The organism is Streptomyces sp. NPDC044571 (assembly GCF_040647115.1).
Lineage (GTDB): Bacteria > Actinomycetota > Actinomycetes > Streptomycetales > Streptomycetaceae > Streptomyces.
On the sequence record NZ_JBEZBN010000041.1, the window covers coordinates 20,733 to 61,493 of the forward strand.

The window sequence follows — 40,761 nt, forward strand, 5'->3', positions numbered from 1 at the left end:
ACCACCCGCGCCCCCGCCGGAGGCCTACGGCTCGAACTTGTAACCCAAGCCGCGGACCGTGACCAGATAGCGCGGCGCGCCCGGGTCCGGCTCGATCTTGGCGCGCAGGCGCTTTACGTGGACGTCCAGGGTTTTCGTGTCGCCGACGTAGTCCGCGCCCCAGACCCGGTCGATCAGCTGCATGCGGGTCAGCACGCGGCCCGCGTTGCGCAGCAGCATCTCCAGCAGGTCGAACTCCTTCAGCGGGAGGTCCACCTTGGCTCCGGCGACCGTGACCACGTGGCGGTCGACGTCCATCCGTACGGGACCGGCCTCCAGCGCGGCCGGGGTGACCTCTTCCGGCTCTCCGCGGCGGCGCAGGACCGCGCGGATGCGGGCGACCAGCTCCCGCGAGGAGAAGGGCTTCGTGACGTAGTCGTCGGCTCCTATCTCCAGGCCGACGACCTTGTCGATCTCGCTGTCCTTGGCGGTCACCATGATGACGGGGACGTTGGAGCGGCCGCGCAGCTGCCGGCAGACCTCCGTGCCGGGCAGGCCGGGGAGCATCAGGTCGAGGAGGACGAGGTCGGCGCCGTTGCGCTCGAACTCGTCGAGCCCGTCGGGCCCGGTCGCGGCGATGGCGACCTCGAAGCCCTCCTTGCGGAGCATGTAGGACAGGGCGTCGCTGAAGGATTCCTCATCCTCGACGACGAGCACTCGGGTCACGGAAGGACCTCCGGGGCAGGGATGGCTGGTTCTGGTGAGGCGGGTCAGGCAGGGGTCGAGTGGGGGGTGGTGGGGGCCGGGGCGGCGGGCCCGGCGGAGTCGGGGTTCGTGTCCGTACGGGCTTCCGCGTCAGGGGTCCCGGAGTCGTGGGCCTGGGCGCGCGCGCCTGCTTCCGGGAGCCGCAGGGTGAAGGTGGAGCCCTGCCCCTCCGAGCTCCAGACCGACACCTCGCCACCGTGCGAGGCCGCCACGTGTTTGACGATCGCGAGGCCGAGGCCGGTTCCGCCGGTGGCGCGGGAGCGGGCCGGGTCCACACGGTAGAAGCGTTCGAAGATGCGCTCGCGGTCCTTCTCCGGGATGCCGATGCCCTGGTCGGTCACGGCGATCTCGATCAGATCGCCGCCCGGCGCCGACACCCTGCGGCCGGCTATGCCGACGCGGGTGCGGGCGGGACTGTAGTTGACGGCGTTCTCGACCAGGTTCCCGAGGGCTGCCGCGAGCTGTTCGCGGTGGCCCCAGACCCGCAGGTCGGCGGTGCCGCCCGCGGCCATGGTGATCTGCTTCGACGAGGCGGTGTGGCGGCAGCGGTCGATGGCCTCCGCCACGAGGGTGTCCACGCGTACGGGCTCGGCGTCCTCCAGCGGGTCGTCGTTCTGCACCCGGGAGAGGTCGATGAGCTCCTGTACGAGGTTGATCAGGCGGGTGGCCTCGATCTGCATGCGGCCCGCGAAGCGGCTGACCGCCTCGGGGTCGTCCGCGGCGTCCATGACCGCTTCGGAGAGCAGGGAGATCGCGCCGACCGGCGTCTTCAGCTCGTGCGACACGTTCGCGACGAAGTCGCGCCGTACGGCCTCGATGCGGCGGGCCTCGGTGAGGTCCTCGACGAGGAGCAGCACGAGCCGGGAGCCGAGCGGGGCGACGCGGGCCGAGACCGCGAGGGCCTCGCCGCGGCCGGTGCCGCGCCGCGGCAGGTCGAGTTCGACCTGGCGTATCTCCCCGTCGCGGCGGGTGTCGCGGGCCATGTGGAGCATGGGCTCCACGGCCAGCTTCCCGCCGCGGACCAGTCCGAGGGCGTACGCCGCCGAGCTGGCCTTGACCACCGCGTCACCCTCGTCGAGTACGACGGCGGAGGAGCGGAGCACGGACAGGACGGTGTCCACGCCGGGCGGCAGGACCGCATTGATGTCGGGGCGCATGGAGCTCCTGGTGGGGCGGGCCTGGTCGCGCTCGCTCCAGCGGAACGCCAGCATCGCGATGACGCCGGTGCACAGACCGGCGATCGCTGCAGCTGCGGCGACCGCCGCGTTCACGTCCATGCATCCAGGTTAAGCAGGCACGACGGCACTTCCACAGCCGTTCGGGTGGCACCTCGAACAGTCGTCGCCCAGAGTTCACCCTGGGGACGGGGTTGATTCACTTGGGGTGCCGGAGTCGGACGCGTTCGCGTCCGAACGTGTCACCGTGGGGCAGGAGGCCACCCCGGCCCGCCCCCCGGGCACCAGACGCAGTAGGCCAAGAGAGGGACACCCATGCGTGACGCGTACCACGAGGAACTGGACTCGATCGGAGAGAGCCTGGTCGAGATGGCCCGGCTCGTCGGTTCCGCGATCGGGCGGGCCACGACGTCCATGCTCGACGCCGACCTGAAGCTGGCGGAGAGCGTCATCGCCGCCGACCAGAAGGTCGACGACCTCCAGCACGACCTGGAGGCCCGCGCCATCGCGCTGCTGGCCCGCCAGCAGCCGGTCGCCACCGACCTGCGCATCGTGGTGACCTCGCTGCGGATGAGCGCCGACCTGGAGCGCTCGGGCGACCTCGCCCAGCACGTGGCCAAGCTGGCCCGGCTGCGCTTCCCGGACACGGCGGTCCCCCGGGACCTGCACGCGACGATCCTGGAGATGGGGCAGCTGGCGCAGCGCCTGATGGCGAAGGCGGCCGAGGTGATCATCACGAAGGACGTGGACCTGGCGCTCCAGCTGGAGACGGACGACGACGAGATGGACCAGCTGCACCGCACGCTGTTCCAGCACCTGATGGACGACCGCTGGAAGCACGGCATCGAGACGGCGGTCGACGTGACCCTGTTGGGCCGCTACTACGAGCGGTTCGCGGACCATGCGGTGTCGGTGGCCAAGCGCGTGGTCTACCTGGTGACGGGCGAGCACGCGGACGAGCTCCAGCCGCCCACGCAGGTCGAGGGCGTCTGAGCCGTTCTGCCCCAGTGCGCCGTTGACGCGCCGGTGTGGCTGGGCATGAATGGGGCGAAGGCACTCCGCCGCCTGCGAGGAGGAACCATGCCCGATTCCCCCGTCCCCATCACCCCGGAGTACGAGCAGCCGCCGCCGACCCGGCCCGAACCGCTCCGCCTCCCGCTGCTCGCGGCCTGCGGCTGCGGCTCGGGCTGCGGTTGCGGGTGCCAGTCCGGTGCACCATGCCAGTGCGGCGGCTGACCGCCGCCGGCGTGCCGAGGGCCCCGTCCGAAGTGCCGGACGGGGCCCTTTCCGTTCCCCTCCGTCGGGCGGCGGGCGGCGGGCGAGTCCGCCGGCAGGGGCTTTCGCGGTCGGCGCCGCGCGACTTTCACTCGAATGGAGCAACGTGAGGCGCCACCCCCATGGGTGCGGAGGAGCGTGGCTAGTGGCCCACCAGTCAATCCGCGAAAGGGGAAGCAGATGCGTGTTCGACGACTACTGGCCGCTGCCATCGCCGCGGCAGCCCTTGCAGGAGCCGGCCTCACGGGCGCTGCCACCGCTCAGGCCTCCGCGCCCGACATCTCCGGCTACGACTGCACGTACGCCGGAGGAAAAGTCGTGTACTACGGAGATCACAAGTACTGCCAGGGCGGTAAGTACGACGGGTACACCGTCTATTGACCGACCATCGCCAAAGCTCCCACCGGCGGCAACGCCCCACGTGGGGGCTTTGCCCGGAGTGGGTGGCTTCAGCCGGCGTCGCGCGTGTCGTCTGCTGGGGTCGCCCGCTCGTGGAGCGTGCGGGCCGAGTCGGCCGGCGCAGGCTTGAGCAGCATTCGATCGGTCACTGGCGTCGGCGTCGGGGCTTGCCTTCGTTCACAAGGACTCGCCCCGGTCGGAAGTCTCGGCAGGCGCGACCACAGTCGGCACCTGGTCGAGCACATGTCTGATCGCGGCGGCCTGGGCCGGCGGCAGCTTCTAGGATCTGCTGCATGGCAACCCGACTCGTGCAGATCAACATGAAAGCCCAGGACGACTCCGCGCTCGGCCGGTTCTGGGCGCAGGCACTCGGTTGGGGTGTCGACAGCGAGGGACCCGGCGTGACCAACCTCGAACCCGTGGGCTTCGCCTACCCCGACCCCGTGGCCGTCTGCATCGACATCGTCGCCCGCCCGGAACCCAAAACCGTGAAGAACCGCGTGCACCTTGATCTGGCCACCACCTCGACCGCCCATCAAGCGGAGGTGGTCGAGCGCTTGAAGGATCTCGGCGCGACGCTCGCCGACGTGGGGCAGGGCGACGTCCCCTGGACGGTCATGGCCGACCCGGAAGGCAACGAGTTCTGCGTCCTGGAGCCCCGTCCGATCTACCAGGACACCGGGCCGATCGCCGCGGTGGTGGTCGACTGCACCGACCCACGAGGGATGGCCCGGTTCTGGGGCGAGGCGATGGACTGGACGCTGCACGAGGTCACCGACGACCACGCGACCATGCGCTCCGCCAAAGGCGTCGGCCCCTACCTGGAGTTCCTCCGCAACCCCGACACCAAGAGCGTGTGGAACCGCGTCCACCTCGACGTCCGCCCCTACCCCGGAGACGACGTGGCCGCAGAGGCAGCCCGACTGCGCGCCCTGGGCGCCACCGACCCTGATATCGATCAGTCCGTAATCTCCTGGACGGTTCTGGCCGACCCGGAAGGCAACGAGTTCTGCCTCCTCACGCCTCGCTGACCTTGAGCAACGACTCCGACCCAGGGCATGAGAATGCCTCCCACCCGCGCTGTATGCGCACAGGTGGGAGGCATGATCACAACACTTACTTCTTCTTGCCCTGGTTCTTGACGGCCTCGATGGCGGCCGCGGCGGCCTCCGGGTCGAGGTAGGTGCCGCCCGGGGTGAGGGGCTTGAACTCGGCGTCCAGCTCGTAGGAGAGCGGGATGCCGGTCGGGATGTTCAGGCCCGCGATGTCGGCGTCGGAGATGCCGTCCAGGTGCTTGACCAGGGCGCGCAGGGAGTTGCCGTGCGCGGCGACCAGGACCGTGCGACCGGCGAGCAGGTCCGGGACGATGCCGTCGTACCAGTACGGCAGCATGCGGACGACGACGTCCTTGAGGCACTCGGTGCGCGGGCGCAGCTCCGGCGGGATCGTCGCGTAGCGGGCGTCGTCCGACTGGGAGAACTCGGTGCCGTCCTCAAGGGCCGGCGGCGGGGTGTCGTACGAGCGGCGCCACAGCATGAACTGCTCCTCGCCGAACTCCGCGAGGGTCTGGGCCTTGTCCTTGCCCTGGAGGGCGCCGTAGTGGCGCTCGTTCAGGCGCCAGGAGCGGTGGACCGGGATCCAGTGGCGGTCGGCGGCCTCCAGTGCCAGCTGCGCGGTGCGGATCGCGCGCTTCTGGAGCGAGGTGTGCACGACGTCGGGGAGCAGGCCGGCGTCCTTGAGCAGCTCACCGCCGCGGACCGCCTCCTTCTCGCCCTTCTCGTTGAGATTGACGTCCACCCAGCCGGTGAACAGGTTCTTCGCGTTCCACTCGCTCTCGCCGTGGCGGAGGAGGATCAGCTTGTACGGTGCGTCGGCCATGCGTACGAGCCTAATGGACGGGCCGGAGCGCTCGCGCGCGGTGTCCGGGGGGTGGCCGGGCCTCCTTCCGATTGACGCGGCGCGTCAATTCAGTGGCCGTCCGGGGCGCCTGGCCGTACGGTGCGAGGAGCAGGAGAGCCACTTACATCGCCCGGGGGGATTCCGTATGTCCGTTGCCAGTCTGAGACGGGCTGCCCGGGAGAGCGTGTCGGGTCTGCCGCGGGCGTTCTGGTGGCTGTGGGCGAGCACGCTGGTCAACCGGCTCGGGGCCTTCGTCGCCACGTTCATGACCTTGTACCTGACGCTGGAGCGGGGCTACTCGGCCTCCTTCGCGGGACTGGTGGCGGCGCTGCACGGGCTCGGCGGGGTGGTCTCCTCGCTCGCCGCGGGGGTGATGACCGACCGGCTGGGGCGGCGTCCCACGCTGCTGGCGGCCCAGGCCTCGACGGCGTTCTCCGTGGCGCTGCTCGGCTTCATGGAGGATCCGGCGGCGATCGCCGCGGTGGCGCTGCTGGTGGGGCTGACCTCGAACGCCTCACGCCCGGCGGTGCAGGCGATGATGGCGGACATCGTGCCGCCGCAGGACCGGGTACGGGCGTTCTCGCTCAACTACTGGGCGATCAACCTCGGCTTCGCCGTGAGCTCGGCGGCCGCGGGACTGATCGCCCAGTACAGCTACCTGGCCGGGTTCCTGGGCGAGGCGGCGCTGACGCTGGTGTGTGCGGTGCTGGTGTACGTGAAGCTGCCCGAGTCCCGTCCGCAGCGGGGCGCTGCGGAGGCGGCCAAGGCCGGCGTCGCGGACGGCCCCGGGGACCGGACCCGGATGGGGACGGTGCTGCGCGACGGGCGGTTCATGGGGGTGGTCGGGCTGTCGTTCCTGATCTCCATGGTCTTCTCGCAGGGGTTCTACGGCCTGCCGGTCACCATGGGCGCCGCGGGCTTCTCCCCGGCGGACTACGGGCTGGTCATCGCCGTGAACGGCGTGCTGATCGTGCTGCTGCAGATCCCGGTGAGCCACTTCATCGAGCACCGCGATCCGCGCCGCCTGCTGGTCGTCTCGGCGCTGCTGGCGGGGTACGGGTTCGCGCTGACGGCCTTCGCGGGGCCGCTGTGGGCGTACGCCCTGACGGTGTGCGTGTGGACGCTGGCGGAGATCGTGAACTCGCCGACCCAGATGAGCCTGGTCGCGCAGTTGTCCCCGGTGCACGGGCGGGGCCGCTACCAGGGGATGTACACCCTGTCGTGGGCGGTGGCCTCGCTGGTGGCGCCGCTGCTGGCCGGCTTCGTGATCGACCGGTTCGGGGCGGGCTGGCTGTGGGGGTCCACAGGGGTCCTGGGCACGGTGGCGGCGGTGGGCTACTGGCTCCTGATGCGCGGGCTCCCCGCGGCCGAGGACCTCCCTGCGGGTGGCGCCGTACCCGCCGTACCCGAGGGTGGCGCCCGCTCCGAGGAGGAAACGGCTCCCGCGGCGGCGGCCGCGGCGCCCGCTGTCGCCGGCGCGGAGGCCCCGGCCCAGGTCCAGGCCTAAGGCTGCGGCTGAGCCTCGGGCTTTGCCTCGGGCTCGGCCCCGGCCTCGGCCGACGGCCTGGTCAGGTGCCTGAAGGCGTCCAGGTTGCGGGTGGACTCGCCCCGGGAGACGCGCCACGCGTACTCGCGCTTGATCGCACCCGCGAAGCCCAGCTCCAGCAGGGTGTTGAACGCCCCGTCCGCCGCCTCCAGGACCGTGCCGAGCAGCCGGTCCAGCTCCTCCGGGGTGACCACGGACAGCGGCAGGCGGCCCGTCAGGTAGATGTCGCCGAGGCGGTCCACCGCGTAGCTCAGCCCGTACAGCTTGAGGTTGCGCTCCAGCAGCCAGCGGTGGACCCCGGCCTCGTTCTCGTCGGGGTGGCGGATCACGAAGGCGTTGACCGACAGCGAGTGCCGGCCGATCCGCAGCGAGCAGGTGGTGGACAGCTTGCGGTTGCCGGGGAGCTGGACGACGTACGCGCCCGGCTCGGGGCACTCCCAGCTCAGCTCGGCGCCGCTCAGCGTGGCCTCGATGATCTCCGCGGTGTCAGCCATGGTGGGAGCGTACGCGACGGCGATGATCATGCATGGCCGCGGTGTACACGTCGGCCGTGCCGCTCGCGGCCGTCTCCCAGCCGAAGAACTGCGCGTGCCGCGCCGCCTCGCCGCCCATGCGCTCGGTGAGCGCCGGGTCGTCCACGAAACGCCGCAGCTCACGGGCGTAGTCCACCGGGTCGTGTCCCGGTACGAGGATGCCGGTGACGCCGTCGTTGACGGCGACCGGCAGTCCGCCGACCTCGGCGGCCAGCACCGGCGTGCCGGTGGCCTGGGCCTCGATCGCGACGAGCCCGAACGACTCGCTGTACGAGGGCATCACCAGCACCGACGCCGCCCGGAACCAGTCGGCGAGCCGGTCCTGGGCGACGGGCGGGTGGAAGTGCACGAGGTCGGTGATGCCGAGCTTCGCGGCGAGTTTCTGCAGGCCCTCCGGCTTGGCGAGGCCGCTTCCGCTCGGGCCGCCGACGACGGGGACGAACAGGCGGTGGCGCAGCGAGGGGTCGCGGTCGACCAGCTCGGCGACGGCGCGCAGCAGCAGGTCGGGGGCCTTGAGGGGCTGGATCCGTCCGGCGAAGAGCGGGATGACGGCGTCCTGGGGCAGGCCGAGGCGGGCGCGGGCGGCGGCCCGGCCGTCGGCGACGGCGAAGCGGTCGAGGTTCACGCCGGGGTGGACGACGGCGACCTTGCCGGGGTCGGCGTCGTAGTGGCGGACGAGCTCCTCGGCCTCCTCGGTGGTGTTGGCGATCAGGCGGTCGGCGGCGGCCACGATCTGGGTCTCGCCGATGACGCGGGCGGCCGGTTCGGGCGTGTCGCCCTCGGCGAGCGCCGCGTTCTTGACCTTGGCCATGGTGTGCATGGCGTGGACGAGGGGGACGCCCCAGCGCTCGGCGGCGAGCCAGCCCACGTGCCCGGAGAGCCAGTAGTGGGAGTGGACGAGGTCGTAGTAGCCGGGGCGGTGGCCGGCCCAGGCCTGCATCACGCCGTGGGTGAAGGCGCACAGCTGGGCGGGGAGGTCCTCCTTGGCGAGGCCTTCGTAGGGGCCCGCGTCCACGTGCCGGACGAGGACGCCGGGGGCCAGCTCGACCACCGGCGGCAGCCCGCCCTCGCTGGCCCGGGTGAAGATCTCGACCTCGATGTTGATCGCGGCGAGCCGCTTGGCGAGCTCCACGATGTAGACGTTCATACCGCCGGCGTCGCCGGTGCCCGGCTGGTGCAGCGGTGAGGTGTGCACGCTGAGCATGGCCACGCGGCGCGGCTTGCGGTGGTGGCCGACGGCGGGAAGGCGCAGGCGGGGCGGGTCGTGGCGGGCGCTGCGGGCGGACGCGATCCGGCCGCCGAGGCTGCCGCCGATGCGGGACACGTACTGGCTCAAGGGAGCAGTTCCTCTCGCTCGGACGACATGCGGATGGCGGGGCGGACGGGCATGGCGGCGGGAGCGCGCTCGGCACCCGCCAAGGAGTGCAACCCGAACGGCAGTGCCCCGCATTCCGGGGCATCCGCTTTTTTCCTCGTGGGCCGCCCGGTTTTTCTCCGGCGGGGGCGCTCCGCTTACCCTCGCCCCATGTCCTCCCGTTCCGTTCCGCCCCCTGGTCGTGCCGTCGCCGCCGGCCGGACCGGCCGCCCCGTGGGGACGGTGACGCGCGGGACGACGAACCCGAACCGCCTGCGCCGGATGGACCGCTGGATCGCGGCCGCGCACGGGGCGGCGCTGCGGCGCGCGCAGGCGCCGGTGGCGGTGGACCTGGGCTACGGGGCGGCGCCGTGGACGGCGGTGGAGCTGCTGGCCCGGCTGCGGGAGGCGGCGCCGCGGGTGCGGGTGGTCGGCATCGAGATCGAGCCGGCCCGGGTCGCGGGCGCCAAGCCGTACGAGTGCGAGGGGCTGAGCTTCCGGCACGGCGGCTTCGAGGTGCCGCTGGACGGCGGTGCGCGCCCGGCGCTGATCCGCGCGGCGAACGTACTGCGCCAGTACGACGAGGAGCAGGTGGCGGCGATCTGGGAGCGGCTGTGCGGGCGGCTGGCCCCGGAGGGGCTGCTCGTGGAGGGGACCTGTGACGAGATCGGGCGGCGGCACGTGTGGGTGGCGCTGGGGCCGGAGGGGCCGCGGACGGTGACGTTCGCGACCCGGCTGGGCTCGCTGGAGCGCCCCTCGGACCTGGCGGAGCGGCTGCCGAAGGCGCTGATCCACCGGAACGTTCCGGGCGAACCGGTGTACGCGTTCCTGCGCGACTTCGACCGGGCGTGGGCGGCGGCGGCTCCGTACGCCTCGTACGGGGCGCGGCAGCGCTGGATCCGTACGGCCCGGGCACTGTCGGGCGACTGGCCGCTGGCGGACGGGCCGGGGCGGTGGCGGCAGGGGGAACTGACGGTGCGCTGGGAGGCGTTGCGTCCGGCGGGGTGAATGTGGCGCAGCGGGGGAACCGGTAGTCGGGGCGGCCCGTTGAGTCGTCGGGGTCGTGTGTGGAGGACTGGTTCGGCTGGGCAAGGGTGTTGGATTTCACGGACTCGTGGCACCATCCCGAAGGCAGTGAATGTTACTGATGGATAGTCAGATCTGATGTCGGATCCGACTCGGGCCACCTGGGGGGACCATGGCGACCGTGGAGCGCAGGCGATGGAGGGGCAGGACCGCTCTCACGCTGCTGTGCGCGTCGGCGCTGCTCGCGGTGTCGGGGGTGCTGGGTGCGCCGGGAGCCGCGCATGCGGCGCCGCTGCCCGAGCCGGGCGCCACGTCCCTTGAGCAGGTACGCAAGGAGATCGACGAGCTCTACCGGCAGGCGGGCACGGCGACGGACGCCTACAACCTCGCGGAGAGCGAGGCCAAGGCCCAGTCCGCCAAGATCGTCGAGATCGCCAAGCAGGTCGTCGCGGGCCAGGATCGGATCACGGCCCTGAAGAACCGCGCGGGCGCCGCCGCGCGCGCCCAGTACCGCTCGGGCGGGATGCCGGCCGGCGCCCAGCTGGCGCTGAGCGGGAGCCCCAGTCAGTTCCTCGACGGGACCGACCGGTTGCGGCAGGGCGCGAAGGCGACCACGGACCTGCTCGCCGAAATGAACCGCACCCAGGGCGCATTGCAGCAGTACGCGAAGGACGCGAGCGAGCAGTGGCAGAAGCTCGAAGCCAACCGGGTCAAGCAGGCGGCCTCGAAGAAGGAGGTAGAGGACAAGATCAAGGCGGCCGAGGAGCTGGAGAGCAAGCTGCAGGCCGAGGAGAAGGCCCGGCTGCTCCAGCTGGAGCACGACGCGCAGTACAAGGCGCAGGCGGCATGGCTCTCGACCGGCGTGCTGAAGGAGCTCAACGCCTCGGCGTCCGAATCGGGCCGCAAGGCGGTGCAGTTCGCCGCCGCGCAGGTCGGCAAGCCGTACGTGTGGGGCGCCGAGGGTCCGGCCGCCTTCGACTGCTCCGGTCTGACCTCCCAGGCGTGGCTGTCGGCGGGGAAGGCGATTCCGCGCACCTCGCAGGAGCAGTTGCGGCTGCTGCCGAAGGTGGCCCTCAAGGACATGCGGCCCGGCGATCTGATCATCTACTTCGACGACGCGAGCCACGTCGCCCTGTACGTGGGTGACGGCGCGATCATCCACGCCCCGCGACCCGGCCGCAACGTCACCCTCGCAGGAGCCGGCTCGATGCCGATCAAGGCGGTCGTCCGCCCGGACGCCTAGCAGCCGCCCGCCCGCGCCGACGGGCGGCCGCCGCCCGTCGGTGGGACGTGCAGCCGCCCGCGCCTCCGCGCCCGCGGCGGCGGGGACCCGGAGGGAACCGGTCACCCGGCGGCGACGTCTCGTCAGGCGGGACTGCGACCCGGCTCACCGTGACGTTGGTCATGCGGTGAGACGGACTTTCCCCCGCGATAACGGCATATGCCGGCGGCCTTGGCCCAGAACGCCATTCCGCTCGCCCAGGACGGACCGCTAGGGTCGGCGCACGAGCGCACCCTCGGGGGGAGGGAAGGAACCGGAGACGATGCCCGTACCCGTACCGCGGCAGAGGGACATCCCCCTCCCGGAGGCCCCCGCCACGGAGAGCGGTCAGCCCGCAGCCCCCACCGCCGCACCACAGGCATCCCCACAGGCATCCCTGACCCTGCTGGTGATCGAGGACGACCCCGCGGGCGGTCTCACCGTCCCGGAGATCCTCGACGCCGACCGCCACCGCATCCGGCTCCGCACGGCCCGCAACCTCACCGAGGCCGCCCGCCTGCTCACCCCCGACGTCCACTGCATCCTGCTGGACCTCGCCCTCGCCGACGCGCAGGGCGGCAGCCGTACGGCGGCGTCCGGCGGCGCCACCGCCACCCGCGACCCCGCCGCCGACCAGCTCGCCACCCTCCACCAAGTGCTGCGCATGGCGCCCCGGCACGCGGTCCTCGTCATGACCGCCGAGGCCGACGCCGAGCGCGGCGCCGAGGCCGTACGGGTCGGCGCGCAGGACTTCCTCTTCCGCGACGAGCTCGACGGCAGGCTGCTGAGCCGGGCCATCCGCTACGCGGTGGAGAGAAAACGGGCCGACATCGCCCAGTACAAGCTTGCAGAATCGAAACTGCGGGCCCAGGAGAACGCCCGTCTGGAGCGCGGACTGCTCCCGACGCCCCTCCTCGAAGGCTCCGACCTCCGCTTCGCCGCCCGCTACCGGCCCGGCCGCAGCCGCGCCCTCCTCGGCGGGGACTTCTACGACACCGTGCGCACCCCCGACGGCACGGTCCACGCCATGATCGGCGACGTCTGCGGCCACGGCCCGGACGAGGCCGCCCTCGGCGTCGAGCTGCGCATCGCCTGGCGGGCGCTGACCCTCGCGGGGCTGTGCGGTGACGACCTGCTGGCCACCCTCCAGGAGGTCCTGGAGGTGGAGCGCCCCTGCGAGGAGATCTTCGCGACGCTCTGCACGGTGGACATCAGCCCCGACGGCCGGCGGGCGGGCCTGTGCCTGGCCGGGCATCCCGCCCCGCTGGTGTCCCGGCCGGGGCGGCCCGCGCGGCTCCTCCCGTACGAGAACAGCGGCCCGGCGCTGGGGCTGCTGCCCAAGGCCCGCTGGCCGCGCCGCCAGGTCGAGCTGGGCGGGACCTGGAGCCTGATGCTCTACACCGACGGGCTGATCGAGGGCCGCATCGGCGAGGGCAGGGAACGGCTCGGCCAGGACGGGATGGTCGAGATGATCAACCGCCACCTGGACCGCGGGCTGAGCGGCGAGGGCCTGCTGGAGGCATCCGTCACCGAGGCCCGCCGGCTCAACGGGGGCGAGCTCACCGACGACGTGGCGGTGGTCCTGCTCTCGCGCAACGAGAGCTGAGGCCGGGCCCGGCGGGCACCGTCACGCGGCGCCGTCACAGCCCGCGCCACAGGACACGCCACCGGCCGCTGCTGCGGCGCCGGCTACCGGCCGCCGTTGTACGGCCCGTACGGGCCGTCACTGCTGCTGCCGCCCCGGCGGCGGCCGCCACCCGAGACCTGCTTGAGGGCGGGGCGGACGTCCACGAAGAACACGATGGTGGCCACGAGACCGGCGATCTGCAGGAACAGCATGCTCGCCAGGAAGAAGTCCACGAGGACCGTGACGCCGAGGATGACCAGCCAGAACGTCTTGCTCTGCTTGTCGGCGGCCCGGTACGCGTCCTCCCGCGCCACCAGCGCGAGGACGAAGGCCACCACGGCGAGCGCCAGCATGGCGAACCCGAGCAACGGGAGGACCCCGTTATCGAACCCGTTCATCAACATCGCCTCGACCGCCTTCTCCCGCTGGCCCGTCTTCTGCCGCCTGACTCCACGCTACCCGCAGAGCCGCCCCCCACCGCGTCCAACGGGCCGGACACCCCACCGGTGTCCGGCCCGCCGTCCCGGGATGCGTACGCGTCCTGCGCGTCAGCGCGTCCTATGCGTCCTTCCGGATCAGCTCTCCTCGCCCGGCGTGCCGGCGGACTTCCGCGGGCCGCTCTTGCGCGCCGGGGTCTTGCGCGCGGCCGGTACGCCCTCGGACTCCGCCGCGGGGGCCGCCGCGGCGGTCTCGGGCTGCGGGTCCGGCTCCACGGCGACGGCGATGTCGACGATCTCCTCGGAGACCCCGCCCCGCCAGGCCCGTACGGCCTGCTCACCGTGCTCGGCGACCTTGTCGTAGGTCTCCTTGGCGAGCACCGCGTACTCGGCGGCCACGCCGACCCCGCGCAGCGCCAGGTCCTGCGCGGTCTCCCCGAGCTTCTTCGGGTCGATCGCGCCGAGCACCTCGGCGAACTTGGCGGTGACCGCCTCCTGCGCCTCCTTGGCCTTCTCCTGGACGATCTTCGGGTCGGTGTTCATCACGGCCTCGATGCGCGCGGGCGCCTCGGCGCGCAGCTGCTCGATGAGGCCGGGCACCTTCTTGGCCTGCTGCACCGCGAGATCGGCGGTGCCGGCGGCGAAGTAGAGCGGGGTCGGGTCGGTGAGGGTCTTCTTCAGGTCATCGGCGATGGCCATGGGGCTGGTCCTCCCGGATCACAGTTCGGTTCGTTGGTGCTGGGGGCCGTCCGCGCCGGCCGGGTCGGCCTCCTGCGCGTTCTCCTTGCGGAACGACTCGTAGATCTGGAGCAGCACCTGCTTCTGCCGCTCGTTGATGGACGGGTCGGCGAGTATGACGCTGCGCGTCTCCACCTCGTCCCGATCCCGCTCATCGAGGATCCCGGCCTGCACGTACAGCGTCTCCGCGGAGATCCGCAGCGCCTTGGCCAGCTGCTGGAGGATGTCCGCGCTCGGCTTGCGCAGCCCGCGCTCGATCTGGCTCAGGTACGGATTCGACACTCCGGCCGCATCGGCCAGCTGCCGCAGCGAGAGCTGGGCCTGCCGCCGCTGGTCGCGGAGGAACTCGCCGAGATTTCCGACGTTGAGCGATGCCATGCCCCGATCCTGCCGGAGTTTGCTAACTATTGCAAGCGCATGCTTGCAAGAGCACCCACCCGGCGTGTCGCGTCGGACAGGGCCGGAGCCCAGGGACCGGAGACCGGTCAGGAATCGAGAAGCACAGGAGACCCGGCCGCACCTAGCGTGAATGCCACAACCCCTTCCCACCGGGAGCGACCATGACCGGCTCTTCTGCCCCTTCCCCCTCTACCCCGTCTTCCCCTTCTTCCACGCAGGGCGTCAAGACCGTGCTGCACCCCGTCTCCGACCTGGCGGCGGCCAAGGCCGTGTACACCGCCCTGCTCGGCGTACCGCCGCAGACCGACGAGTCCTACTACGTCGGCTTCGAGACCGCCGGCCAGAGCATCGGGCTGGTTCCGGCCGGTGGACCGCAGGGCATGACCTCACCCGTGGCCTACTGGCAGGTGGCGGACCTCGACGCGAAGCTGGCCGAGGTGACCGCCGCGGGTGCCAAGGTGAAGGAGCCCGCGCACGACGTCGGCGGCGGCCGCCTGGTGGCCACCGTCACCGACCCCGACGGCAACGTCCTCGGGCTGCTCCAGGACCGCTGACCCCGCGAAGACCCCCGCCCGACAGAGGGAGAGACGATGAGCACGGCCAAGAGGACGGACACGCAGGCGCCCGCGCCGCACGCCGCCGACAGCCACGACCTGATCCGCGTCCACGGCGCCCGCGTGAACAACCTCAAGGACGTCAGCGTCGAGATCCCGAAGCGCCGGCTGACCGTGTTCACCGGCGTCTCGGGCTCGGGCAAGAGCTCGCTGGTGTTCGACACGATCGCCGCCGAGTCCCAGCGGCTGATCAACGAGACCTACAGCGCCTTCGTCCAGGGCTTCATGCCCACGCTGGCCCGGCCCGAGGTCGACGTCCTCGACGGACTGACGACCGCGATCATCGTCGACCAGCAGCGCATGGGCGGCGACCCCCGCTCCACCGTCGGCACCGCCACCGACGCCAACGCGATGCTGCGCATCCTCTTCAGCCGGCTCGGAACGCCGCACATCGGCCCGCCCAGCGCCTACGCCTTCAACGTCCCCTCGGTCCGGGCGAGCGGTGCGATCACCGTCGAGCGCGGCGCGAAGAAGGCGGTGAAGGCGACCTTCACCCGCACCGGCGGCATGTGTCCGCGCTGCGAAGGCCGCGGCGCGGTCTCCGACGTCGACCTCACGCAGCTCTACGACGACAGCAAGTCCCTGGCCGAGGGGGCGCTCACGATCCCCGGCTACAGCATGGACGGCTGGTACGGCCGCATCTTCAGCGGCAGCGGCTTCTTCGACATGGACAAGCCGATCCGCAAGTACACCAAGCGAGAGCTGCACGACCTCCTCCACAGGGAACCGACCAAGATCAAGGTCGAGGGCATCAACCTGACCTACGAGGGCCTGATCCCGAAGATCCAGAAGTCGATGCTGTCCAAGGACATCGACGCGCTGCAGCCGCACGTCCGCGCCTTCGTGGAGCGGACGATGACCTTCACCACCTGCCCCGAGTGCGACGGCACCCGGCTCAGCGAGGGAGCCCGGGCCTCGAAGATCAAGGGGGTCAGCATCGCCGACGCCTGCGCGATGCAGATCAGCGACCTCGCCGCATGGGTCCGCGGCCTCGACGAGCCCTCGGTGGCTCCGCTGCTCACCGCGCTCGGGCAGACCCTCGACTCGTTCACGCAGATCGGCCTCGGCTACCTCTCGCTCGACCGGCCGTCGGGCACGCTCTCCGGCGGCGAGGCACAGCGCACCAAGATGATCCGCCACCTCGGTTCCTCACTGACCGACGTCACCTACGTGTTCGACGAACCCACCATCGGCCTGCACCCCCACGACATCCAGCGGATGAACGACCTGCTGCTGCGGTTGCGGGACAAGGGCAACACGGTGCTCGTCGTGGAGCACAAGCCGCAGACGATCGCGATCGCCGACCACGTCGTCGACCTCGGCCCCGGCGCCGGCAGCGGGGGCGGCACCGTCTGCTTCGAAGGCACCGTCGAGGGGCTGCGGGCCGGCGGCACCGTCACCGGCCGCCACCTCGACGACCGGGCCGCCCTCAAGGAGACGGTGCGCAAGCCCACCGGCACGCTGGAGATCCGCGGGGCGACGGCGCACAACCTCCAGGGCGTCGACGCCGACATCCCGCTCGGGGTGCTGTGCGTGGTCACCGGCGTCGCCGGCTCCGGCAAGAGCTCGCTCGTGCACGGCTCGATCCCACCCGGAAAGGGCGTGGTCTCCGTCGACCAGGGCGCGATCCGCGGCTCCCGGCGGAGCAATCCGGCGACGTACACCGGGCTGCTCGACCCGATCCGCAAGGCGTTCGCCAAGGCCAACGGCGTCAAGCCGGCGCTGTTCAGCGCCAACTCCGAGGGCGCCTGCCCCACCTGCAACGGCGTCGGCGTCGTCTTCACCGACCTGGCGATGATGGCCGGCGTCTCCAGCACCTGCGAGGAGTGCGAGGGGAAGCGGTTCCAGGCCTCGGTGCTGGACTACCACCTCGGCGGCCGCGACATCAGCGAGGTACTCGCGATGCCGGTGACCGAGGCCGAGCAGTTCTTCGGCGCCGGCGAGGCACGCACCCCGGCCGCGCACCGCATCCTCGACCGGCTCGTCGACGTCGGCCTCGGCTACCTCAGCCTGGGCCAGCCCCTCACCACGCTGTCCGGCGGCGAACGGCAACGGCTCAAGCTGGCCACCCACATGGCGGAGGAGGGCGGCGTCTACGTCCTCGACGAGCCGACCGCCGGCCTGCACCTCGCCGACGTCCAGCAGCTGCTCGGCCTGCTCGACCGGCTCGTCGACTCCGGCAAGTCGGTCATCGTCGTCGAGCACCACCAGGCGGTCATGGCGCACGCCGACTGGATCATCGACCTCGGCCCCGGCGCCGGCCACGACGGCGGCCGGATCGTCTTCGAGGGCACCCCCGCCGACCTCGTCGCGGCCCGCTCCACCCTCACCGGCGAGCACCTCGCGGCGTACGTCGGCGGTGGTACGCGCAGGTGACCGCCGCGAGCAGCGGGCCCCACAGGACCAGGGGCAGGTAGAGGAAGCCCGCGACCGTGGCGCCGAGGGCGGTCGTGTCGGGGTGCGGGAGGGACCACCACAGGACGAACGGGGTCCACACGAGGGCCAATACGAGCGCGACGGCTCCGGCTGCGGCGGTGACCCCCCGCGGCGGGAGCCGTCGGCCGCCCACGAGCGGGAGCCGGGCCGGGAGCACCTCGCCCCAGGGCCGCACCAGGCCGAGCGTGAGCAGGGCGAGCACCTCGCTGCCCACGCTGAGGGCGAGCACGTAGACCCGGCCCCAGCCGGGGATGCCCGCGGCGGTGTATCCGGCCTCGGTGTAGCCCGCCAGGCAGCCCGCCGCCAGGAGTACGCGCCACAGGCCGGACGGCAGCGTGAGCAGCGCGGTCAGGTGCGCGGCCCGAACCGCCCAGCGTGGAGCGGTCGTCGAAGTGCCGTTGAGCTGCGTCGTCGTCATGTCCACCATCGTGTCGGTCCGTCCCGGCCGATACGTCGGCCCCGGGGACGGGCCGCGGGCCCGCCCCCGGCAGGACCCGGCGCCCGCCGCCTCCCCCGGCCGGGGGAGGCGGCTCCGCCTCAGGCGCGGGTGCCGATCACCACGGTGGCGTACAGCTCCTCCGAGGTGCGCGCGCGTACCCACAGGCCGGCCGACGTCAGGGCCGCGGCCGTCTGCGGGGACTGGCGGGCGCTGGTCTCGATCAGCAGGTGGCCGCCCGGCGCCAGCCACGGCAGGGCCCCCGCCGCGACCCTGCGGTGGATGTCCAGGCCGTCCGGGCCGCCGTCCAGGGAGGTCAGGGGCTCGTGGTCGCGGGCCTCCGCGGGGAGCAGCGCGATCTCCCGCGAGGGGACGTAGGGGGCGTTGACCACGAGGACGTCCACCCGGCCCCGCAGCGTCTCGGGCAGCGCCTCGTACAGGTCGCCCTCGTGGACCCGACCCCCGTACGGGGCCACGTTCAGCCGCGCGTACGCCGCCGCCACCGGGTCGATGTCCGCCGCGTGCAGTTCCACCGGGGCGCCGCCCAGCCCCGCCGCGACCGCCGCGCCGAGCGCGCCCACCCCGCAGCACAGGTCCAGCACCACCGCACCCGGCCGGGCCAGCGCCACCGCCTCCTGCACCAGGAACTCGGTGCGCCGGCGCGGCACGAAGGCCCCCTCCCCGACCCGCATCCGCAGTCCGCAGAACTCGGCCCAGCCGACCACGTGTTCCAGCGGTTCCCCGGCAGCCCTGCGGGCCACCAGGTCCGCCAGCTCCGCGCCGTCCTCGGCGGCGGCCGCGCTCAGCAGCTCCGCCTCCTCCTCGGCGAAGACACAGCCCGCGGCGCGCAGGGCGTCCACGACCGAGGCCGGGGGCGGCGGCGGGGAGGACGGGGACGACGGGGACGACGGGGACGGGGACGACGGTGATGCCACGGAACTCATTCCTCGTTCTCCAGGACGGTGACGTCCAGGGATGCCAGCCGGGCCGGATCGGCCAGGATGTCGATGGCGACGATACGGCCGCCGCCCACCGTGAAGGCCAGCACCGAGAGCGGCTTGCCCCCGGGCGGGATGGTGACGACCCCGGGCACGCCGTTGACCAGCGCGGGCCGCCCGAACGGCGCGAGCCGCTGGAAGGTGAGCGCCTGCCGGGCCACCGCCCCCGCGCCGAGCGTCAGCTCCGCCATGTCGACGCGGAGCACCACGTCGGGGTCGAGGACGGTGATGAGGCCCTCGAAGTCGCCGCCCCGGGACGCCGCCAGGAACGCCCCGACGACCTCCTTCTGCTTGGCCAGGTCGACGTCGGGTGCGGGAGCACCGCCCCGCACCCGCCTGCGGGCCCGGCTCGCCAACTGCCGTGCCGCTGCGGGCGTGCGCTCCACGATGGGCGCGATCTCGTCGAAGGACACGCCGAACATGTCGTGCAGGACGAACGACAGCCGCTCCGCGGGAGCCAGTTGCTCCAGGACGACGAGCAGCGCGAGCCCGACCGAGTCGGCGAGCAGCACCTCCTGCTCGGGGTCGAGCCCGTCCGGCGGGCTCAGCAGCGGCTCCGGCAGGCCGAGCGGCGACTCCAGAGACTCCTCGCGCCTGACCTTGCGCGAGCGCAGCTGGTCGAGGCAGACGCGGGCGACGACGGTGGTCAGCCAGCCGCCGAGGTTCTGCACCTCGCTCGTGTCGGACCGGTCGAGCCGGATCCAGGCCTCCTGCACGGCGTCGTCGGCCTCCGTGAGGGAGCCGAGCATCCGGTAGGCCACCGCCCTCAGATGCCCGCGGTTCTCCTCGAAGCGCGCTGCCAGGTACTCGCTGTCGCTGCGGTACCCGGTGTCGCCGGTGCCGGTCATGTGGTCGTCCCCCTCGGTCGTCCGTACGTCTTCACTGTTCCTGCTCCTCGTCCCTCTGACGAACCGGAGGCCCACGATGTGACGAGGAGCGACCGGGAAGAACGGTCGGAACGGGGCGGCCGGAAGAGCAGGGCGGTCAGAGGAGCAGGGCGGTCAGAAGACGTCCGGGCACCAGGGGCGGCGCGCGGTGCGGAACACGGCGTCGGCGAGCGCCAGCGCCCCCGCCCGCTCCTCGGTCACCCGGCCCAGCGCGCCCAGCCGCACGGCGGACTCGTCGCCGAGGTACAGGGAGCCCAGCGCCGCCACGTCGAGCCGCAGGTCCGCCGGCTCCCCGGTGCGCGTGCACTCCCCCGTCCCGGCGTCCAGCCGGTAGCGGCCCGCTGCCGGTCCCGTCGGATCGGCCACGTCCAGGACGAGCACCCCGGGCACGGCGTACGTCCGCGCGCGCAGGGCCCGTACGACGTCCAGCACGCGCACCCACAGGAAGTCGGACGCGGTGACCACCCGTGCGGCCCGCGGATCGGGCAGCAGCTGCGCGACGAGGTCGTCGGGGGCGCGGTAGCCGGTGCGGACCTTCAGCACCCAGTCGATGGAGCACAGGAACCGCCACAGGGCCCGCTCCGCCTCCGGGCTGACCGCGATCAGCTGCTTGACCTGCACCGTGTTCTGCGGGAGCTTCGCGTCCGACCAGTGGTCGTCGGCCGTGTAGGCCACCAGTCCGGCCACCTCGCCGGCCGCGGTCCGGTAGACGGCGTGGAACTTGTCCCGGTACGGGCGGTGCGACATCTCCTCCAGGCCGGTGGCCAGGTTCCACCAGCGGGTGTCGCGGTCCACCGCGCCGTGCGTGGCCGCCCGCAGCCGCTCGTGCAGCCCGGGGCCCACCCGCCGCACCTCGGCTTCGTCGACCATCTCGATCCGGCTGCCGTCCGCGGGCCCGGACCAGCGCGGGTCGAGTCCGGTGCGCGGTACGTCGATCTCCCATTCCGAGATGGAGGCGGCGGGCCCGTACCCGTAGCGTCCGTAGATCGGGTACTCGGCGGCGATCAGCGTCGACACCACGTCGCCGCGCTCGGTGGCGGCGGCGAGCTCGGCGGTCAGCATCCGGGTCAGCAGGCCCTGGCGGCGGTGCGTGGGCGACACGGTGACGTTCGAGATGGCGTCGGCCGCGATCGCCGCCCCGCCGGGCACCGTCAGTTCCTGGGCGAAGGAGCGCAGGGTGGCCACGCACCGGCCGGTGCCGGTGTCGAAGGCGCCCCGGAGGCGGGCGAGGTCGCCGTACTTGGCGCGCTGTGCGACGTCGGAATCGGTCACCTTGGCCGGGGTCAGGAACCCGGTGTTCAGGGCGCGCAACCACTCGGGGAGTTCGGATTCGGCGATCGGCCGGACGTCAACGCTCATAACCGGCCACGCTAATGGGCCCGCCGGCACGCGTCGCCTGAATTTCCGCCGCCGGAGGGCTTCGGAGCCGCCAGGACTCCCGAGCTGCCGAGCTCCCTACGCCAGCAGGTCGTCCACCTGTGCCTCACCCTCCCGGTAGCGCCGGGTGATCTCCGTGGTGCAGTCGTCCACCGTGCGCTGCAACTGCTGGCGGCGCCGCGACACCTGCTGCTCGTAGCGCACCAGGCGGCCCATCGCGTCGTGCAGTTCACCGTCGGTGCGTGCGCCGAGGTCGGACAGCTCCACGTCGGCGAGCATCTCCGCGGCCAGCAGCCGGAACTCCTCGCTGTGCGGGGTGCCGAGCGTGACGTGCCGGGCGGAGGCGCTGCGGCTGGACGGCGCGTCGGCGAGGATCTCCGAGAGCCGGTCCACCATGGGCTGCCCGGGAGCGACCGGCGCCTCGGGACCGGCACGCCGGGCCAGTTCGGCACGCAGGATGTCGATCCGGCCCTGGAGAAGTCTGCGGATGTAGCTGAGGTCCGCCTCGTCGCGCTGGGCGTCACGGCGCAGGCCGCGCAGCTCGGGCAGCCCGAGCGCGTTGGCGAGCCCGGCAGGCGTGGTCGGCGCCTGCTCCTCGCCCGTGCGCTGCGCGGGCGGTCGTACCGCGCCGGCGGACGTGGCTGTGGGTGATGCAGGTACGGAGGTACCAGAAGTATTCATCGAACGTGTCCGTCCCCTCGACCGGTGCTGGGGGCACCGCCTGCATGCATCGTGCCACTCTCCGTGGTGCAGGTGCAGTCCCACCCCACCCGATCGGCCCCGGACGGGTGCACGGCTGGTACACAGGTGGTATGCGAGCAGTGGTGCAGAGGGTGGACGGCGCGCGCGTCGTGGTGGCCGGCGAGACCGTGGGCGAGATCGTCGGCGAGGGTTTGTGCGTGCTGGTGGGGGTGACCCACGACGACACCGCCGAGAAGGCGGCGCAGCTGGCGCGCAAGCTGTGGTCGGTGCGGATCCTGGAGGGCGAGAAGTCCTGCAGCGACAACGGTTCGCCGCTGCTGGTGATCTCGCAGTTCACGCTCTACGGAGACGCCCGCAAGGGCCGCCGCCCCACCTGGAACGCCGCCGCGCCCGGCGAGGTCGCCGAGCCGCTGGTCGACGAGGTCGTGGCGCAGCTGCGGGCGCTGGGGGCGACGGTGGAGACGGGCCGGTTCGGCGCGGACATGCGGGTCTCGCTCACCAACCACGGCCCGTTCACCCTCGTCATCGACGTCTGAGACGTCCCGAGGAGACGTCCCGGCGGCCGGGGCCTGCCCCTAGGGCGCTACGACGACCTCCTGCGCCGCGGCCGTCTTGCCCGCCAGCAGCGGTGCGTCGACCGGGACGTTCCGCTTGACCAGCGCGAGCGCGATCGGGCCCAGCTCGTGGTGGCGTACCGCGGTGGTCACGAAGCCCAGCTGGCGGCCCTCCTCCCCGTCCGCGGCGAGCCGCAGCGGCGCGCCGTGGGCCGGGAGGACCACCTCGGAGCCGTCCAGGTGCAGGAAGACCAGGCGGCGCGGGGGCTTGCCCAGGTTGTGGACGCGGGCCACCGTCTCCTGGCCGCGGTAGCAGCCCTTCTGGAGGTGCACGGCCGTGCCGATCCAGCCCAGCTCGTGCGGGATGGTGCGGTGGTCGGTCTCCAGGCCGAGCCGCGGCCGGTGCGCCTCGACGCGCAGCGCCTCGTACGCGAGCAGTCCGGCGGCCGGGCCGTGGGAGGCGGCGAAGGACTCCAGCTCGGCGCGGGGCAGGAAGACGTCGCGGCCGTGCGCGGTCTCCCGTACGACGTGCTGCTTGTCGACCTCGGCGATGGAGCCGGCCGGCAGGTGGACGACGGCGAAGTCGGCGGTCCGGTCGGCGACTTCGACGCGGTAGAAGAACTTCATCGACTCCAGGTAGGCGATCAGCGCCTCCTGCGTGCCGGGCTCGACGTGCGCCCACACCGTCTCGCCGTCGTCGACCAGGTAGAGCGCGTGCTCGATGTGGCCGTGCGCGGACAGGATCAGCGCCTCGGTGGCCTGCCCGGGCGGGAGTTCGGTGAGGTGCTGGGTGAGCAGCAGGTGCAGCCAGCTCAGCCGCTCCGGTCCGGTGACGGTGACGACTCCGCGGTGCGAGAGGTCGACGAAGCCGCGGCCGTCCGCGAGGACGCGCTGTTCGCCGTACAGCTCTCCGTAGTGGGCGGCGACGCCCTCGTCACGGCCTTCGGCCGGTACGGCGCCGGGAAGATGGAGCAAGGGGCTGCTGGTCATGCCGCCAAGCCTACGACCCTCCTAGGCGGAGGCGGCAGCGTGCTTCGCGGCACACTTCTTGCAGAGTCCGAAGATCGCGAAGTGCTTCATGTCGGTCTCGAACCCGAAGGTCGCACGGAGCTTCGCGGTGAACTCGGCGGCGATGTCCAGATCCGCCTCGATCACGTCGGTGCACTCGCGGCAGACCAGGTGGATGTGGTGGTGCCGGTCGGCGAGGTGGTAGGTGGGCGCGCCGTGCCCGAGGTGGGCGTGCGAGACGAGCTTCAGCTCCTCCAGGAGCTCCAGCGTGCGGTAGACCGTGGAGATGTTGACCCCGGAGGCCGTCTTGCGCACTTCGGCGAGGATCTCGTCGGGGGTCGCGTGCTCCAGGGCGTCGACCGCTTCCAGCACGAGCTGGCGCTGCGGCGTCAGCCGGTACCCGCGCCGGCGCAGATCGCTCTTCCAGTCGGCGGTTTCGCTGTCGTCGGTGCTCGCCACCCGGCCAGTGTACGGGCGCGGAAGGGACCGCGGGCGGGCCCGCGGTCCCTTGTCCGGCGCGTCCGGTCTCAGCGGAAGAAGGCGATGCCGTCGTCGGGCATGTCCGGGAGGTTGCGCGCCATCTCGGCGACCTCCTCGGGCGTGACGACCTTCTTCAGCTGGGCCGACATGTACGGGCGCAGCTCGACCTCGGGGGTGGCCTTCTCGCCGACCCACATCAGGTCGCTCTTGACGTAGCCGTAGAGCCGCTTGCCGCCGCTGTACGGGCCGGAGGCGGCGGTGCGGGCGACCGCGTCCGTCGCGAGGTCGATCTGGGGCTTCTGGTCGGCGAGCTCGCCGTACCAGACCTCGACGACGCCCTGGTCGCGGATCATGACGATCTCGACCTTGCGGTCCTTGTCGATCCGCCAGTAGCCGGACTCGGACTCCAGCGGCCGCACCTTGTTGCCCTCGGAGTCGAGGACCCACGTGCGGGAGACGTACTCCAGGAAGTCCCGGCCGTCGTGGCTGAAGACGACTTCCTGGCCGAAGTTGCACTTCTCCTCGCCGGGGAAGTCGAAGACGCCCGCGCCCTCCCAGGTGCCGAGGAGGAAGGCGAGGGGGACGAGGCCGGGGTTCAGGTCGGACGGGATCTGGATCATGGTGGGCTGCTCAGGCGATCTGTGAGGGGTTCCGGGTCGGGGCGGCGGCCGGTGCCGGGGACGCCCCCGGACGAGGTCCGGGGGAGGTCAGCGCTGGCCCTGGTACAGCTTCTTCACGGCCAGGCCGGTGAAGGCGAGCACGCCGACGCAGACCAGGATCAGCAGGGAGGTGAAGACTGCCTCAAGCACGGGGTGCTCCTCGGAAGGTTCGTTAGGGCAATGGGCCGGTCCCCAGCCTACTGGCCCGGGGACCGGCCCACTCCGTGAGGTGGCCCGCAGCGGCCGCGCCGGTGCGCTCAGCCGAGCAGCCGGCTCTGCAGGATCGCCGTCTGGTGCAGCGGAACGGAGGCCACCTGTCCCTTGCGGCTCTGGAAGATCACCGCCTGGATGTCGCCGGAGCTGACGCAGCCCGCCTTGATCTGCTCGTCGCCGACCGGCGCAGCCTCCTCGTAGACCGCGATGCCGCTGTGCGCGGGCGGGGACTCGGTGAACTTGACCTTGGTCCAGGACGCGTCCTGCTCCATGCGGTTGACGCCGTTCACGTTCATGTCGATGTTGCAGCCGTGGAAGCTGTCCACGAAGCCCGAGCTGTGGAAGCGCAGCAGGTAGATCCGGGTGCGGGTGCCGTCCGGGGTGGTCCAGCCCCGGCCGACGATCTGGCGCAGGCCGTCGTCGGTGAAGCCCTGCTTCATCTTCTCGCGCACCGTGGACTCGTACTCCTGGAGGAAGGTGTCCGGGGTGACCACGGAGTCCTTCTCCAACTTGAGCCCGGCGTCCGGAGCGGAGCCGCGGGGGGCCGGCAGGAGCAGCTGCGCGAGACCGGCGTAGTGGATGCCGTCCTCGTTGTCCTTGGCGAAGGGCAGGGGGGCGCCGGGCGGCAGGGTGGGCTTGGTCAGCGCGGGGTAGTCCCAGCGGCCGTCGTCGCGGGTGGAGAGCCCGGGGATGCCGGTGCGCTCGGGCTGCGTGATCCCGTACGCGACCCCCGTGCCGACGGCGCCGAAGACGAGGACGGCGGCCGTCCAGCGCAGGGCGGCGTGGAGCCGGCGGCGGACCTTGGGCGGGGCCGCTGCCTCCGGCGGTACGAGTGCCTCCGCCTCGGAAGCGGCGGGGGCTGCGGGCACGGGCGGTGTCGCTGCGGCCGGCGCGGGCACGGCCGGAGCGGGCACGGCGTCCGGAGCGGCGTCGGTGGCGGTCGGCTCGGTCACACGGACTCCCCGGGGGACTTCAGGTGGCTCAGCTGGTTCTTGAAGAAGGCGACGGCGTCGGAGTGCGAGAAGGGCTTGGCCCCGAACGCCCGGAAGTTGACCAGCACGTCACCCTGGACCGCGACGCAGTCCATCGAGTCGATCTTCTCCTTCTTCTCCTCGCCGATGGCCACCAGCGCGCACTTGGCGTCGGGGTAGCCGTCGACTGCGGGCGCCTCGCGGTCGTCCCCGGTGAGGTCGAGGAGCTTCTTGGACATCTCGGAGAAGGCACCCACGGCCTTCGGGTCCGCCTGCATGATGCGGACCTGGTAGACCGCCTCGCCGCCGCCCTTGGTGTAGCTGCGGCCGGCGAGTCCCTTGAGCTTGAGACCGGCCAGCATCTCGTCGCGCTGCTTGCGCTCGGAGCTGGACAGGCCGTTGCGGGCGTCCTTGAAACCCTGGACGGCCTTCTCCCCCGAGACGAAGAAGTTGTTGCCGTCCTGGGCGAGGTCGGGGCCCAGCGTGAAGTTGGAGGGGACCGGCAGCAGCTTCCCGGAGAGCTCGTTCGCCGGTACGGGCGCCGCCTCCTCGGGCTTCTGCGGGGCGCTGCCCTCGGCGGTCCAGTAGCGGGTGGGCGCGGTCCGGTCGGCGTGCTCCAGGGCGACGGAGGCCGCGATGCCGCCGCCGGCGAGGACGGCCAGGCCGATCCCGCCCGCGATGAGGGCGACCGCCTTGCGGCTGAGCGCGCGCGGCGCCTTGCCGGACGGTTCGGCGGCGGGCGCCGGGACGAGTGCCGCCGCTTCGGGAGCCTGGGCCGGAGCCGGGGTTTCGGGGTGCTGCGGCTCGGTCACAGTCGCTCCAGCTGTCGCTTGGCCAGGTCGAGGACATCGCTCTCGGACACCTTGCCGCGGTTGTCGTAGTAGGCGATCTCCATGACGATGTCGCCCCGGCGGGCGATGGCCCGCGCCCCGCGGATCGGGTAGTACCCGGGCTTCTCGTGGGCCTCCGCATCGACCCAGACGTGCCCGAGGTCCGCGGCGAGGCCGGGAATGGCCACCCCGGCGTTGCCCGCGTGCTTCGCCTCCGGCATGTACGCGGACTGCCCCTTCTGGTACTTCTCCGCCTCGGAGCGCTCGGTGAACTGGATCAGCCGGACCTCGACGAACGTGCGGTCGTCCTCCGACCACAGCGTCGTGGCGATCCGCCGCACGTGCGCGTCCGCGAGCTGGCGGACCATGTGCTCCGGCTTCTCGAAGAAGTCGGCCGCGAAGACGTCGAGGGTCTCGTAGCCGGTGCCTTCGCTCTTCGCCCCGGCCGGCGCCTCGACCAGGAGCTTGCCGAGGTCGTCGTCCGTCTTGTGCCAGCGGTTGGCGTTGATCGTCTTGTGCGTGGTCTCGCCGTCGGGCGCCAGCGCCTTCGGCGTGTCGATCTGCTGCTGGGCCAGCGGCGGCAGCGGCGTGGGCTTGCGGCCGTACTGGACCGCGTACCCCGTGACCGTGCCGGCCAGCACGCCGAGTACGGCCGCGCCCGCGATCAGGGCGACCGTGCGGCCGCGGAGACGCCGGCGCGCCACGGGCGCGCAGGCGGGTGCAGGTGCGAAGCCGGGAGCGGCGGTCAGGTCCGCCGGAGCCGGCTCCGTCGCGGCCTCCCCCTCGTTGCGCTGCTCGGAGAGGGTCTGGTCATGTTCCAAGGAAGGGTCCCCCCACAGGACTGGAGGCACGGGGTCGGTTCACCCGTGCACATCCATGACATGTACCGGAGGACCCCGGTTGTACGCATGCTTATTACATTCTTATCTCGGCGGCCTTCAGTCCTCGCGGCGCCGCTTTCCGTCCAGTTCGTCCCACCACTCGTCGGACTTCGGATCGCCCGAGGGGTCGTCCCACCACCGGTCGTCCGGCCCGCGCCGGTTCGCGACCATCGCGGCGACCGGCGGGATGACCATGGCGACCACGCACAGGGCGACCGCCGCCTCCACCGAGATGAGGCGTACGAAGGTCCAGGCGGACACGAACAGGAACAGGCATCCGCCCATGAGGAGGAAGTAGACGCGGCGCCGCCGTGCGTACATGACTCCAGGGTAGGGCCGCCGGCGGACGGCGCGAAGGGCCGCACCCCGTTCCAGTGGCGTCCAACCCCCTGGGGTGCGGCCCTTCGGCCGGTCATCTGCTGCGAGCGGTCAGACCGCGATCGCCACGTCCGTCACGCCGCCGGCTTCGGCGACCACCACGGCGCGGTCCGCCTGGGCGCCGGGCACCAGCGCCCGCAGCGTCCAGGAACCGGTCGCCGCGTAGAAGCGGAACTGGCCGGTCGCCGAGGTCGGGACCTCGGCCGTGAACTCGCCGGTCGAGTCGAGCAGCCGCACGTAGCCGCTGATGGGCTCGCCGTCCTTGGTCACCTGACCCTGGATGGCGGTCTCACCGGGCTTGAGCGTCGCGAGGTCGGGCCCGCCGATCTGTGCTCCACACATGTTCTCTGTCCTGTCCTGAGAGAAAGTCGTACCGCGAAGGGCGTCGCGTGCCCGGTCGCCGTGCTTGCTTGCTGGTTGGCGCTGAACTACTTGTTGGCGCCGAGCTCGATCGGCACGCCGACCAGGGAGCCGTACTCGGTCCACGAGCCGTCGTAGTTCTTGACGTTCTCCTGGCCCAGGAGCTCGTGCAGCACGAACCACGTGAGCGCGGAGCGCTCACCGATGCGGCAGTAGGCGATGGTGTCCTTCGCCAGGTCCACCTGCTCGGCCTGGTAGAGGGCGGTCAGCTCCTCGTCCGACTTGAAGGTGCCGTCGTCGTTGGCGTTCTTCGACCACGGGATGTTGCGGGCGCTCGGCACGTGGCCGGGGCGCTGCGACTGCTCCTGCGGGAGGTGGGCCGGGGCGAGCAGCTTGCCGGAGAACTCGTCGGGCGAACGCACGTCGACCAGGTTCAGGGAGCCGATCGCGGCCACGACGTCGTCGCGGAAGGCGCGGATGGAGGTGTCCTGGGGCTTGGCCTTGTACTGGGTGGCCGGGCGGTTGGGGACCTCGGTGCCGTCGACCAGGTCGCGGGAGTCGAGCTCCCACTTCTTGCGGCCGCCGTCGAGGAGCTTGACGTCCTGGTGGCCGTAGAGCTTGAAGTACCAGTAGGCGTACGACGCGAACCAGTTGTTGTTGCCGCCGTAGAGGACGACGGTGTCGTCGTTGGAGATGCCCTTGGCGGACAGGAGCTTCTCGAAGCCCTCCTGGTCCACGAAGTCACGGCGGACCGGGTCCTGGAGGTCCTTCTTCCAGTCGATCCGGACGGCGTTCTTGATGTGGTTCTTGTCGTACGCGGAGGTGTCCTCGTCGACCTCGACGATGACGACGTTCGCGTCGTTCAGGTGGGCCTCGACCCAGTCGGCGTCTACGAGGACGTCGCTGCGGCTCATGGTGTTCTCCTCCGGGGCAGTGTGCGGCGGGGCTGTGCCGTGCAGGTGCAGGTGCTGCTGGCGCGTACCGCTGCCGAGGGCGCTCCTCGGACCTGCGCGGGGAGGCGGCAGGGGGCAGGAGGAAGCATGTGCGGTGCGGAACGCGCGGGAAGGACGGTCGTCCGGCTGAGGGAGCGGATGCGCTCTCAGGTCACATGGATCGACAGAGCATGGCGGCGACGCGACACAGGTCTACTGCCCGCCGCTTCGTGAGGTCCGCCTGCTGATGCTTCATAGCCATGGATCGTAGGGACGAACCGGCCGCCCTGTCACCGGCGTGTCATATGTCGAGACAGGATCGTCCGGATGTCGGGACGCACCCCGCTCGGGACGGCCGCCGCACCGGATTCCGGGCCCCGCCGGCGGCCCGCCCTTCTGCGGATCGGACCGGACCGTCTCACGATCCGGCCAGCACCACGTTCTGACCGCTCAGCGCGAGGTGGACGCCCGCCTCGTCCGAGGTCAGCGAGTCCAGCCGCAGACCGGCCGGGAGCCCCCCGTCCAGGCGCCGGTCGAAGTCGGTCTTCTTGCGGACCGCGCTCTCGATCCCGGGGATGCCCTCACCCGGGACCGCGTCCGCCCGGACCCGGACCAGCTTCCCGCCGCCCTGCTCGGCGTCCACCAGCGTGACGGTCGACACCACGCTGCGGGTGAAGGTCCGCCCCAGGATCTCCACCGAGGCGGTGACCTTCACCTTCCCCGGCGCCCCGCCGTAGGCGAGGGTGACGCCGGTCTGCGAGGCCTGCGTCAGGTCCGCGTACGTGACGAGGGCCGAACCCTCGGCGCGCCGTGCGGTGCCGCCGCTGTAGTCCCCGTTCAGTCTGACCTCGCGGAAGCTGGCGTCGAGCTCCGAGAGCCGCGTCTTGCGGCCGTCCGCGACCGCGTCGACACCCTTCAGCTTCACGTCGACCCGGTCGAGGTCGTGGCTGAGCGCCTGGGTCAGGAACGGGAAGCCGTGGATGTCCACCTCCGTGCTCCCGGCCAGCCCCTGCCGGGCCTGGATCCGCTCGGCCAGCCGGTTCTCGGCGTAGCCGGCGGCCCAGCGGTCGACCCCCCAGAACAGGGCCCCCAGCACCACGGCAATGATCACGACGACACGCAGGAAACGCACGTGCCCCTCCCCCTCTAGATCGGTACGTGCGTTCTAGTGGACCACGGCGGCCCGTCGGACGGCCGTCAGCACGGCCCCCCGCGGGCCGCCCGTCGGCCGCCGGTGGGCGTCAGCCCACCACCCGCCCGATCAGGTAGACCGCCGGAGCGGCGGCCGCCAGCGGCAGCGCGACCCCGGCCGTCATGTGGACGAACTTGGACGGATAGTCGTACGCGGCCACGCGCAGCCCGATCAGCGCAGCCACCCCGGCGACCAGGCCGATCAGCGCCCCGCCGACCCCGACGGAGGTCAGGCCGCCCACCGCGATCCCGGCCCCGGCGGCCGCGGCGAGCGAGACGCCCACGGACGGCGCGGTCGGCAGCGGCAGCGCCCGGGCGAAGACGGCGACGGCGACGGCGGCCGCCCCGACGGTGACGGCGGCGGAGCCGGCGGCCAGGTAGCCGGCGCAGACGATGGCGAGGGCGGCGGAGGCCACGGAGGCCATCAGGCCGTACATCCGCTCGTCGGGATCGGCCTGGCTGCGCAGCTGGAGGACCAGCGTGAGCAGCACCCAGGCGCCGAGGGTGCCGATGATCGCGCCGGGGCCGTACACCTCCTCCACCGCCAGTACCGCGCCGTCGGCCACGACGGCTCCGGCGAAGGCGAGGGCGATGCCCTGGCGAGCCGGCCACATGCCGTTGAGCCGGAACCAGCCGGCCGCGGTCAGCCCCTGGAGGGCCACCAGCGGCACCAGCAGCGCGAGGTCCCCGACGGCGGCGGCGCCGGCCAGCAGCAGCCCGAGGGCGGCGGTCAGCAGGGCCGACTGCGGTCCGGGGTCGATGATCGGCGAGCGGCCCTCGGCGCGGGCCTGGGCCGGGTCGACGGCGCGCAGGGTGTTGCCGCCGAGTGTGGGCGGGGAGTACGCGGGCTCCTCGCCCGGTGCCGCAGGGCCCGGCGCACCCGTGCCCGGCGCACCCGGCCCACCCGGGGCCGACGGGCCCGCGGCCTCGGGGACGTCGGTGACCGGGGGCAGATAGGCGGTCGCCTCGACGGCCGGCTCCGCCGGGGCCTGCGGGGCGACGGCCCGGGCGGCCTGCGCCCGCGGGTCGGCGGCCTGCGGGGGCTGCGTCTGCGGCGGGAGGTAGGCGCCGGCCTCGGCCCAGTCCGGGGCCGGCGGCTGCGCGGCCGCGGCCTGCGCCGGCGGCTCGTCACGGAACCAGCCGTCCGGGGCGGCGCTCTCGCGGACCGGGGGCAGGTACGCGGTCTCGGCCCACTCCGGCGCGGGCGCCGCGGGCGCCTCCTCGCGGAACCAGCCGTCCGGGGCGGCGGGCTGGCCGTACGGCTGCTGCTGCTGCTGCGCGTAGGGCTGCGGCTGCGCCGGACCGGGATCGCGGTACGGCGGCAGGTAGGCGGTCGCCTCGGCGGCGGGGCCCTCGGCCCACGGGGCGCCGCCGGGACCCGGCGCGGGCTGCGCGGGCGCGGCCGGGGCCTCGTCCCGGAACCACCCCTCGGGTGTCACCGGCCGGCCGGGCACACCGCCCAGCGGCGGGTGCACCGGCTGGTAGCCGGTGTCCCACGTGTCGGACTGCCAGGTCTGGGTCCCGTACGGGTCCTGGTGCTGGTGCGGGTGCTGCTGGTGCTGCTGGTGCTGCTGGTGCTGCTGTTCTTCGGGGGTGCTCATCGGCTTCCGCTCACCCGCCCGCGAACGGCGGGAGCACCTCGACGGTGCCCCCCTCGGTCAGCGGAACGGCATCGTGCGGGCGCTTGCCCACAGGCTCGTCGTTCACGAGGAAGGAGCAGCGCAGCAGGACCCGGGTCAGTTCCCCCGGATGGCGCTCCCTCACGGCGTCGAGCGCCTCGGCGAGTGTGCGCGCCGCGTACGGCTCCTCCGCCGTACCGGCCGCGGCCTTGGCCGCCGCCCAGTAGCGGATGGTTCCGGTTGCCACTGCAGCTCCTATCGTCGGCTCTCTACCGTCGCCGTCCATGATGACCCCTCGCGCCGCCCCGCCCTCGTGCCCCGACGCGCCCCGTGTGCGCCGGGGCGGTCCGCCGGAGGGCCGCCGCGGGCCGCCAATCCGGCGGAAACCGGTCATGAGCACGGACGATGCACCCGGCGCGCGTGGCGGGAACCACAGAAGAGGGAGGACGGAGCCCTCGGCCCGGTGGGCGCCGGTGGGCTATTCTGCTGGCGAGAGGATCCGGGCAATGTTGCCCCCGGGTCCTTTTGTGCTTTCAGCACGTTGAACGGACGCAGAACAGTGGAACAGTGGTGACCACGGACCTCAGGGCGCGGGGACCGCAGGCCGCCGCACCGCACCACCGCACACAGCACCACGTACGAAGCAGTACCGCGAACGTCCTCGACGGGACCGAGGAGGAACCGACGTGATGGACCGGCGAACCGTGCACGACCTCTCGACCCGGGCAGGTGGTCGGGCATGAGCTCTCTCCTGCTGTTGACCAATGCCCTGCAGCCCTCCACCGAGGTGCTGCCCGCCCTCGGCCTGCTGCTGCACAACGTCCGGGTCGCCCCGGCCGAGGGCCCGGCCCTCGTGGACACCCCGGGCGCCGACGTCATCCTCGTGGACGGCCGCCGCGACCTGCCGCAGGTGCGCTCGCTGTGCCAGCTGCTGCGCTCCACCGGGCCCGGCTGCCCGCTGATCCTGGTCGTCACCGAGGGCGGCCTCGCGGCCGTCACCGCCGACTGGGGCATCGACGACGTCCTCCTCGACACCGCCGGCCCCGCCGAGGTCGAGGCGCGGCTGCGGCTGGCCACCGGCCGCCAGCAGCTGGGCACCGACGACTCCCCGATGGAGATCCGCAACGGCGACCTGTCGGTCGACGAGGCGACGTACTCGGCGAAGCTGAAGGGCCGGGTCCTCGACCTCACCTTCAAGGAGTTCGAGCTGCTCAAATACCTCGCGCAGCACCCGGGCCGGGTCTTCACCCGGGCGCAGCTGCTCCAGGAGGTATGGGGCTACGACTACTTCGGCGGCACCCGGACGGTGGACGTGCACGTACGGCGGCTGCGCGCCAAGCTCGGTCCGGAGCACGAGTCGCTGATCGGGACGGTCCGCAACGTCGGCTACCGCTTCGTGACGCCGGAGAAGGTGGAGCGCGCGGCGGCGGAGGCGGCGGCGCAGGCGGCCGAGAAGGTCGCGGCCCGGGCGGCGGCCGAGGGCGCGGCGGGCGCCACCCGTTAGGGGGAACCGGCAGGATCCGGCTGTGAGCATCCACTCCGCCGGACGCCCTGCCCAGAGGTAGTGCACCCCGCGTAGACTCCGCTGCGTGGCCAAGGTGACGCGGGATGACGTGGCGCGACTTGCGGGTACTTCTACCGCCGTCGTGAGCTACGTCATCAACAACGGACCCCGGCCGGTCGCCCCGGCCACGCGCGAGCGTGTCCTCGCCGCGATCAAGGAGCTGGGCTACCGCCCGGACCGGGTCGCGCAGGCCATGGCCTCCCGGCGCACCGACCTCATAGGCATGATCGTCCCGGACGCCCGCCAGCCGTTCTTCGCGGAGATGGCGCACGCGGTCGAGCAGGCCGCCGCCGAGCGCGGGAAGATGGTGCTGGTCGGGAACTCCGACTACCGCGACGAGCGCGAGGTGCATTACCTGCGCGCGTTCCTCGGGATGCGGGTCTCGGGCCTGATCCTGGTCAGCCAGGGCATGAGCGAGCGGGCCGCGTCGGAGATCGAGGCGTGGGACGCGCGGGTCGTGCTGCTGCACGAGCGGCCGGAGGCGATCGACGACGTCGCGGTGGTCACGGACGACATCGGCGGCGCGCAGCTCGCCACCCGGCACCTGCTGGAACACGGGCACGAGTACGTGGCGTGCATCGGCGGCATCGAGAACACCCCGTCGGTCGGCGACCCGGTCGCGGACCACGTCGAGGGCTGGCGGCGGGCGATGCTGGAGTCGGGGCGCTCGATCGAGGGCCGGCTGATCGAGGCCCCGTACAACCGGTACGACGCCTACCGGGTCGCCCTGGAGGTGCTGGCCCGGCCCGACCGCCCGACTGCGATCTTCTGCGCCACGGACGACCAGGCGATCGGTGTGCTGCGGGCGGCACGGGAGTTGCGGATCGACGTGCCCGGCGAGCTGGCGGTGGCCGGCTTCGACGACGTCAAGGAGGCGGCGCTGACGGATCCGCCGCTGACGACGATCGCCTCGGACCGGCCGGCGATGGCCCGGGCGGCGGTGGACCTGGTGCTGGACGACGGCCTGCGGGTGGCGGGCTCGCGCCGCGAACGCCTGAAGCAGTTCCCCTCGGCGCTGGTCATCCGCCGCTCCTGCGGCTGCCACTGACCTCCTCGCGCCGCTCGCACGGCTGGGCCCCGGAGGGCCTCGCGCGGCAGCTGCCGGCGACCCCTGGCCCGGATCCTCATATCCGGCATACGCGGTTCTGTCGGGCTTCTCAGCCGGGATTCAGGAAGCTTTCATGAACCCGGGACACAGTCGGGGACATGACCGAGAGCGAGAGTTTCCGCCGCGCAGGCGATGACCCGCAGGAGAACCGCCCGTCCGCCGGGGCCTATCCCCCGCCGCCCGGGTACCCGCCGGCCGCTCCCGGCCGGCCCGAAGCCCGCCAGTCCGGCTGGGGCGAGACGCAGCAGCCCGCCTGGGGCGAGGCCCACCAGCCCGGCTGGGGCGAGCCGGCCCCCGCGCCGGCCCCGCGGGGTCACGCGCGGGCCAAGCGGCCCGTGGCCCTGCTCGCCGCCGTCGCGATCGCCGCCGCGGTCGTCGGCGGCGGCACCGCCGTGGCCGTGCAGGAGGTGCTCGGCGACCGCACCGGCGCAGGCCGCGCCGTCACCGGCACCAACGTCTCGCAGTCCAGCACCGGCACCGTCTCCGGCGTGGCCGAGCAGGTCAGCCCGTCCGTGGTCCGGATCGACACCCGGACCTCCTCCGGACAGGGCACCGGCTCCGGGATCGTCGTCACCGCCGACGGCGAGATCGTCACCAACAACCACGTCGTCAGCGGCGCCGCCGAGATCCAGGTGACGATGAGCGACGGGAAGACGTACGCCGCCAAGATCCTCGGCACCGACCCCGACAAGGACCTGGCCCTGATCAAGCTCCAGGGCGCCTCCGGCCTCAAGCCCGCCACGCTCGGCAACTCCGACGGCCTCCGCGTCGGTGACGAGGTCGTCGCCATCGGCTCCCCCGACCGCCTCACCGGCACGGTCACCAGCGGCATCGTCTCGGCCCTGAACCGCGACGTGAACGTCCCGAAGTCCGAGCAGCAGGCCCCGCAGCGCCGCCAGGGCGGCGGCTGGCCCTTCTCCTACGACGGGCAGCAGTTCAACGGCGGCACCGGCTCGAACACCACCTCGTACAAGGCCATCCAGACCGACGCCTCCCTCAACCCGGGCAACTCCGGCGGCGCCCTCGTCAACATGAACGGCGAGATCGTCGGCATGCCCTCCGCGATCTACTCCCCCTCATCCGACAGCTCCAGCGCCGGCAGCGTCGGCCTTGGCTTCGCCATCCCGGTCAACACGATCAAGGCCGACCTCCCCTCCCTCCGCCAAGGCGGCGCGGGCGGCACGGGCTCCGGCAGCGGCAGCTCCGCCGCCGACGGCTTCGGGACCTCGTACTGACCCCGTCCCGACCCCCTAGCCTGGAGGCGCCGCCGATCACCGACCACCACCCAGGGGGACCGACCATGGCCGCAACGACTGCCGGGGGCACCGAAGGCGACCCGCAGCGCATCCTCGTCGTCGACGACGAGCCGGCCGTCCGGGAGGCCCTGCGCCGCAGTCTCGCCTTCGAGGGGTACGCGGCGCAGACCGCCGTGGACGGGCTCGACGCCCTCGACAAGGCGGCCTCGTACGCCCCCGACCTGATCGTCCTGGACATCCAGATGCCCCGCATGGACGGCCTCACAGCGGCCCGCCGGCTGCGCGCCTCCGGCAGCACCACGCCGATCCTCATGCTCACCGCCCGCGACACCGTCGGCGACCGGGTCACCGGCCTCGACGCGGGCGCCGACGACTACCTCGTCAAGCCGTTCGAGCTCGACGAGCTGTTCGCCCGGGTCCGCGCCCTGCTGCGCCGCAGCGCGTACGCCGCCCCCACCGCCGGGAGCGCACCGCCCGAGGACGTCCTCGCCTTCGGCGACCTGCGGATGGACCTGGCCACGCGCGAGGTCACCCGGGCCGGCCGCCCGGTGGAGCTGACCCGGACCGAGTTCACGCTGCTGGAGATGTTCCTGGCACACCCGCGGCAGGTGCTCACGCGCGAGCAGATCCTCAAGACCGTATGGGGCTTCGACTTCGAGCCGAGCTCGAACTCGCTTGACGTGTACGTCATGTACCTGCGCCGCAAGACGGAGGCGGGCGGCGAGCCGCGGCTCGTCCACACCGTGCGCGGAGTGGGCTACGTCCTGCGGGCGGGCGAGAGCGGACCCGAATGAACCCGGTCGCCAGATTCCGCGCACTGCCGCTGCGCTCCCGGCTGGCCCTGCTGGTCGCGGTGGCGGTGGCGGTCGCCGTCGCGGCCGTCGCCGCCGTGTCCTGGGTGATGGTGCGCACGCAGCTGCGCGAGCAGCTCGACCGGTCGCTGATGGCCACGAACCCGTCCGCCCAGGTCGTACGGACCCTCAGCGAGCCCTGTGTGGCCGCCCCGAGCCGGCCCGCCCAGGAGATCGCCGGGAAGCTGAACCCGACCGTGCAGATCGTCCTCGCCGACGGCGGCCACTGCTGGGTGAGCGGGCTGACCAACCTCCCGGTGAGCGCCGCCGACCGGCAGGTCGCCGCCGGGCAGCGGCCGACCAGCCTGCACGACGCGACGACCGCCGACGGCACGGCGATGCGCGTCTACACCTTCGCGGCGCAGACCCAGCCGGGCGCGCCCGTGTTCGGGATCTCCGTCGCCAAACCCCTGGCCGACATCGACAAACCGCTGTCCACCCTGGCCTGGGTGCTGCTGTTCGTCTCCGGTGTCGGCGTCGTCGGCGCCGGCGCGGCCGGCCTGTGGGTGGCTCGTACGGGCCTCCGGCCGGTCGACGAACTCACCGGTGCCGTCGAGCACATCGCCCGTACCGAGGACCTCACCGTACGGATCCCCGACGAGGGCGACGACGAGATCGCCCGCCTGTCGCGGTCCTTCAACTCGATGACGGCGGCGCTGGCCTCCTCCCGGGAGCGCCAGGCCCAGCTGATCGCGGACGCCGGGCACGAACTGCGCACCCCGCTCACCTCGCTGCGCACCAACATCGAGCTGCTCGCGCGCAGCGAGGAGACCGGCCGGGCCATCCCGCCCGAGGACCGCAGGGAGCTGCTGGCCTCGGTCACGGCGCAGATGACGGAGCTGGCCGCCCTGATCGGCGACCTCCAGGAGCTGTCCCGCCCGGATGCCGCCCCGCCCGCCCGGCTGGAGGTGGTGGCCCTGCACGAGATCGTCCGCAGCGCGCTGTCCCGGGCCCGGTTGCGCGGTCCGGAGCTGGGCTTCGGCGCCGAACTGGAGCCCTGGTACGTGCGGGGCGAGGCGGCGGCTCTGGAGCGGGCGGTGGTCAACGTCCTGGACAACGCGGTGAAGTTCAGCCCGCCGGGCGGCGCGGTGACGGTGTCGCTGCGGGCGGGCGAGCTGACCGTACGGGATCACGGGCCCGGCATCCCGGCCGACGACCTCCCGCACGTGTTCGAGCGGTTCTGGCGGTCCCCGTCGGCCCGCGCCCTGCCCGGCAGCGGGCTCGGCCTGTCGATCGTGGCCCGTACGGTGGCGCGCGCGGGCGGGACCGCCGAGTTGCGGGCGCCGGCGGACGGCGGCCCGGGTACGGAGGCGGTGCTCCGCCTCCCGGGCGCTCCGACGCCGCCTCCGACACCGCCTCCGACGCCGCCGACGACGGCGCCGTGGGACGGGTCAGTTGTGCCGGATCAGTGAGGCGACCAGGCCGGAGCGGGTGTTGGGGAAGTCCATCGGGACGATCCCGAGCCCGGTCCGGCCCGCCAGTTCGGAGCCGTCGACGAAGGCGTGCACCTGCGGGTTGAGGCGGTCGGAGTTCCAGCGTGGCGGCATGTACGCGGCGGTGCTGGTGTAGTTGACGAAGAGCTTGCCGGGCTGCTGGACGGCCCGGCGGAACTGGTTCTCGATCCTGCCGCGTTTGGCGAAGGGCTCGGCGTTGTAGTCGTCCTGAATGTCGAAGACGCCGCCGTCGCCGTACCGCAGGCCGGGCAGGCCGCCGTTGTCGGCGAGCAGGACGACCTTGCCGCGGGCCTGGCCGAGGGTGGGCAGGGTGTCGGCGATCCGGAAGAGCGGGCGCCAGCCGCGGTGGTCGAGGTAGTCGTCGAAGACGGCGCGGAACGTCGCGTCGCTGTCGCTGGAGTACTCCTGCTTGACCCGCATCAGGACGGTCTCGGAGGGGTGTGCGGCGAGGAAGTTCCAACAGGCGACGAGGACATCGCCGAACATCAGGTCCTGGAAGAAGGCCGCGTGGTGGATCGCGAAGGACCCGCCGGTGACCCGGCACCGGACGTCCAGGAACCGGATCCCGGAGTCGAGCTGCTGCGCGATCGAGGTGTTCTGGCAGGCGACGTAGAGCCCGCCCTTGGTGGCGCCCGAGTCGTGGGTGCCGGGGATGGTCATCCGCTGGAGGGCGGTGGAGTCGCCGAGCCCGGCCATCCAGTCCTGCGTGCCGAGGGTCCGGGCGGAGGCCGTGCCCGCGCCGGTGCCGAGGGCCAGGGCGGCGCCGGCCGCCAGCGCCCCGCCGAGGAATCTGCGCCGGTCCAGGCGGATGCCCGTGCCCGGGGCGGGGCCGGTGCCCGTGCCTCTGTCCGCGTCCGTCCGCGCGTCCGCGGCCGCGCCCCCGCCCACGCCTGTGCCCACGCCCATGCCCGCCCCTTTGCCGACTCGGTTGGTGGCCGGATTATGGCGTGGCGGAGCCGCGTTTACTACCCGTCGGTAGCGCTCACCTTTCGAGCAACTCGGCCATGGCGCGCAGGCCTTGGGCGAGCTCCTGACCGTTCGGCGCCTGCTCCGCGTCGGTCAGCGCCTGGACCATCACCCCGGACAGCAGCGCGAGGTGCACCGACCCGAGGGACCGTACGTCCTCCTCGGTGACCGACTCCTCCGGTACGCCGCGCAGCCCCGCGGCGATCATGCGGCGGGAGCGGCGCTGGCCCTCGGCGAGGACCGCGAGCAGCTCGGGCGAGGACTGGGCGTGGACGAAGGCCTCGATGGAGGCGGTCCAGAGCCAGCGCATGTCGCGGAAGTCCTGGATCTTGCGGTTCCACATGTCGGCGTACCGCTCGGCGTGGGTGTCGCCCTGTCCGGCCAGCCGGCCGGCCGCCGCCGACCACTCGTCCATCGCGGCGAAGAGCGCCTGGTTGAGCAGGGCCTCGCGGGAGCCGAAGTGGTAGCCGATCGCGGCCATGCTCACCTGCGCCGCCGAGGCGATGTCGCGCACCGTGGTGCGCAGGTACCCCTTCTCCTCCAGGCAGCGGCGCGCTCCGGCCAGCAGGTCCTCGCGATTTCCCATGCCCGGATCGTAGCCGCGCGCGGCGATTTGCACGTGCGCCCAAGACGTTCGTATTGCGCGCTTGCCCAAATCCTGGCAGGCTCGTACCCGTCACCGCAGGACACACAGGGGAGAGCGGACCATGCGCCACACGCTGACCATCGACGACCGCACGCTGTCGTACCTGGACTTCGGCGGCCCCGGCCGCCCGCTGCTCGCGCTGCACGGGGGCCTGTCCGAGGGCATGGCCTTCGCCGGCCTCGCCGAGGCCCTCGGCGACGAGTGGCGCGTCATCGCCCCCGACCAGCGAGGCCACGGCAGCTCGGACCGGGCCGCCGACTACACCCGCGCCGGATACGTCGCCGACGCGGTCGCGCTGCTCGACCACCTCGGCCTCGACGCCCCCGTGGCCGTCCTCGGCTACTCGCTCGGCGGGCTCAACGCCGTCCACCTGGCCGCCGCCCACTCCGACCGGGTCGGCGCGCTCATCGACGTGGACTCCGCCGTGGAGATCAGCCCCGCCGGCCACGAGTGGATGGCCTTCCTGCACACCATGCGCTACACGGCTCCGACCCGAGAGGAACTCCTCGACGCAGCCGGGCCGGTGGGCGCCCAGTTCGTCGAGCCGGCGCTGCGCCCGCTGCCGGACGGGCAGGGCTGGCGGCTGCCGTTCCACCCGCAGGACATGCTGAACTCCGTCGAGTCCTGCCGCGGCGACCACTGGGACGCCTGGCTCGGGAGCACCTGCCCGGCACTGCTGGTCCACGGCACCCGCAGCGCTGCGCTCCCGCAGGCGCAGGCCGACGCGATGGTGGCCCGGCGGCCCGGGACCGCGTACGCGCCCCTGGACGGGGACCACTTCCTGCCGTTCACCCACCCCGAGGAGTTCCACAAGGCCGTCGGCGCCTTCCTGGCCGCCCTCTGAGCCACCCCGTCACGGGGGTACGGGGCACAACGCCGGAGGGGCGGCGGGCCGGCCGGCCCCCCCCCCCCCCGGGGGGGCGCGACGCAGGTGGTCCGTGGTGGTGTGCGTCCCGGTCTTGTCGTCCCGGATGCGG

General features: G+C 72.6%; 44 protein-coding genes. 16 read left to right on the forward strand and 28 right to left on the reverse strand.

Annotated elements, in window-relative coordinates; genetic code table 11:
* Nucleotides 1-24 precede the first annotated feature (24 nt).
* Complete coding sequence (locus AB0B01_RS21695) at nt 25-705, reverse strand: response regulator transcription factor (RefSeq protein WP_007265514.1); 681 nt, start codon at nt 703-705, stop codon at nt 25-27.
* Between the two features lie 44 nt (nt 706-749).
* Nucleotides 750-2,021: an ATP-binding protein gene (locus tag AB0B01_RS21700; RefSeq protein ID WP_361721408.1), complete on the reverse strand. Its 1,272-nt coding sequence runs from the start codon at nt 2,019-2,021 to the stop codon at nt 750-752.
* 213 nt (nt 2,022-2,234) lie between these two features.
* Here AB0B01_RS21700 and phoU point away from each other — a divergent pair, with 213 nt between their 5' ends.
* The 3 genes from phoU (at nt 2,235) to AB0B01_RS21715 (ending at nt 4,624) form a co-directional block, all read left to right on the forward strand.
* Nucleotides 2,235-2,912, forward strand: a complete 678-nt coding sequence (gene phoU, locus AB0B01_RS21705; RefSeq protein WP_361721411.1) for a phosphate signaling complex protein PhoU — start codon at nt 2,235-2,237, stop codon at nt 2,910-2,912.
* A 462-nt stretch (nt 2,913-3,374) separates the two neighbouring features.
* A complete protein-coding gene (locus AB0B01_RS21710; protein ID WP_361721414.1) occupies nt 3,375-3,575 on the forward strand; it encodes a hypothetical protein in 201 nt (66 codons plus the stop codon).
* 311 nt (nt 3,576-3,886) lie between these two features.
* The gene (locus AB0B01_RS21715) at nt 3,887-4,624 is read left to right on the forward strand and encodes a VOC family protein (RefSeq protein ID WP_361721417.1); all 738 of its coding nucleotides are present in this window, start codon (nt 3,887-3,889) and stop codon (nt 4,622-4,624) included.
* A gap of 85 nt (nt 4,625-4,709) precedes the next feature.
* Here the strand turns inward: AB0B01_RS21715 and AB0B01_RS21720 are convergent, their stop codons facing one another.
* Entirely contained in the window at nt 4,710-5,471 is a 762-nt protein-coding gene (locus tag AB0B01_RS21720; protein WP_361721420.1) for a phosphoglyceromutase, read from the reverse strand.
* Nucleotides 5,472-5,637: 166 nt separating this feature from the next.
* Here AB0B01_RS21720 and AB0B01_RS21725 point away from each other — a divergent pair, with 166 nt between their 5' ends.
* Nucleotides 5,638-6,999, forward strand: a complete 1,362-nt coding sequence (locus tag AB0B01_RS21725) for an MFS transporter (protein ID WP_361721423.1) — start codon at nt 5,638-5,640, stop codon at nt 6,997-6,999.
* Here AB0B01_RS21725 and AB0B01_RS21730 read toward each other — a convergent pair.
* Both AB0B01_RS21730 and mshA read right to left on the reverse strand, forming a co-directional pair.
* Entirely contained in the window at nt 6,996-7,532 is a 537-nt protein-coding gene (locus AB0B01_RS21730; protein WP_361721426.1) for a YbjN domain-containing protein, read from the reverse strand. The two genes, AB0B01_RS21725 and AB0B01_RS21730, sit on opposite strands and share 4 nt — an antisense overlap.
* Nucleotides 7,525-8,862 (reverse strand): D-inositol-3-phosphate glycosyltransferase, encoded by a 1,338-nt coding sequence (mshA, locus tag AB0B01_RS21735; protein ID WP_361721526.1) that lies wholly within the window; start codon nt 8,860-8,862, stop codon nt 7,525-7,527. The genes AB0B01_RS21730 and mshA overlap by 8 nt, the downstream gene beginning before the upstream one ends.
* Before the next feature lie 234 nt (nt 8,863-9,096).
* On the opposite strand from mshA, the gene AB0B01_RS21740 reads away from it, so the two are divergent.
* From AB0B01_RS21740 to AB0B01_RS21750, 3 genes are all read left to right on the forward strand, one after another.
* Entirely contained in the window at nt 9,097-9,933 is an 837-nt protein-coding gene (locus AB0B01_RS21740) for a class I SAM-dependent methyltransferase (protein WP_361721429.1), read from the forward strand.
* Nucleotides 9,934-10,123: 190 nt separating this feature from the next.
* The gene (locus tag AB0B01_RS21745; RefSeq protein WP_361721432.1) at nt 10,124-11,194 is read left to right on the forward strand and encodes an NlpC/P60 family protein; all 1,071 of its coding nucleotides are present in this window, start codon (nt 10,124-10,126) and stop codon (nt 11,192-11,194) included.
* A 301-nt stretch (nt 11,195-11,495) separates the two neighbouring features.
* Entirely contained in the window at nt 11,496-12,818 is a 1,323-nt protein-coding gene (locus tag AB0B01_RS21750; protein WP_361721435.1) for a fused response regulator/phosphatase, read from the forward strand.
* A gap of 83 nt (nt 12,819-12,901) precedes the next feature.
* On the opposite strand, the gene AB0B01_RS21755 is transcribed toward AB0B01_RS21750, so the two are convergent.
* From AB0B01_RS21755 to AB0B01_RS21765, 3 genes are all read right to left on the reverse strand, one after another.
* Nucleotides 12,902-13,243 carry a DUF2516 family protein gene (locus AB0B01_RS21755; protein ID WP_356849591.1) on the reverse strand — a complete coding sequence of 114 codons (342 nt, stop codon included), beginning with the start codon at nt 13,241-13,243 and terminating at the stop codon, nt 12,902-12,904.
* 171 nt (nt 13,244-13,414) lie between these two features.
* Entirely contained in the window at nt 13,415-13,975 is a 561-nt protein-coding gene (locus AB0B01_RS21760) for a hypothetical protein (RefSeq protein WP_361721439.1), read from the reverse strand.
* An 18-nt stretch (nt 13,976-13,993) separates the two neighbouring features.
* Complete coding sequence (locus AB0B01_RS21765) at nt 13,994-14,392, reverse strand: helix-turn-helix transcriptional regulator (RefSeq protein ID WP_361721442.1); 399 nt, start codon at nt 14,390-14,392, stop codon at nt 13,994-13,996.
* A 182-nt stretch (nt 14,393-14,574) separates the two neighbouring features.
* Between AB0B01_RS21765 and AB0B01_RS21770 the strand changes: the two genes are divergently transcribed.
* A complete protein-coding gene (locus tag AB0B01_RS21770; RefSeq protein WP_361721445.1) occupies nt 14,575-14,967 on the forward strand; it encodes a VOC family protein in 393 nt (130 codons plus the stop codon).
* A gap of 36 nt (nt 14,968-15,003) precedes the next feature.
* Complete coding sequence (locus AB0B01_RS21775; protein WP_361721448.1) at nt 15,004-17,403, forward strand: excinuclease ABC subunit UvrA; 2,400 nt, start codon at nt 15,004-15,006, stop codon at nt 17,401-17,403.
* Here the strand turns inward: AB0B01_RS21775 and AB0B01_RS21780 are convergent.
* From AB0B01_RS21780 to AB0B01_RS21800, 5 genes are all read right to left on the reverse strand, one after another.
* On the reverse strand, nt 17,354-17,881 hold the full coding sequence (locus tag AB0B01_RS21780; protein ID WP_361721451.1) for a hypothetical protein: 528 nt from the start codon (nt 17,879-17,881) through the stop codon (nt 17,354-17,356). The genes AB0B01_RS21775 and AB0B01_RS21780 overlap by 50 nt on opposite strands.
* A gap of 119 nt (nt 17,882-18,000) precedes the next feature.
* Nucleotides 18,001-18,843 carry a putative protein N(5)-glutamine methyltransferase gene (locus tag AB0B01_RS21785; protein ID WP_361721454.1) on the reverse strand — a complete coding sequence of 281 codons (843 nt, stop codon included), beginning with the start codon at nt 18,841-18,843 and terminating at the stop codon, nt 18,001-18,003.
* The gene (locus AB0B01_RS21790) at nt 18,840-19,745 is read right to left on the reverse strand and encodes a sigma-70 family RNA polymerase sigma factor (protein WP_361721457.1); all 906 of its coding nucleotides are present in this window, start codon (nt 19,743-19,745) and stop codon (nt 18,840-18,842) included. Before AB0B01_RS21790 ends, AB0B01_RS21785 begins: the two co-directional genes overlap by 4 nt.
* 153 nt (nt 19,746-19,898) lie before the next feature.
* Nucleotides 19,899-21,143: a GNAT family N-acetyltransferase gene (locus tag AB0B01_RS21795; RefSeq protein WP_361721460.1), complete on the reverse strand. Its 1,245-nt coding sequence runs from the start codon at nt 21,141-21,143 to the stop codon at nt 19,899-19,901.
* Between the two features lie 96 nt (nt 21,144-21,239).
* Nucleotides 21,240-21,842 carry an AmfC protein gene (locus AB0B01_RS21800; RefSeq protein WP_361721463.1) on the reverse strand — a complete coding sequence of 201 codons (603 nt, stop codon included), beginning with the start codon at nt 21,840-21,842 and terminating at the stop codon, nt 21,240-21,242.
* 131 nt (nt 21,843-21,973) lie between these two features.
* On the opposite strand from AB0B01_RS21800, the gene dtd reads away from it, so the two are divergent.
* The gene (gene dtd, locus AB0B01_RS21805) at nt 21,974-22,399 is read left to right on the forward strand and encodes a D-aminoacyl-tRNA deacylase (protein ID WP_361721466.1); all 426 of its coding nucleotides are present in this window, start codon (nt 21,974-21,976) and stop codon (nt 22,397-22,399) included.
* Nucleotides 22,400-22,438: 39 nt separating this feature from the next.
* On the opposite strand, the gene AB0B01_RS21810 is transcribed toward dtd, so the two are convergent.
* The 13 genes from AB0B01_RS21810 to AB0B01_RS21870 form a co-directional block, all read right to left on the reverse strand.
* Nucleotides 22,439-23,407: a folate-binding protein gene (locus AB0B01_RS21810; RefSeq protein ID WP_361721469.1), complete on the reverse strand. Its 969-nt coding sequence runs from the start codon at nt 23,405-23,407 to the stop codon at nt 22,439-22,441.
* A gap of 21 nt (nt 23,408-23,428) precedes the next feature.
* Nucleotides 23,429-23,884 (reverse strand): transcriptional repressor, encoded by a 456-nt coding sequence (locus AB0B01_RS21815; protein WP_361721472.1) that lies wholly within the window; start codon nt 23,882-23,884, stop codon nt 23,429-23,431.
* A gap of 68 nt (nt 23,885-23,952) precedes the next feature.
* On the reverse strand, nt 23,953-24,525 hold the full coding sequence (locus tag AB0B01_RS21820) for an FABP family protein (protein ID WP_361721475.1): 573 nt from the start codon (nt 24,523-24,525) through the stop codon (nt 23,953-23,955).
* 296 nt (nt 24,526-24,821) lie between these two features.
* Nucleotides 24,822-25,730 (reverse strand): hypothetical protein, encoded by a 909-nt coding sequence (locus AB0B01_RS21825; protein ID WP_361721478.1) that lies wholly within the window; start codon nt 25,728-25,730, stop codon nt 24,822-24,824.
* Entirely contained in the window at nt 25,727-26,560 is an 834-nt protein-coding gene (locus AB0B01_RS21830; protein WP_361721481.1) for a hypothetical protein, read from the reverse strand. The genes AB0B01_RS21825 and AB0B01_RS21830 overlap by 4 nt, the downstream gene beginning before the upstream one ends.
* Nucleotides 26,557-27,399 carry a hypothetical protein gene (locus AB0B01_RS21835; protein WP_361721484.1) on the reverse strand — a complete coding sequence of 281 codons (843 nt, stop codon included), beginning with the start codon at nt 27,397-27,399 and terminating at the stop codon, nt 26,557-26,559. The genes AB0B01_RS21830 and AB0B01_RS21835 overlap by 4 nt, the downstream gene beginning before the upstream one ends.
* 117 nt (nt 27,400-27,516) lie before the next feature.
* Nucleotides 27,517-27,780, reverse strand: coding sequence for a DUF3099 domain-containing protein (locus AB0B01_RS21840; RefSeq protein WP_361721487.1), 264 nt, complete (start codon nt 27,778-27,780; stop codon nt 27,517-27,519).
* Nucleotides 27,781-27,888: 108 nt separating this feature from the next.
* Entirely contained in the window at nt 27,889-28,179 is a 291-nt protein-coding gene (locus tag AB0B01_RS21845; protein WP_007265476.1) for a DUF1416 domain-containing protein, read from the reverse strand.
* 86 nt (nt 28,180-28,265) lie between these two features.
* Entirely contained in the window at nt 28,266-29,111 is an 846-nt protein-coding gene (locus AB0B01_RS21850; protein ID WP_361721491.1) for a sulfurtransferase, read from the reverse strand.
* 190 nt (nt 29,112-29,301) lie between these two features.
* A complete protein-coding gene (locus AB0B01_RS21855) occupies nt 29,302-29,391 on the reverse strand; it encodes an Ms5788A family Cys-rich leader peptide (protein WP_350875872.1) in 90 nt (29 codons plus the stop codon).
* Between the two features lie 156 nt (nt 29,392-29,547).
* Nucleotides 29,548-30,261, reverse strand: coding sequence for a DUF2993 domain-containing protein (locus tag AB0B01_RS21860; RefSeq protein ID WP_361721494.1), 714 nt, complete (start codon nt 30,259-30,261; stop codon nt 29,548-29,550).
* 109 nt (nt 30,262-30,370) lie between these two features.
* On the reverse strand, nt 30,371-31,921 hold the full coding sequence (locus AB0B01_RS21865) for a hypothetical protein (protein ID WP_361721497.1): 1,551 nt from the start codon (nt 31,919-31,921) through the stop codon (nt 30,371-30,373).
* 10 nt (nt 31,922-31,931) lie between these two features.
* The gene (locus AB0B01_RS21870; protein WP_356849619.1) at nt 31,932-32,186 is read right to left on the reverse strand and encodes a MoaD/ThiS family protein; all 255 of its coding nucleotides are present in this window, start codon (nt 32,184-32,186) and stop codon (nt 31,932-31,934) included.
* Between the two features lie 492 nt (nt 32,187-32,678).
* Between AB0B01_RS21870 and AB0B01_RS21875 the strand changes: the two genes are divergently transcribed.
* From AB0B01_RS21875 to AB0B01_RS21895, 5 genes are all read left to right on the forward strand, one after another.
* Complete coding sequence (locus tag AB0B01_RS21875) at nt 32,679-33,443, forward strand: response regulator transcription factor (RefSeq protein WP_361721500.1); 765 nt, start codon at nt 32,679-32,681, stop codon at nt 33,441-33,443.
* An 85-nt stretch (nt 33,444-33,528) separates the two neighbouring features.
* The gene (locus tag AB0B01_RS21880) at nt 33,529-34,551 is read left to right on the forward strand and encodes a LacI family DNA-binding transcriptional regulator (protein WP_356849622.1); all 1,023 of its coding nucleotides are present in this window, start codon (nt 33,529-33,531) and stop codon (nt 34,549-34,551) included.
* Between the two features lie 158 nt (nt 34,552-34,709).
* Nucleotides 34,710-35,846 carry a trypsin-like peptidase domain-containing protein gene (locus tag AB0B01_RS21885; RefSeq protein WP_361721503.1) on the forward strand — a complete coding sequence of 379 codons (1,137 nt, stop codon included), beginning with the start codon at nt 34,710-34,712 and terminating at the stop codon, nt 35,844-35,846.
* 65 nt (nt 35,847-35,911) lie between these two features.
* Nucleotides 35,912-36,661 (forward strand): response regulator transcription factor, encoded by a 750-nt coding sequence (locus AB0B01_RS21890; RefSeq protein ID WP_361721506.1) that lies wholly within the window; start codon nt 35,912-35,914, stop codon nt 36,659-36,661.
* Nucleotides 36,658-38,130: a HAMP domain-containing sensor histidine kinase gene (locus AB0B01_RS21895; RefSeq protein WP_361721509.1), complete on the forward strand. Its 1,473-nt coding sequence runs from the start codon at nt 36,658-36,660 to the stop codon at nt 38,128-38,130. Before AB0B01_RS21890 ends, AB0B01_RS21895 begins: the two co-directional genes overlap by 4 nt.
* Here AB0B01_RS21895 and AB0B01_RS21900 read toward each other — a convergent pair.
* Together AB0B01_RS21900 and AB0B01_RS21905 are read right to left on the reverse strand one after the other, a co-directional pair.
* On the reverse strand, nt 38,110-39,078 hold the full coding sequence (locus AB0B01_RS21900; RefSeq protein ID WP_361721512.1) for a phosphatidylinositol-specific phospholipase C: 969 nt from the start codon (nt 39,076-39,078) through the stop codon (nt 38,110-38,112). The two genes, AB0B01_RS21895 and AB0B01_RS21900, sit on opposite strands and share 21 nt — an antisense overlap.
* 76 nt (nt 39,079-39,154) lie before the next feature.
* On the reverse strand, nt 39,155-39,724 hold the full coding sequence (locus tag AB0B01_RS21905) for a helix-turn-helix domain-containing protein (RefSeq protein WP_361721515.1): 570 nt from the start codon (nt 39,722-39,724) through the stop codon (nt 39,155-39,157).
* A 121-nt stretch (nt 39,725-39,845) separates the two neighbouring features.
* Between AB0B01_RS21905 and AB0B01_RS21910 the strand changes: the two genes are divergently transcribed.
* Nucleotides 39,846-40,628, forward strand: a complete 783-nt coding sequence (locus AB0B01_RS21910) for an alpha/beta hydrolase (RefSeq protein ID WP_361721518.1) — start codon at nt 39,846-39,848, stop codon at nt 40,626-40,628.
* Nucleotides 40,629-40,761 lie beyond the last annotated feature (133 nt).

What these genes read in the sequence shown, in the direction of transcription:
- AB0B01_RS21730 (WP_361721426.1), bottom strand. Translation starts at nt 7,532, where the DNA reads ATGGCTGACACCGCGGAGATCATCGAGGCCACGCTGAGCGGCGCCGAG.
- AB0B01_RS21865 (WP_361721497.1), bottom strand. Translation starts at nt 31,921, where the DNA reads ATGAGCACCCCCGAAGAACAGCAGCACCAGCAGCACCAGCAGCACCAG.
- AB0B01_RS21715 (WP_361721417.1), top strand. Translation starts at nt 3,887, where the DNA reads ATGGCAACCCGACTCGTGCAGATCAACATGAAAGCCCAGGACGACTCC.
- AB0B01_RS21775 (WP_361721448.1), top strand. Translation starts at nt 15,004, where the DNA reads ATGAGCACGGCCAAGAGGACGGACACGCAGGCGCCCGCGCCGCACGCC.
- AB0B01_RS21890 (WP_361721506.1), top strand. Translation starts at nt 35,912, where the DNA reads ATGGCCGCAACGACTGCCGGGGGCACCGAAGGCGACCCGCAGCGCATC.
- AB0B01_RS21855 (WP_350875872.1), bottom strand. Translation starts at nt 29,391, where the DNA reads ATGGCTATGAAGCATCAGCAGGCGGACCTCACGAAGCGGCGGGCAGTA.
- AB0B01_RS21910 (WP_361721518.1), top strand. Translation starts at nt 39,846, where the DNA reads ATGCGCCACACGCTGACCATCGACGACCGCACGCTGTCGTACCTGGAC.
- dtd (WP_361721466.1), top strand. Translation starts at nt 21,974, where the DNA reads ATGCGAGCAGTGGTGCAGAGGGTGGACGGCGCGCGCGTCGTGGTGGCC.
- AB0B01_RS21820 (WP_361721475.1), bottom strand. Translation starts at nt 24,525, where the DNA reads ATGATCCAGATCCCGTCCGACCTGAACCCCGGCCTCGTCCCCCTCGCC.
- AB0B01_RS21780 (WP_361721451.1), bottom strand. Translation starts at nt 17,881, where the DNA reads ATGACGACGACGCAGCTCAACGGCACTTCGACGACCGCTCCACGCTGG.
- AB0B01_RS21750 (WP_361721435.1), top strand. Translation starts at nt 11,496, where the DNA reads ATGCCCGTACCCGTACCGCGGCAGAGGGACATCCCCCTCCCGGAGGCC.
- AB0B01_RS21770 (WP_361721445.1), top strand. Translation starts at nt 14,575, where the DNA reads ATGACCGGCTCTTCTGCCCCTTCCCCCTCTACCCCGTCTTCCCCTTCT.
- AB0B01_RS21725 (WP_361721423.1), top strand. Translation starts at nt 5,638, where the DNA reads ATGTCCGTTGCCAGTCTGAGACGGGCTGCCCGGGAGAGCGTGTCGGGT.
- AB0B01_RS21845 (WP_007265476.1), bottom strand. Translation starts at nt 28,179, where the DNA reads ATGTGTGGAGCACAGATCGGCGGGCCCGACCTCGCGACGCTCAAGCCC.
- AB0B01_RS21710 (WP_361721414.1), top strand. Translation starts at nt 3,375, where the DNA reads ATGCGTGTTCGACGACTACTGGCCGCTGCCATCGCCGCGGCAGCCCTT.
- AB0B01_RS21875 (WP_361721500.1), top strand. Translation starts at nt 32,679, where the DNA reads ATGAGCTCTCTCCTGCTGTTGACCAATGCCCTGCAGCCCTCCACCGAG.
- AB0B01_RS21905 (WP_361721515.1), bottom strand. Translation starts at nt 39,724, where the DNA reads ATGGGAAATCGCGAGGACCTGCTGGCCGGAGCGCGCCGCTGCCTGGAG.
- AB0B01_RS21740 (WP_361721429.1), top strand. Translation starts at nt 9,097, where the DNA reads ATGTCCTCCCGTTCCGTTCCGCCCCCTGGTCGTGCCGTCGCCGCCGGC.
- AB0B01_RS21760 (WP_361721439.1), bottom strand. Translation starts at nt 13,975, where the DNA reads ATGGCCATCGCCGATGACCTGAAGAAGACCCTCACCGACCCGACCCCG.
- AB0B01_RS21885 (WP_361721503.1), top strand. Translation starts at nt 34,710, where the DNA reads ATGACCGAGAGCGAGAGTTTCCGCCGCGCAGGCGATGACCCGCAGGAG.
- phoU (WP_361721411.1), top strand. Translation starts at nt 2,235, where the DNA reads ATGCGTGACGCGTACCACGAGGAACTGGACTCGATCGGAGAGAGCCTG.
- AB0B01_RS21900 (WP_361721512.1), bottom strand. Translation starts at nt 39,078, where the DNA reads ATGGGCGTGGGCACAGGCGTGGGCGGGGGCGCGGCCGCGGACGCGCGG.
- AB0B01_RS21850 (WP_361721491.1), bottom strand. Translation starts at nt 29,111, where the DNA reads ATGAGCCGCAGCGACGTCCTCGTAGACGCCGACTGGGTCGAGGCCCAC.
- AB0B01_RS21720 (WP_361721420.1), bottom strand. Translation starts at nt 5,471, where the DNA reads ATGGCCGACGCACCGTACAAGCTGATCCTCCTCCGCCACGGCGAGAGC.
- AB0B01_RS21785 (WP_361721454.1), bottom strand. Translation starts at nt 18,843, where the DNA reads ATGAGTTCCGTGGCATCACCGTCGTCCCCGTCCCCGTCGTCCCCGTCG.
- AB0B01_RS21765 (WP_361721442.1), bottom strand. Translation starts at nt 14,392, where the DNA reads ATGGCATCGCTCAACGTCGGAAATCTCGGCGAGTTCCTCCGCGACCAG.
- AB0B01_RS21800 (WP_361721463.1), bottom strand. Translation starts at nt 21,842, where the DNA reads ATGAATACTTCTGGTACCTCCGTACCTGCATCACCCACAGCCACGTCC.
- AB0B01_RS21700 (WP_361721408.1), bottom strand. Translation starts at nt 2,021, where the DNA reads ATGGACGTGAACGCGGCGGTCGCCGCAGCTGCAGCGATCGCCGGTCTG.
- AB0B01_RS21745 (WP_361721432.1), top strand. Translation starts at nt 10,124, where the DNA reads ATGGCGACCGTGGAGCGCAGGCGATGGAGGGGCAGGACCGCTCTCACG.
- AB0B01_RS21840 (WP_361721487.1), bottom strand. Translation starts at nt 27,780, where the DNA reads ATGTACGCACGGCGGCGCCGCGTCTACTTCCTCCTCATGGGCGGATGC.
- AB0B01_RS21895 (WP_361721509.1), top strand. Translation starts at nt 36,658, where the DNA reads ATGAACCCGGTCGCCAGATTCCGCGCACTGCCGCTGCGCTCCCGGCTG.
- AB0B01_RS21755 (WP_356849591.1), bottom strand. Translation starts at nt 13,243, where the DNA reads ATGTTGATGAACGGGTTCGATAACGGGGTCCTCCCGTTGCTCGGGTTC.
- AB0B01_RS21790 (WP_361721457.1), bottom strand. Translation starts at nt 19,745, where the DNA reads ATGACCGGCACCGGCGACACCGGGTACCGCAGCGACAGCGAGTACCTG.
- AB0B01_RS21795 (WP_361721460.1), bottom strand. Translation starts at nt 21,143, where the DNA reads ATGAGCGTTGACGTCCGGCCGATCGCCGAATCCGAACTCCCCGAGTGG.
- AB0B01_RS21810 (WP_361721469.1), bottom strand. Translation starts at nt 23,407, where the DNA reads ATGACCAGCAGCCCCTTGCTCCATCTTCCCGGCGCCGTACCGGCCGAA.